The organism is Gordonia ajococcus (assembly GCF_012974285.1).
In the GTDB taxonomy this organism is placed as follows: Bacteria; Actinomycetota; Actinomycetes; order Mycobacteriales; family Mycobacteriaceae; genus Gordonia; species Gordonia amicalis.
Window position 1 is genome coordinate 2,415,668 of sequence record NZ_CP052884.1, and the last position, 57,290, is coordinate 2,472,957.

Here is a 57,290-nt window from a genome sequence, read left to right on the forward strand (position 1 = left end):
ATGACGGGCTGCTGCTAGGTCGCATGTTGCTTCGGCCGTGAACCCGCTCGTGTCGCCTTCGGTGCAGTGCTGCGCTGTGGGCGGAACGAGCGGGCATCTTTGCCCTCACTCGCGAGGTCACTGATCGGGTCGGTTTCCGCCAATTCGACATTTCGACGATGCTCGAACGCACGGTCCGCATACGCGGACTGAGTGTCTGACGTCAGTGTCGCCGCAGCTCCGCCTGGCGGAGCGCCTCGACGAGGTCGGGAACTGTCGGTGCTCCGGCGGGGCCGTTGGCGGTGTGGTAGACCCTGCAGGTCAGTCCCACCCCGGTGGTCGGCCCGAACGCGTCGACCCGGTCGATGCGGATGGTGGGCGATCCCGGAAACGCTTCGCGTTCTGCCTCGTCCTGGGTGTCGATCGCCCGGAGCACGATCGGCGTTCCGGCGTTCCCGGTCGCGGCGAGGGCCTCGGCGATCTGGTCCCGGGCGATCTGCCAGTTGGGGCAGCCGTCGAAGTAGAGCAGCTCGATGTCCACGACGGTCAGAACGCCGCGCAGCTGGTGGCGGCCTCGGTCTCGGATCGTCGTTCGAGCAGGACGGTGTCGCGCCACTCGCCGCCGAGTTGGGCGATGCGTTCGCGGACCCCGACGGTGCGGAACCCGGCGGAGTGGTGCAGCGCGATCGCGGCCCGGTTCTCCGGGAAGACCGAGGTCTGTAGCGTCCACAGGCCGGCCTGGTCGGCGGCGATCACCTGCGTTCGGAGCAGGGCCTTGCCGACGCCGCGGCCGCGCCAGCCTTCGGCGACACAGACCGCGCTTTCTGCGACCCCGCGGAAGTGCTCGTGGGGCGACGCGGGGGTTAGGGCGGCCCAGCCGACGACGGTGCCGTCGATCTCGGCGACCCACCGGTGATCCGGGAGCCACTGGGTGTCCAGCGTCTTCCGAGGCGGCACCTCGGTGGCGAAGGTGGTGAGACCGGTGGCGATGGCGTCGCTGTAGATGCGGCGCACGGCGGGCCAGTCCTCGTCGGTCATCGGTCGAACGGTCACGTCGCCGGGGAGATCGTCCGGGCAGCACGGGCGCTGGGTGAGCAGGCCCATGACTGCGTCGGCCGCGCTCGGCAGGCCGGTGCAGCACGCCGGGTTGACCACCACGACGGAGCTGGTGCCGTCCTTGTGGACGGTCACGAAGCCGACGTCGGCGAGCTTGCGGACGTGGTGCGAGATGGTCGGCTGGCCGATGCCCAGCCGTGTGGCCAGCTCCCCGATGCTGACGCCGGCCGGGGTGCTGGCGACCTCGTGGAGAAGCCGGACACGGGTCGGTTCGGCCAGGCAGGCGAACCAACCGGCGTAGGTGGCCGCGTCCTCGGCCGCCAAACCGGCCGACGGATGCCCGGCACCTGCACTCGGCGGGACACGGCACTCGGCGGACTCAGTGGACGTAACCATGAACTCAGTATATCGATCGGCATCGATGGTTGCATTCATCGATGGCCATCGATACTGTGGGCATTGATCGAAGAACATCGATGAAAGGTCGAATGATGAACGACTTGCCCGTCGTCGTGATCGGTGCCGGACCCATCGGTCTGGCCGCCTCCGCCGAACTGCGCGAACGCCAGCTCACCCCGCTGGTCTTCGAGCGGGGCCCCCGCGCAGGAGCTGCCGTGGCCGAGTGGAACCACGTGCGACTGTTCTCCCGCTGGGCCGAGGTCATCGACCCCGCCGCCCGCCGCCTGCTCGACCAGACCGGCTGGAATGCCCCCGACGATGAGGCGTATCTGACCGGGCAGGAGTGGGTCCGCGACTACCTCGTCCCGCTCGCCGCCGCACTCGGTGACGCCGTGCAGTTCGGCACCGAGGTCATCGGCGTCGCCCGCCGCGGCCGCGACCTCGTCGTCGACTCCGGCCGCGACACCGAACCGCTGTCCGTGCACATCCGCCGCGCCGACGGCACCGAGGAACGTGTGCTTGCGCAGGCGGTCATCGACGCCTCCGGCACCTGGGGCACCCCGAACCCGCTCGGCGGCGAAGGACTACCCGCGCTCGGCGAGAAGGCCGCGGCCGACGTCATCTCCTACCGCGTCCCGGACCTCGACGACCGGGAAGTGCGCGCGCAGTACGCGGGCAAGCACACCGCGATCGCCGGCGGCGGCCACTCGGCACTGAACGCCATCGTTGCCCTCGCCGCGCTCGAGAAGGAAGCACCCGGCACCCGGATCACCTGGATCCTGCGCCGCGGCGACGTCGCCTCCACATTCGGTGGCGGCGAATCCGACCAGCTGCCCGCCCGCGGCGCCCTGGGCCTGAAGGCGAAGAAGGCCGTCGACGACGGCCTGCTGAACGTCGTCACCGGGTTCCGCACCGCCGCAGTCGAACCCGCCGATCAGGACCGGGTTGCCCTGACCTCCGACAACGGTCAGCGGGTCGACGGTGTCGACCGTGTCGTGGTGCTCACCGGTTTCCGGCCCGAGCTGTCCTGGCTGTCGGAGATCCGCCTCGGCCTCGATCCGGTCCTGCAGGCCCCGATCGAGCTGGCCCCGCTGATCGACCCGAACGTGCACTCCTGCGGCACCGTCTACCCGCACGGCGCCGAGGAACTCAGCCACCCCGAACCCGGCTTCTACCTGGCCGGAATGAAGAGCTACGGCCGCGCACCGACGTTCCTGGCCATGACCGGGTACGAGCAGGTCCGCAGCATCGCCGCCGCGATCGCCGGTGACCACGAGGCCGCCGCCCGCGTCGAGCTGATCCTCCCCGAAACCGGGGTCTGCGGCGGCGCAGGGGTATTCGACGAGCCCGACGCCGACGCCTCGGAAGGCGGCTGCTGCGGCGCGCCGCAGCCAGAGTTGGTGACCCTGACCGCACCCGGCGGGTCACGATAGCCCGATGACGGACACCAAGGCCCCGCCGCAGACCGACACCCTTCCCGCGGCTGGTCTGCGGCGGGTCTTGGCGATCCTGTGCCTGACGGAGATCACCAGCTGGGGCATCCTCTACTACGCCTTCCCCGTGCTGTCGGTGTCCATCGCGGACGACACCGGCTGGTCCCTACAGACGATCATGGCCGCGTTCTCGATCGGCCAGCTCGCCGCCGCATTCACCGGCATCCCCGTCGGCCGCATCATCGACCGCATCGGCCCGCGCGCCATCATGACCGCCGGCTCCGTACTCGCCGTGCCCGCACTGCTCCTCATCGCGACCGCACACAACCTGCCGACGTTCTACGCCGGCTGGATCCTCGCCGGCATCGCGATGGGCGGCGTTCTCTACCCGCCCGCGTTCGCGGCGCTGACCCGCTGGTACGGCGACAGCTACGTCAAGGCGCTGATGATCCTCACCCTCGCCGCGGGCCTGGCGAGCACCGTCTTCGCCCCGCTCGCCGCGACGCTGGTCGAGCGAACCGACTGGCGCGCCACCTATCTCATCCTCGCGGCGATCCTCGCCGTCATCACCATCCCCGCCCACCTGTGGGGGCTGCGCGGGCGCTGGCCGCACCCACCGGCACCGGCGCACGGAGACGCGGCCGATCACCGCGACGCCTCCCGCAGCCCCGCGTTCCTCGCCCTCGTCGCCGCCTTGAGCCTCGGCGCGTTCGCCGCCTTCGCTGGCGTGTTCAACCTCGTGCCGCTGCTCATCGAACAAGGCTTCTCCCCGTCTCTGGCGGCTTTGACCCTCGGCCTGAGTGGGGCGGGACAGCTCCTCGGCCGCATCGGCTACCTGCCCCTCGCGGCCCGTACCTCGGCTCGCAGCCGTGCCATAGGTGTTCTCGTCGCGACCGCCGTCAGCACCGCACTACTGGGTGTCGTGACCACGGTCGTGACCCTGATCACCGTCGCGATCGGCGCCGGACTGATCCGTGGACTGTTCACCCTCGTCCAAGCCACCGCCATCACCGACCGGTGGGGCGCCGTCCACTACGGCCGCCTCAACGGCCTGATGTCCGCCCCCATCGTCATCGTGATGGCACTCGCCCCGTGGGCCGGCACCGCCCTGTCGAATTGGACCGGCAGCTACGCCCACGCCTACCTCGTCCTCGGTGCCATCGCACTCCTCGCAGCCCTCGTCGCGGCCGCCAGCGTCCCCCGCCGCACCGTCGACGCCACTCCCTGATTCGAAGGACCCCCACATGTCCCACTACGACGCCCTCATCGTGGGCGCCGGCCAGTCCGGCCTGGCCACTGCCCACTCCCTCCGCCAGCGTGGCCTGACCGCCGCGATCCTCGAAGCCTCCGACGACACCGCCGGATCCTGGCCGCACTACTACGACAGCCTCACCCTGTTCTCGCCCGCGAAATACAGCTCCCTACCCGGGCTTTCCTTCCCCGGCGACCCCGACCACTACCCGCACCGCGACGAAGTCGTCGACTACCTGCGCCGCTACGCCAAGGGCCTCGACGTCGACATCCACCTCAACCACCGGGTCGACGCCGTCGACCACGACGGCCACACCTTCACCGCCCACACCGACATCGGAACCGCCTTCACCGCACCCCGGCTCGTCGCCGCCACAGGCGGATTCGGCTCACCCCACCTCCCGGCACTGCCAGGACAAGACACGTTCACCGGAAAACTGCTGCATGCCAGCACCTACCGCACCCCCGCCGACCACACCGGGGAGAACGTCATCGTCGTCGGCGCCGGCAACTCCGCGGTCCAGATCGCCGCGGAACTCGCCGACACCACCACAGTCACCCTCGCCAGCCGCACACCGGTGAAGTTCGCCCCGCAACGCCCCCTCGGCCGCGACATGCACTTCTGGTTCACCATCACCGGCATCGACGCCCTCCCCATCGGGCACCGGATCACCAACCCGCCCACCGTGCCGGTCTTCGACACCGGCCGCTACCGCGCCGCCCTCGCCGCATCCCAACCCGTTGCCCGCGAGATGTTCACCCGACTCGACGGCGACACCGCCGTATGGCCCGACGGCACCTCCAGCGACGTCGACGCGATCGTCCTTGCCACCGGATACACACCCCACCTGCCCTACCTCGCCGGTATCGGTGCTCTCGACCAGGACGGGCGCCCCCGGCAACGGAAAGGCCTGTCCACCACCCACACCGGACTCGGCTACATCGGCCTCGAATGGCAGCGCAGCCTCTCCTCCGCATCTTTACGGGGAGTCGGCCGTGACGCTCGCTACCTCGTCGGGCGGATGGTCAGGTAGACGCTGATGGCGGGGTTGGTGTCGGTGCCCGCAGATACGATCGTGATCACTCAAGTGGTGACCACAAGGGGGACGACATGGCTGGATTCACGATGGATCCGAACTTCGAGAAGAAGCTCGCGAAGCAGGTTGCGGGAAACATGCAGCGGGAGGTCGACGCCGTCTACCGCCAGTGCAAAGGCCAGCCCGTAGCCACGGTCAAGCGAGCGCTGCAACGCAAGCTTGGCACCGCCCTCGTCGAGCCGACTTTGACCAGCATCGCCGAAGCAATCAGCCGCGGTGACAATGTCAAGATCAAGCTCTGACAAGAGCAGTCACGCCTTCGTTGGCGCGTCGGTTCGGGAGACGGTCGTCAGCAGATGATTGCGGCAAACGCATTGCTGGCGAGCTCCTGCCATCCTAGTCCGGTAAAGGATTCACCCTGACGGTCAGCGCTTCTGACGGTGCAGGCAACATCTACCTTGAGGTAGCCGCGGGGGTCACGATGTTCGTCCTGGCCGGCCGATACTTCGAGAAGCGGTCCAAACGGCGCGCCGGTGCGGCGTTGCGGGCCTTGTTGGAGCTGGGCGCCAAAGACGTCACAGTGATCAGGGACGGCCACCAGCATCGGATCCCGATCGGCGAGCTCGCCATTGACGACGAGTTCAATGTGCGCCCCGGCGAGAAGATCGCCAGCGACGGTGTGGTGGTGTCCGGCACCTCGGCAGTCGATGCCAGCATGGTCACCGGCGAGTCGATGCCAGTCCAGGTCGCCCCCGCCGACACCGTGACCGGCGGAACGGTCAACGCCGGCGGGCACCTGCGGGTGCGGGCGACCCGCGTGGGAGCGGACACCCAACTCGCGCAAATGGCCGCGATGGTCGAACGCGCCCAGACCGGCAAAGCCCACGCCCAGCGACTGGCCGACCGGATCTCAAGTGTCTTCGTGCCGGTGGTCATCGCCGTCGCCATCGCTGTCCTCGGCGCGTGGATCGGCGCCGGCTATCCCCTGCAAGCGGCGTTCACCGCCGCGGTCGCTGTGCTGATCATCGCCTGCCCCTGCGCTCTGGGACTGGCCACCCCGACCGCACTTCTGGTCGGTACCGGCCGCGGAGCCCAACTCGGCATCGTGATCAAAGGCCCCGAAGTCCTCGAATCCACCCGAACCGTCGACACCGTTGTCCTCGACAAAACCGGCACGGTCACCACGGGACAGATGACACTCGTCCAGGTCACCACTGCTCCCTCCACCACTCGCGAAGACGTGCTCGCCCTCGCGGGGGCGGTGGAGAATGCCTCCGAGCACCCCGTCGCGGCCGCCATCGCTGCTGGTGCAGCCGCCGAAGTCGGGCCGCTCGACGAGGTCGACGACTTCCGCAACTTCGAAGGTCGAGGCGTGCGCGGTCTGGTCCAGGGACGTGTGGTCACCGTCGGGCGTCCGACGCTGCTGGCCGAACACGGCATCGCCGTGGATGACCCTCACCTCAACGAGGCGCAGACCGCCGCCGAAGAAGCCGGACAGACCGCCGTACTCGTCGCCTGGGACGGCCGCGCCCATGCGGTCCTGGCGGTCGCCGATGCGATCAAACCCACCAGCGCACACGCCATCGCCCGGCTCGCCGCACTGGGTATGACGCCCATCCTGTTGACCGGCGACAACCAGACCGTCGCCGATGCCGTGGCCGCTGAGGTCGGTATCGACACCGTCATCGCTAACGTCTTGCCGGCCGACAAAGCCGCCGTCATCACCGACCTGCAATCCGACGGCAAGGTTGTGGCCATGATCGGCGACGGCGTCAACGACGCCGCTGCCCTGGCCCACGCCGATCTCGGGCTGGCGATGGGCACCGGCACCGACGCCGCCATGCATGCCGCTGACATCACCCTGGTCCGCGGCGACCTCAACGCTGCCGCCGACGCGATCGCCTTGGCACGCACCACTCTGAAAACGATCAAAATGAACCTGTTCTGGGCATTCGCCTACAACGTCGCCGCGATACCGCTGGCCGCGCTGGGACTGCTCAACCCCATGCTGGCCGGGGCCGCCATGGCGTTGTCCAGCGTGTTCGTCGTCAGTAACAGCCTGCGGCTGCGCGCCTTCACCAGCCCGCCCCACTCATCGTCCACAGTTCCACCCACCAACCCCTCGACGTATACCCCCAAGGGGTATAAGGTAGCGGCATGAACGAGCACTCTTCCCCTGAGCACGTCGGTCACGACGCCGCCGATGAACGCCACCACGGCCAACTCGCCGCAGCGTCACACAACCACCACGATCACCATGCTGAGCGCGCCCGCGCAGACCATGATCACGCTGGGCATGGGGGGCATGGTGATCACGCCGGGCAGTTCCGGCGGCTGTTCTGGATCATGCTGGCCCTGGCTGTGCCGGTCGTGGCCTTTTCGCCCATGTTCGCGATGCTCATCGGCTATGACCTACCCGATGGTGAAGTGTTGAAGTGGGTCTCACCGGTGCTGGGTACGGTGATGTACTGCTGGGGTGGGCGGCCGTTCCTGGTAGGCGCCTATTCAGAACTGCGGTCGCGTGCACCGGGAATGATGCTGTTGATCGCCTTGGCGATCACGGTGGCCTTCGTGGCGTCCTGGGGTGCGAGCATCGGTGTGTTGCACCACGAACTGGACTTCTGGTGGGAACTGGCGCTGCTCATCGTGATCATGCTGTTGGGGCATTGGATCGAGATGCGGTCGCTGGCCCAGACGACCTCGGCCCTGGACTCGCTGGCCGCGCTGCTGCCCGATGAGGCCGAACGCGTCGATGGCGACCAGATCACCACGGTTGCTCCCAGTGAGCTGCAGGTCGGAGATGTGGTGATCGTGCGCCCGGGGGCCAGCGTGCCGGCCGACGGTCGCGTCGTAGACGGCTCGGCCGAGCTCGATGAATCCATGGTCACCGGAGAATCGCGCACGGTGCGCCGCGGCATCGGCGATCAGGTGGTGGCCGGCACGGTGGCCACCGACTCGGGGCTGCGGGTCCAGATCACCGCCACCGGCGATGACACGGCGCTGGCCGGGATTCAGCGCCTGGTGGCAGACGCGCAGAACTCCACCTCCCGCGCCCAGCGGCTGGCCGATTCCGCTGCAGCGCTGCTGTTCTGGTTCGCGCTCGGCTCAGCGATCATCACCGCCATCGTGTGGACGGTCATCGGCCAACCCGACCAGGCGGTGATTCGAACCATCACCGTGCTGGTCATCGCCTGCCCGCACGCACTCGGCTTGGCTATCCCCCTGGTGGTGGCCATTGCCACCGAACGCGCCGCCCGCGGCGGCGTGCTGGTTAAAGACCGGTTGGCACTTGAGGCCATGCGCACTGTGGATGCGGTGCTGTTCGACAAGACCGGAACCCTGACCAAGGGTGAGCCCACGGTCATCGAGATCGCGGCCGCCGACGGCGTCGATGAGGACACCGTGCTCGCCCTGGCCGCCAGCGCCGAAGCCGACAGTGAGCACCCGTTGGCGCGAGCGATTGTCGCAGCTGCCGGAGACCGCGCGCGGCCGGTGCCGGCGGCCACCGACTTCACCTCGTCACCGGCGGTCGGTGTGACCGCTCGCGTCGAGGGCGCCACAGTGCGGGTGGGCGGGCCCCGCATGCTCGAGGAACAGGGCCATCAGGAACTGGCCATCGCTGATCGCTGGCGCGCCGACGGCGCAATCATCCTGCATGTCACCCGCGACACTGAGCTGATTGGAGCTCTCAAACTTGCTGATGAGGTGCGCGGGGAATCCCGCCAAGCCGTCGAGGTGCTGCACGCCCGCGGGGTCGAGGTTGTGATGATTACCGGCGACGCCGAAGCAGTGGCGCACACCGTCGCTCACGACCTCGGTATCGATCGGGTGTTCGCCGGTGTACGGCCGGAAGACAAAGCCAGCAAGGTGGCCGAACTGCAGCACGAAGGCCGCAAGGTGGCGATGGTGGGCGACGGCGTCAACGACGCCCCCGCCCTGGCCCAGGCCGATGTGGGCATCGCGATCGGGGCCGGCACCGACGTCGCGATCGCCTCGGCCGGGGTCATCCTCGCCAGCGACGACCCCCGCTCGGTGCTGTCGGTCATCGAGCTGTCGGACGCCAGCTACCGAAAAATGAAGCAGAACCTGTGGTGGGCAGCGGGATACAACCTGATCTCTGTACCGCTGGCCGCCGGAATTCTCGCGCCCATCGGGTTCGTCCTGCCGATGTCGGTCGGAGCGATTCTGATGTCAGCCTCGACGGTCGTGGTCGCACTCAACGCGCAACTGTTACGCCGACTCGACCTGCAGCCAGGCGCGAGTACAGTGCGTGGACTGCAGCACAACCGACCGAGATCCATTGAGAAGGTGAGTCCATGACCGCTGCGTCCGCACCGGGACAATCCTCCACCCCGGAAGAATCCTCTGCCTCGGAACACTCTTCCCACGGTTACATCAGCGATAAGGGCAAATACCTGGCCCGCCTCAAGCGCATCGAGGGGCAATCCCGAGGTATCTATCGGATGGTCGACGAGGAGCAGTACTGCATCGACATCCTGACCCAGATTTCGGCGCTGACCAAGGCGCTGGAGGGGGTCGCGCTGGGTTTGCTCGACGACCATCTCACCCACTGTGTGCTCGATGCCGCCCACGCCGGCGGGGACGAGGCGCAGGAGAAGATCGCTGAAGCCTCGGCGGCCATCGCTCGCCTCGTTCGTTCCTGAGCCACCCACCACGCCGGGTTCGTCACAGGCGTGGTTCGCCGACCCACTGCGGCACCACCGGCCCCGGCGCGCGGGCGTCTGCATCAGCGGCCATCGCCAGAACCACCCCGCGATCGGCCAGCCACTGTGCCGGATCGACGTTGACTCCCGTCGGGTCGAGAACCTCGAAATGCAGATGCGGGCCGGTCGAGACCCCACGGTTGCCCACTGTGGCGATCGATTGGCCCATCCGTACTCGCGCGCCCTGCTCGAGCAGATTCTCGTCGTTGTGGCCGTAGGTGGTGATCGTGCCGTCATCGTGCCGGATCCGCATCCACAACCCGAACCCCTCGGCAGGTCCGGAGGTGATGACCTCCCCGTCAGCTATCGCGACAATGGGCGCGCCCAGATCATTGCCGATATCAATGCCCTGATGGCCCCGTCCGTCACCGAAGGTGGACGTGATCTCGCCCGCAGTCGGCGCCACCGCACCGCCACTACCGGGCAGCAGCGGTGTCGGCGTTCCGGGTTCCTGCGGCTGGGGGCCATGCGGCTCGTTCGGATCGTGCGGCACGATTGCGGCGATCAGGGTGGCTACCAGCCGAGCCAGCGGTAACGCGTCGATGATCCGGAACCCGTCTATCGGATCAATGAGCGAAAACGTGCCGAAGCACTGCAGTGCGGCTGCACTGCCCGCATCGCCGACGCTGCCCGACTGGGCCTGAGCGCCCAGGCAGGACGCCGTCTGCGTGATCGGCTTCCCCAAATTCGCAGCCGCGGCACCACCCAAAGCGGCCTTCACCGAGTCCTGCACGATCGCGATCAGCTCCCCGGCCACATGTCCATCGGTCGAGGCCGCCGCCGGTGCGGTGGCAATCACAGGCGCAACACCCACACACACCGCCGCTGCCACCCCCAGCGCTTTGGGGCCCCACTGCTGCCCCGCCTTGACCCGTAGCGATGTCAACACCATCTGCATGCGGTCGGACCTTTCCCGCGGACGTCGTAGACCCACGCACGAGTGCCATGCGTGTACCCGCGAGATCACACCACAAGTCACTTGTGCCCCACCAGTCACACGCGGCTCCACTACGAAGCGAACTAATCGGGCATTGGTGGCTTTGTTTGCGCAGTTCACCGCCCGTTTTGTGGGTGCGGGCAGGCGACTAACTACTATCGGTGTTAGTAGAATTGTTATCGAAGCGCCGCCGGGCGGTGGCGAAGTATCACTCTTGAGGAGGAGATCGATGAGAGTCACACGAACCGGTGTCGTCGTTGCTGCCGCGGCGGCTGTTCTGACAGTGGTGGCCGCGTGTTCGGACACCTCGACTGAGGATCATTCCTCGATGTCGGGGATGGGTACCAGCACGGTCAGTACCGAATCGTCAGCGGCGGCCTCTGCCGAACACAACAGCGCGGACATCTCGTTCGCCCAGCAGATGATCCCGCACCACACCCAGGCGATCATGATGAGCGACATCCTGTTGGAGAAGGACAACATCAACCCCCAGGTCGTCAGTCTGGCCCAGCAGATCAAAGACGCTCAGCAGCCTGAGATCGAGCAGATGCAGTCGTGGCTGAAGCAATGGGGAGCCCCACTCGAGGGCCAGGGACACAACATGGACATGGGTACGTCGATGGCGCCGGGTTCCTCCCCGATGCCGTCGATGATGGGCATGATGTCGCCAGAACAGATGCAGCAGCTACGCGACGCGCAAGGAGCCGAGGCGTCGCGCCTGTTCCTGACGCAGATGATCGAACACCATCGCGGCGCCATCGCCATGGCCAAGACCGAGATTCAAGACGGCCAATCGCCCGAGGCGATCGCTCTGGCACGTCAGATCGTCACTGATCAGGAGAGCGAAATTGCGAGGATGCAGCAGCTTCTCAACAACCCCTAGCGGTCGGACCTGCCCGGGTCGGTCTCGGCTACACACACATCGCGATCACCATCGCCGAGACGACACCGGACACCGCTAGCGTGGTCGGCACCGCCACCACACCAGCCACCGCCGCGGCAGCACCCACATGATGACGTCGCGACCGGCACCGGTGACCGGAGTCCAAGCGGCTCAACCGAGGCCCCACCGACGACGAATCGCTGATCGACAACACACCCACCGGGCCCGCTACAGGTCCCGAACGGGCCAACGTTCCCAACGCCGAGCAGACCGCCCGCGCACCCACCAGCTGGGCCGCGCGGGCATCGGCGGCTTGCTCGACCAAGCCGGCGACCTCACGGCCCGCGCGGCTGAACAACGGAATCAGCGGGAACGCACGCCCGAGAGCGCGGGCCGCCAACACCACGGTGTGATGACGTTGCCGCCGGTGTGCGCGCTCATGAGCAACGACGGCATCGAGTTCCTCACCGGACAACGCCGCCTGCAACCCGGTCGTGGCGGCAATGCCGGCATCCTTGCCCGGCAGACAAAACGCCATCGGCCGCCCGTCGGCGAGCCACCACACATCGGGATAGCGCTCACTGCGGGCGCCCACCAACCGCAACGACTGAAGATACTCCTCACGAGCACCACGCATCCGCACCGCCGATCGCACCGCGATCGTCACCGCTCGGACAATCGCTGCCACGGTCACCACCGCCAGCACGCCACCAGAGATCGCTTCCACCCGCGGGGATGCGCCGTGTGACAACACCCGCAGACACGACACCACCTCAGACAACGAATGGATGCCGAAATGACCGGGAACCGCCAGCGTCACAACAGCTCCCACCCACAACAACGCAAACACGACCTGCGCGGCCGGCCAGGCCACCAACACCCAACGAGCATCGATACGGCCCTGCACCCGAACCATCCATCGAGGCCACAGCCAGCCCAGCACACCTGCGGCAACAACTAGCACCACCGCTGCACTCATGGATGCTCACCCATCGTTCGCCTCGATCCTCGACGCCCGCCGTCGTGCTCGCTGAGACCCACGCTCAATACACCTTCCCGGCGGTCCGCCACCTGCACCACCAGCCAGTATGCCCCAGGGGCTCGTCCGTGACGCCGCAACTCCAGCACCCACCGCGCCGCCAATTACTAGGCCCTATAGTAGTTAGATGACGCGGGTTGACCCAGCCTGCGCGTACTAGTTCGAGGGATGCGCTGTGACCGAGAACCCGAGGGGGACGCACTCGCCCCCGGACGACCACCGTCGTCAGTATCTGCATGCCATGCGCGACGTCTACCGGGCACCCACGCCATACTCGGCCCACCAGTTCTTCCACCGCGCCCATCACTTCAGCGTCACCTCGAACCGACGCCGCCACCTCGCCGCACACATCGGTCTCGTCCGCCACCTCGCTGCGATCGGCGACCTCGCCGGGGCGCGTCACCACCTCGGTACCGTCCTTGCCTCCCTCGTCCTCCAAAGACATTGCGGCCAACAACCTTCGCAGGCTTCCATCCCCATCCAGATGTCGTGACCACGACCACGACGCCCCAGAGGGCCAGGGTGGCTCTCTACCGACCCTCGATCCCGGTCTCGCCGCTATCGCCGATCACCCACACCACCCAGAGACGCCACGCCCGAACTCGGCCCTATCCACACGAAAGTCCTAGCCGCTTGCCTGTCTCGAGCCTGTCCATCCGCACTGTTGCGGTCGTAGTCATCGCCACGCTGACTGTGCTGAGCGGTTGTGCCACCCAGGAACAACCCACATCCCCACCGACGTCGGCAACCTCACCAGAGATAGTCGCAACACTGACCCCAGAACTCGACCACCTTCACGCCCTGCACATCCGCGCCGACGGCACGATCCTCGCCGGAACTCACACCGGCGTAGTCGCCCTCACCGCAGACGGAACCACCAGCCGGGTCGGCGTCTCCGACGACGACTTCATGGGACTGACCGGGGTACCCGGCTCTGATCGGCTCTTCGCCTCCGGCCATCCCAGCCCGCGGAGCTCGGCACCCAACCCGCTGGGACTCGTCGCCAGCGAAGATGGCGGGCAGACATGGACACCGAGATCGGTGGCCGGCCAAATCGACTTCCACGCGCTCGCCACCAACGGACAACTACTCGTAGGCTTCGACGGAATCAACCGCCTGCTCGTATCGACCGACGACGGGACAAGCTGGAACACCGGCGCGTCCCTGGCCGCAGCAGCACTCACGATCACCGACCACGGCGTCTGGGCGACCACCCCCGCAGGGCTGCAACACAGCACCGACGACGCCCAGACCTTCACAATCGTCCCCGATGCGCCGGCCCTAGCCCTCCTGGCGGCCGCACCCGATGGCACGCTCTGGGGCATTGACACCGCCAACACCGTCTGGCGCAGCCCAGACGGCACACACTGGGAACAACGCAGCACCATCAGCAGTGTCACCGCGCTGGTCGCCAGAGACGCCGAAACTGCATACGCCGCAAACGGGCAATCGCTATACACGCTCAGCTAACGGACTCGTGGGGAGCAACGAAGGAAGGAGGCGACTGAGATCCGGAAGAGCGTTTAGATCTCGCCCACTCCTCGCGAGAACCGCCTAGGTCGCCCGGGCACCCCCCTCTGTCAGATCGCCTTGGGCGGGGACGGCCATCGAAGGCCCCGCCAATCGGCTGTCCTGGTAGCTGCAGTGATGACATAACGTAAAATCGGCGATGAACAAGGACGAGTGAAAACAGATGCGAGTCAGCACCTTTGGGTTCTGACCGTTCCCCCGATGCTAAGCAAAGATCACTACCCTGGGTTGGAGTGGCGCCACGTCAGTGGTTGCCGCCTGGCTCCCGAGTCCGTTGTCAGCTGGAACTCACACTGGGCGGGTTCTAGTCCGTAACGTACGGACTGAGCCTGTCTAGGCCCGCCCCCTGTTACTCGTCATACTTCAACACGTCTCGCTACCGGCTGAATGACGCAGGGGGAGAACACCTCTCACGGTGATGTGACATAAGTGTTGCCACTCACGTACCCCTAACCGTTGAAGGGTGGAAGGCCGAAATGTCGAAGCGCAATGAGGGTTGCGATGATCTCCACGATGGCGATGAGAAGCGCCGAGATCGCAATGCCAGCGCCGCGTTCGTACGGCCGTCTTTGGACTTCGGAGAACGCAATGAACGCGAACACAACAGTGACCGGGATCAGGCCCAGGAGCGCGGCGAACAGTGCGAGGCAGGCACAAAGGTTCGTCGTTTCTTCAGGTTTGGGCAAGTGGACTGGGTCCGCGGTGAGGGTGACGCGCGAGCCTTCGCGACGAGTTACGGGCACGCTACTGAGCCGTCCAATCGCCAAACGGCAGACCAACACTGAATAGCAACACGACCACAACCGCTATCTCAACGACAGCGATGACGATGGCAGCGACGGCTAAGCCGAAGCCTTGCTCGTGCGGTCGTCGTGCTGTCTCGCGGATCGCAATCCACGCGAGAACGATCGCGGCCGGCACAATTCCCGCGAGTGCCGCGAATAGTGCTGCGATGGCGCAACCGTTCGTCGTTTCATCAGGGTGATGGCCGTACGGGGTCACCTGCGTGCGTCCACGCGTCAGAGTGCTGCTCATGCGTATGCCGTCAGTGCAGCCGAAGTAGTTCGTCGTGGCGTTGTCATCGACACATAAAAGGGCACGTCTGAGTGTAGGTGCACCGCGCTGAGCCGCAGTACGTCGGATATACAACTCCTCGGCGTGCCGGTGCTTCTCGGCGTACATCGAACAGTTCTAGTTGGGACTGTGTCAGCTGGAGTGGTGGACGAATACCCTCCTGACTTCAGTGTGCCAAGGTCGTACCCCGTCCGACCATCCGCGCCTGGCTTGCCGGTGTCGGCATTCACCACCAGCGCTGCGAGGGAAGGCTCCCCCGCGTGATTGCACTCATCCGACAACGCGTCGAGGACGCGCGGCAACCTATTGCGTAGCTCGACTCCACTCATGCCGATCGCCGTTCCGAGCTCTTTATAAGTCAGCAACGTTCTACGCATTGCCGCGACAGTAAGCGCAGCTCGTGCTCGCGCGACCTCATCTTTCCAGTCTTTAGCCATTCCCCCAATGTAGGGCTGCGGCTAGCTGTGTGTACCGCGTCGGCGACGTCATCCAATGATCCGTGTCCCACCACGGCCCGGCCGGACCTTACACGACCGGTCGCGCGCGGGGCTAAGTTACTCGCCCTACATCAACACGTCCCGTTACCAATTAAAGAAGACGAGTCGAAACAGATGAGAAGACTCGACTTCTCCATATGTCAACCTGACGCGCGAATGCATCATTGTGGTGCGACGAGTTTCGTCACCAGCGACGAAAATGTTACGGGTGTCTCGATTGGGCTATCCCCGTAAATGCGGACGCCGATCGTGGGTTTGTCGGCCCGTATGTTAGATTCAACTAACAACATCAGTCACTTGAGCACCACGATCTGGAGTTCCGGATGCCCTTGCCGTACGGCCGCAGGCCCCACCGACGCCTCGGCATCCGAACCGTGCTGACCGCGGCGGCCACCGCCGTCGCTCTCGTTGGCGGACTCGCCCAGGCGGGCGGGGCCCAGGCAGCGGACGGATACCCGTTCGTGAATCTCGGTGACAGCTACAGCGCAGGCGCATCGGTGTTCCCCCAGGCGACGAGTGCGGCAACCTTCTGCTCGAACTCGCTGGTCAACTACTCCCACCTCGTCGCCAAGCGACACGGGACCCCGGTCGCCGACGTCAGTTGCGCAGGCGCGACGACCGAGAACCTGAACCGGTCGCAGTACCGGTGGCAGGGGCCGCAGATCAGCGCGGTGGGACCGGCGACCCGCTTGATCACCCTGACGATCGGCGCAAACAACAACGGGCTGTTCAACTACTCGACCTCGGCCTGCCAGCAGGCCTGGCTGTCCGCGCCGTTGTCGGCGGCCCCATGCCGCGATGAGTTCGGGACCTCGTTGGTCGACAAGATCAACTCCTCGACGTACCCCGACCTCGTGAACGCGTTGCGCCACATCAACCGCGCCGCGCCGCGCGCCCGCGTCCTCCTCGTCGGGTATCCGCAGATCTTCCCGGCCGTGGGCACTGCGCTCTGCTCGGTGTCTTTGCTTACGGCGCCCGGAGACATCGAATACCTGCACCGGGCCTTCGCTGCCCTCAACGACGCCATGCGCCGCGCCGCCGCAGCCACGCACGCAACCTATGTCGACATGACCAAGGTCTCCACCGGCCACGACGCCTGCGCGGGCGATCGGCGATGGGTCGAGCCGACGTTGGGTGCGGTCAGCTTCCCGGCGATGCACGCCAACACACGTGGCCAGCAGGCGATGGCCGATCAGGTCATGGCCGCACTGCGTCGCTGAGGGACCGCTTTCGAGGACCTGCTCCCCGAAAGCGGGGGTAGGAAGTGTCCGGGGGCGAGCAACGCCGAATCGTCTACCACTGGAATCTGAGCCAGCCAATGGCCGACCGTTGCCTGTGGAAGACAATCGAACCCGGATCGATCCCGTGGAGCGCGTAGGGTCAGATCTTGGTTGCGCCGTGGTCTATCGGTAGCTGAATCCCGGTGATGGTGCGGGATTCGTCGCCGGCCAGAAAGACAACGGTGTTGGCGATGTCCTCAGGTTCTGAAATCGGCGGATCGAACCAGTACTGGCCCATGGCGGCGCTGTAAGAGGGGTTGTCGGCGAATACCTTCTCTCCGTCGGCGCCCATTGCTCCCATCGGGGTGTTTACGCCCCAGGGGTGGATAGAGTTGACGCGGATCTTGTACGGAGCCAGTTCTATCGCGGCTGATTTCACCAGTCCGACGACACCGTGCTTGGCGGCGCTGTAGTGGGCTTGTCCGGGTAGCGACTTGATCCCGGCCACCGAGCTGGTCGCGATGATCGAGCCACCGTTCCCGAGTTCGATCATGACCGGAGCCGCAGCGCGCAGCGTGTTGAAGACGCCAGTCAAATTGATGTCGATCATGTCCCGCCAGCGCTCCGGGGTCATCTCCCAGAATCGTCCCCAACTGACGATGCCGGCGTTCGCGACCACGATGTCCAGTCGCCCCAACTCCGCAACCCCTCGTGCCACCAACGCCTCCATTGCGCCCAGGTCGCGCACATCGGCCACTGCGTGCACCGCGCGCTGCCCGGCCTTCTCGACGAGGGCTACCGTCTCTTCCAAGTCTTCGGGAGTCGTTGCGGGATAATCGGTCTCGGCTGGCGACGCGCATATATCCGTGAGGATGACGTCGACGCCGTGCTTGGCGAGAGCGACGGCCTCGGCGCGTCCCTGACCACGCGCGGCACCGGTGATGAAGGCGACTCGGCCAGCCAGTGTTCCAGCGGTTGTCATGGTGTCCTGCTTTCTGTGAGGGTGCGACACCCGGGATCGGGGGTCAACAGTGGGCGCATGGTGTCGAGACAGGTCCGCACCGTGGCGGCGATTGCCTGGCGCGGATCTCGTGACCAGCGTTCGACGGCCACCCGATTGGCGGCGATCACACAAGCGGCCACGAACTCGGCACGGTCTCCATCGGGGTCGAGCTGGAGTCGGCGGGCCAACACTGGCTGCAACGCCGCGCGGCATCGATCATGCACACTCAGCCAGGCGGGCGCGAGCATCGGTGAGTTCGGCAGAGACTTGAGAAACGTCGCGTGCCGCCGGCCATGGGGTCCGTCCAGCACCGACTCAAGCGAGTCGACAAGCCCGTCTACCACTGACTCAGAGTGAGGTCGGCCGGCGAACCTGTCCACATAGTCCTGCCAGCCGGCATCGAGAGCGGGGGCGATGGCGTGCCCTTTGGTGGGGAAATATCGGTGAAACGTGCGCTCGGACACGCCGGCAGCCTGCGCGACATCGACGATTGTCGTTTCGACGAAGCCGTGCTCGGCGAACATGTCCAGCGCGGTGTCGGAGATGTCGAGCATGGCACTCTGCTGCCGCCGTTCACGCCAGCCCGACGGTGCGCTCATGTGGCGAGAGTACGCCTGTCCGGCAGATGACGCCATTACTGTCAGATGCTGCCACTGCAGTGTCCCTACGCAACCATGGAGCTGCCGGACGCGGCGAGTCACTTTCCAGCGATCGGCGTAGCAGCGACCGACTTCACTCGTAGGAAAACGGTGAATCCGGCCCATCTGCCGCAAAGACGAGAGTCCACTCCGTGAGTCTTAGGGCACTCGTTGCATGGCAATCGGCCCTAGCTCGGCTCCAGACGCCAGATTTCCATGGACGTATGACGGACGACGCGCGGTCTGCGGCCGAACAGGCCGGTGCGGGCTTCTCCCCCACGAGTACCCCCACCGACCTGCTCATCCGCCCATTGCAGCCGGCCGACCAGGCGTCGGTTGTCGCGCTGCACCAACAGATGGGTGATCGCGAGACCTACTTTCGGTTCTTCGCGCTGCGCCCGGGTGATCTCGCTGTCCTGGCAGCGGACATCTGCGCACAAGATGGCCGGCATCTCGCGCTCGGTGCGTTCACCGGGACGCGGCTGATCGGGGTCGCGTACTTGGTGACGGTGGGCCCGGCACCACAGCGTGATGGCCAGTCAAACGGGACCGAGAGTGGTGAGGTTGCGATGGTTGTCGCACACGATCACCAGGACCACGGAGTGGGTACCGAACTGCTTTACCATCTGGCGATCTGGGCCCGTGAAAGCGGATATCACGAACTCACCGCAGATATCCTCGCCGAGAACACACGCATGCTGCAGCTGGTCCGCGACCAGGGATGGTCCCGCTGGACTCGACGTGAGGGTGCAGTCCTTCATCTCGACGTCGACCTCGACCAAGCCGCCGGTGATCCGGTCGGTAGCCGTCGAGAGGTGACTTCAGGCCCTGATGTCGAGGCGACGTCGCGAGCACGCTGTAGTGAGGGAAGCTCTACGCCACCGAGGTACGACCAGATGACCGACAACAACGAGGCTCGCACCCAGCGATCCGGTGTCTTCCGGAGAGCAGCCGTTTTGCTGACCTCGCTGACCGCGCTGTTCGCCTTCGCCGGTGCCGTGGGCCTGATCGGTGGCGGTACTGATTTCGGTGAGACCATCAATTCCCGCCTGCCGCTGGATAGTCCGGTCTTGGCCGGCGTCGCGTTGGCCGTGTTCGTTGGAGTGCCGATGTCCGTCGCGGCCTGGTTGCTGTATCGAAAGTCCGACACCCGCGCGGTGTGGGTGTCGGTGGTGGCAGGAGGCTGGCTCATCGGGTGGATCATCATCCAACTCCTCGTCATCCGCACCTACAGCTTCATGCAGGCCGCCTGCGTCGGTATAGGTGTCGCCTTGATCGCACTGGGAGGCGCGATCCGATCTCGGGTCACCGTGGACGCACCTGCCCGGCGGGCCGAGGTTGGACCCGTACGAGGTCCACTCCCTCACATGAATGATTCGGCGCAACAGGATGATTGATTAGAATCCGCGGCCATGGCAGCAGTACTTCGTCCGAACCGCTGTCTGCCCCGCCTCGACGGCCGACCGTGCAGACGCAACACGACCGCTGAGGCGCCTTGCCGACCAATGCCGCACCCTGCGGAGCCGACTTCGATTCGGCCTGCCCCGGGGTCACGACATTCGACCCTGATCCTCCAGGGCAACACCACCTATCCTCCGTCGGCTGATCCGATCACTTCCGGATTTCGGCACGGATCAGCCCCGGTAGCCGAGTCGGCCCAAGGTGAATAGTATGAACCGCCCGAAAGCGGCATAAGGTTCGATCTCCGACGTTGGCCACACGACTGTGGGCCATTGGACACTAGAGGCGGGTGGATTCGGGGAGTCGAATGGTGATGAGGGCCTTCTCCACACCCGACGAAAGCCGCGAATCATGGCAGAGAACCACCAGCCCGACACCGGAGTCGCTCTGATCACCGGCGGCGCCCGTGGAATCGGTGATGCGACCGCGCGTGCGTTGGCCTCAGCAGGGATGACCGTGGTCATCGCGGACATTCTCGATGGTCATTCCGTTGCCGAATCGATCGGTCCCACTGCGATGTTCGAGTATCTGGACGTCACAGACGCGAACAATTGGCAAGCCGTCCTCTCCAGAACCGAGGAACGTGCCGGGGCCCTGACCGCTCTGATCAACAATGCCGGAATTCTCGACTTCGGCAGCATCGAGACCTTCACATCCGATCAGTTTCATCGCATTCTCGAGGTCAACCTGGTCGGCCCCTACCTCGGTATGCACCTGGCCGCGGATCAACTTCGGCGCAGCGGATCGGGGGTGATCGTCAACGTGTCGTCGACAGCGGGACTGATGGGTTATCCGAATCTCGCCGGCTACGTCGCGAGCAAGTGGGGATTGCGGGGACTCACCAAGGCCGCCTCACTCGACCTCAGCGCCGACGGCATCCGCGTCTGTTCGGTACACCCCGGACCGATCCGCACCCCGATGACCGAAGGGCTCGGCGACGAGCTCACGATGAATCAGCCGATACCTCGCTACGGTGAGGCAGATGAAGTCGCGCGGATGATCCGGTTCATCGTCACCGAGGCGACATATTCCACCGGCGCAGAGTTCGTCGTCGACGGAGGCGCGGTCACCGGTCTCGCGGCCGACCTCGACCTTCCCGAAGCCGCTCCGAGCGCCGACGGTTCGCTGACCAGAGCATCACGATGACCCGACAGCCGGCCGCTGCGCACGCCGCCACCGAGATCATCCGCAAAACGCCGGCGGAGCTGCTGGTGCGCCCCAATTTCGACGACTATCAGGCCACGCGGGAAACGTTCAGCTGGGCGCGGTCAGACCCCCTGCTGCGAACCCCCGACGGCGGGTGCAACATCGCCTACACCGCGGTCGACCGCCACGCCGACGGCGAGGCCGGCGCTCGAACCGCGCTACGGTTCATGGGATCCCCGGCCACGACCGGCACGATCGGCAGTGTCGATCTGTCCTATGACCAGCTGGCGCACTCGGCCCGGCGGTTCACCAATGTGCTCCGCGAACTCGGCATCGGCAAGGGCGACGTCATGTTCGTCGTCGCCGCCCGCGGCCCGGAACTCTATGCCGGGGTGATGGGCGCTCTCCGCAACGGCACGATCGTCTCTCCCCTGTTCTCCGCGTTCGGACCAGAGCCGATCGCCACCCGGATTCGGCTCGGCCGTGGCGCAGTCCTGCTCATCACCGAGTCGCTGTATCGCAAGAAGCTGGCGGCGATCCGCGACACGATGCCGACTCTGCGCCGGGTCATCGTCATCGGCGAATCTGGTTCGGTCGCTACGGTTTCCGGAACGGAAAGCTTCAGTGAACTCATGGCCGCGGCCTCTGACGACGCCGACTTGACCCCGACCACCGAAGACGATCCAGCGCTGCTGCACTTCACCAGCGGGACCACCGGCACTCCCAAGGGTGCAGTCCACGTCCACGGCGCCCTCGCGACCCACTACGCAACCGGCTTCTACGCACTCGACCTGCACCCAGACGACATCTACTGGTGCACAGCCGACCCCGGTTGGGTGACCGGCACGTCGTACGGAATCATCGCGCCACTACTGCACGGCATCACCTCGATCGTCGATCCCGAAGACTTCGATGCCGAGCGTTGGTACCGGATCCTCGAGCAGGAGAAGGTGTCGGTGTGGTACACCGCGCCGACGGCGATCCGCATGCTGATGAGGGCCGGGGAGGACCTGGCGCGCAAGTTCTCACACCCCGATCTGCGGTTTGTCGCCAGCGTGGGCGAACCGCTGAATCCCGAGGCGGTGTGGTGGGGACGCGATGTCCTCGGGCTGCCGATCCATGACAACTGGTGGCAGACCGAGACCGGCGGCATCATGATCGCCAACACGGCGGCTTTCGACATCAAACCGGGATCGATGGGACGGCCGCTACCGGGTGTCGACGCGTGCCTCGTGCAACGAAGCGCAGACCACCGCGTCACCGTCATCGATACCCCGGACCAAGTCGGGGAACTGGCCCTTCGCGCAGGGTGGCCGTCGATGTTCCGCAGTTACCTGAACAACGCCCAACGCTACCGGGACTGCTTCGTCGACGATCTGTACCTCACCGGGGACCTCGCCACCAGAGACGCCGACGGCTACTACTGGTTCGTCGGACGTGCCGACGACGTCATCAAATCCGCCGGACACCTGATCGGCCCATTCGAGGTGGAGAACGTGCTGATGGAGCATCCCGCAGTGGCCGAGGCCGCGGTGATCGGCGTGCCCTCTCCGGTGACCGGCGAAATGGTCAAGGCGTTCGTCACCCTGAAGCACGGATATGAATTCGACGACGCACTGCGTCGTGAGCTTCTCGGGCACGCACGCAAGAAACTGGGGGCGGCGGTCGCCCCCAAAGACGTCGAGTACGCCGCGGCGCTACCGCACACCCGCAGCGGCAAGATCATGCGGCGACTGGTACGCGCCCGCGAACTCGGACTGCCCGAGGGCGACTTGTCGACGTTGGAGTCCGACGGCCACATTCCGACATCCGAGGCGAAATCATGAGCAGCCCGTCAGCGATCCGCGCTTATCGTCAGGATTTCCTCCACGGGCTTCTCTGCGACATGGTTCGCATTCGCAGCATGGAGGAACGCGCAGCAGAACTGTACGGAGCCACCAAGATTCGTGGCTTCCTGCACTTGTACGTGGGACAGGAAGCTGTCGCGGTCGGAGCACTACGAGCCTTGACTGACGACGAAGCGGTGGTTGCAACGTACCGCGAGCACGGTCATGCATTGATCCACGGCGTACCCATGACCGCGATCATGGCGGAGATGTTCGGCAAGCAGGAGGGGTGCTCACGCGGACGCGGTGGGTCGATGCACCTGTTCGACTCTCGCACCCGATTCTTCGGCGGCAACGCCATCGTGGCCGGAGGGCTACCGCTCGCGGTCGGAATCGCCTTGGCCGAGGCGATTCACGGACGCACGCGGGTGACGGCGTGCTTCTTCGGTGACGGCGCCGTCGCCGAAGGCGCCTTCCATGAATCCGTCAACATGGCAGCACTCTGGAATCTGCCGATACTCTTCTGCTGCGAGAACAACCGGTACGCGATGGGAACGGCTCTCGAACGGGCGCAGTCACAAACCGATCTACGGGCCAAGGCCGCGGCCTACAACCTGCCCACTGTCCAGGTGGACGGTATGGACGTGATGGCCTGTCACGAGGCCGCAGACCACGGCGCGGAATATGTCCGCGATACCGGCGGGCCGTACTTCATCGAGTTCCTGACCTACCGGTTCCGCGCGCATTCGATGTTCGATCCGGATCTCTACCGGGACAAGGCCGAGGTGGACGAATGGAAGAAGAAGGACCCTATATCGACCTTCACCGCACGACTGAAAGAGTTGGATCTTCTCACCGACGACCAGGTCTCGGCGATCAAGACCCGGGCCGAAGCAGAGGTCGACGCGGCGGTGGCGTTCGCGGAGAAGGGCACCCTTGAACCCGTCGATGACCTCCTGCGTGATGTTTCCACGCCACACGCCGAGGAGGCGCTGTGAAGACCACGTATCGAGGTGCCCTTCGCGACGCCCATCGAGAGGCGCTTCTCTCCGATGACCGTGTCTTCGTGATGGGTGAGGACGTGGGTCGCTACGGCGGTACTTACGCGGTCACCAAAGGGCTACTCGAAGAGTTCGGACCAGAACGGATTCGGGATGCACCGCTGTCCGAACTCGGTTTCGTCGGCGTCGGCGTCGGCGCCGCTTTGAACGGTTTGCGCCCCATCGTCGAGGTCATGACGGTCAACTTCAGTCTGCTGTCCCTCGATCAGCTGGTGAACACCGCAGCGGCGTTGCGGCACATGTCCGGGGGGCAGTTCTCCGTCCCGCTCGTGCTCCGGATGTCCACGGGTGCAGGTCGTCAGCTCGCTGCCCAACACTCCCACAGTTTCGAGAACTGGTACGCCCACATCCCGGGCATCACCGTCCTCGCGCCATCGACCGTTGCCGATGCTGGCGGGATGCTCGCACCGGCCCTGGCAGATCCCGATCCTGTCGTCATCTTCGAACATGCACAGCTCTACAACCTCGCCGACGATCTCGAGGACCCGTTCGATGTCGACATCACCTCGGCAGCCGTCCGGCGACCGGGCACCGACCTCACCCTGATCACCTACGGAGGGTCGTTGCCCAAGACACTGGAGGCCGCCGACGAGCTTGCCGAGGACGGGATCAGCTGTGAAGTAGTCGATCTGAGAGTGCTCAGACCGCTCGACATGGCGACGGTCGTGGCGTCGGTGACGCGAACCCACCGGGCGGTGATCGTCGACGAAGGGTGGCGCAGCGGCAGCCTCGCCGGTGAAGTGATGGCCCAACTCGTCGAGCAGGCCTTCTACGACCTCGATGCACCTCCCGCACGTGTCTGCACCGCCGAGGTACCCATCCCCTACGCGCGCCAGCTCGAACAGGCCGCACTCCCACGACGAGAGACAATCGAAGCCGCGGTGCGCTCCGTCATGGGATCGGAGTAGGTGAGGCGCCGTGATCGAGTTCCGGCTTCCCTCACTCGGTGCCGACATGGACGAGGCGAAGCTCACCGAGTGGCAGATCGCCCCCGGAGACACCGTTGAGAAGGGGCAAGTCGTCGCCGAAGTGGAGACCACCAAATCCGCAATCGAGGTGGAAACCTGGCACGACGGCACCGTCGCCGAGCTGAAAGTCGAAGTCGGCGAGACCATTCCGGTCGGAACGGTGATGGCCACTTTCTATGAACCGGGCGAAACACCGTCCACGGTGAAACAACCGGCACGAGGCGATGCAGGGGCGCCATCGTCGACGCCCCCACCCGCAGCGCCTGCCGAACCGGTTCTGGTGACCGCTCGAACCTCCCCTTCGGCCGGGCCGACCGCACCGTCCGTCCCACATACGACCACTGTTGCGGCCCCGACCGGCCCCATGGCCTCGAACCGAGTACGCATCTCCCCCGCCGCCCGGCGTCGTGCGCGAGAGCTCGGACTCGACCCTGACCGCTTGCGCGGCACCGGACCCGGAGGCGCGATAACACTGGACGACGTCGAGCAGCATGCCAAAACCACTGCACCCGACAGTCGAGCACGAGAAATGCGTCGCACCATCGCTGCGGCGATGAGCCGGTCCAAAAGGGAGATACCGCACTACTACCTCGCCGAGACGATTCCGATGGAGACGGCGTCGAGGTGGTTGTCCGAACGCAACGCCCAACACCCGGTCGAAGAGCGTCTTCTCCCGGCCGTCCTGATCTTGAAGGCCGTGGCCGTCGCCGCGCGCAAATGTCCGTCGATGAACGGATTCTGGACCGACGACGAGTTCACGATGCAAGCAGACGTCCACGTGGGAGTCGCGATCGCGTTACGGGGCGGCGGACTGATCGCCCCCGCGATCCATGACGTGCCCGACAAGTCTCTCGACACCCTGCAGTCCGATCTCGTCGACCTGGTGGCGCGTACCCGCAGCGGTAAGCTGCGCAGCTCCGAGTTCACGGACTCGACCATCACGGTGACCAACCTCGGCGACAACGGCGTCGAGGCCGTCTTCGGCGCGATCTATCCACCGCAGGTCGCGCTGGTCGGCGTGGGCACGATGACCCAGCGTCCCTGGATCGTCGACGGCGAGATCAAACCCATCCCGGTGGTCACCGTTTCGCTCTCCGCCGACCACCGAGCCAGCGACGGACGCCAAGGCGCAAAGTTTCTCTCCACCATCCGAGAACTGCTGCTGCGGCCGCACGAACTGTGAGGAGCAACCATGGACGATGAGACGACCACCACCGCGGTCGTGGACGCACTGCTCGAGGTGGCACCCGAATTGTCTGACGGGGATCTCGCTTTCGACGAGCCCATTCGCGAACAAGCCGACCTGGACTCGATGGACTGGTTGAGCTTCTTGACCGGCATCAAGAAGAGACTCGGGGTCGACGTGCCCGAAGAGGACTACGCCAAGCTCCGAACCGTCGCCGATGTCGTTCGCTACGCACAGGAGATCAGACGATGAACTCGCCCGTGACAGCGAGAACGACGGCACCGCAGCTGTTTCGTGACCGTCGGGAGGCCGGGCGCGCCCTCGCCGAGCTGCTGTCCGGTTTCCGCGATCACGACGACGTCGTCGTCCTCGGCCTGGCCCGCGGTGGAGTTCCGGTCGCCTTCGAGGTCGCCGCATCGCTTCGACTGCCGTTGGACGTGTTCGTCGTGCGCAAACTGGGACTGCCCGGGAACGAAGAGTTCGCCTTCGGGGCAATCGCAGCCGGCGGACGCATCGTGCTCGACGACGACGTGGTGCGAGCCGGTCGAGTCACCCAAGAACAGTTGCGGACCGTGGTCGAACGAGAGACCCGCACGCTCGAGAAGCGGGAGAGGCTGTACCGAGGGGCTCGCCCGCCGCTGGAGATCGCAGGCACGACAGTCATCCTCGTCGATGACGGACTGGCGACCGGAGCCAGCATGCGGGCAGCGGTGAGTGCGCTACGCGAACGTGAGCCGGCCGCGATCATCATCGCGGTCCCGGTGGCCCCCGAATCCACCTGTCTCGCACTCGCCGGAGCGGTCGACGAAGTCGTCTGTGCCTCCATGCCAACACTGTTCGCAGCCGTCGGCCAGTCATACCGGACCTTCCCGCAGGTGCCCGACGACGAGGTCCGAACCCTGCTGTCCACACCCACCACCACGCCCTCAGAACATCCGCACGAACAAACCCTGGCGGCCGTCGTCGCACGATCGGCGATCGAGTGCAGATACGGTGTCCCGCCGGATGCAGTGCTGGACGACTTCATCGGCGACGCGGAATTCGTACTCATCGGCGAGAGTTCTCACGGCACCGAAGAGTTCTATGACTCCCGCGCTCGAATCACCCGGTGGCTCATCGAGAACAAAGGCTTCACGGCGGTGGCTGCGGAGGCCGACTGGCCCGACGCCTACCGAGTCAATCGCTGGGTCCAGGGGAAGGGAAGTGACGGATCCGCCGACGAGGCGCTGTCGGGGTTCGAACGGTTTCCGGCGTGGATGTGGCGAAATACCGTGGTCAAGGACTTCGTCGACTGGCTGCATCGATACAACGCCGGCCGAGCACAGGATCTGGATCGAGTCGGTTTCTACGGGCTCGACCTCTACAGTCTGCACCGCTCGATGCAGGATGTGATCGCCTACCTGGACACCGTTGATCGCGAGGCGGCCCGGCGTGCTCGCGCGCGATACGCATGCTTCGATCACTCCACGGCTGCGGATGGACAGGCATACGGGTACGCGGCTGCGTTCGGTGCAGGACAGTCCTGCGAACAGCAGGTCGTCACCCAATTGGTCGAGATGTACGCCGCGACCCTGGAACGTCTCCGCGGCGACGGCGCGGAGGCCGATGAACTGTTCTGTGCCCGGCGGAATGCCGTGGCGGTGAAGGACGCCGAACTCTATTACCGCACCATGTTCCGGGGTCGGGTCACGTCCTGGAACGTGCGCGACCGCCACATGGCCGAAACCCTCGACGCGCTCGCCGAACATCTGTCTTCACGTTCGTCCAGCCCGGCGAAGATCGTGGTGTGGGCACACAACTCGCACGTGGGCGATGCACGGGCGACCGAAGTCGGAGCCGACGGTCAGCTGACCCTGGGGCAGCTGGTGCGTGAACGGTATCGGCGACGCTGTCGGCTCATCGGATTCTCGACGTTCGAAGGAACCGTCACCGCCGCAGACGAATGGGGCGGACCGGCTCGACGCATGACGGTTCGCCGCGCACTCCCCGGTAGCGTCGAAGAGGCCTTCCACCAGGCGGGAGTGCAGTCGTTCTTCTTGTCGTCGCAGGCGGCCGGTGCGGCCGATTCGGTCGACTCGATTCGCCTTGCTCGCGCAATCGGTGTGATCTATCTGCCGGAAACCGAACGCCAGAGCCACTACTTCCACGTCCGCGTTCCCGAACAGTTCGACGCGTACATTCATCTCGATCGGACAGATGCGGTGCGCCCCCTCGAACCCTTCGGTATGTGGGAGGAGAGTCAACACCCCGAGACGTACCCGACCGGTCTGTGACGAAATGAGAAGATCGCCACGCAGGGTGGACCTCAGACGGATGGCCCGGACGAGATGGTGCTGTTGACCGTGTCAGATGTCCGAGCTGTCTCCGCGGAATCCGGGAGCGTCTCGTGCGCCGTTTTCGCGGGACAAGAACGCGGTCAGGTCGGCGAGTGAGGCCATCAGCGGCGCTGGGAACACCACTGTCGTGTTCTTCTCCACGCCGATCTCCATAAGGGTTTGCAGGCTGCGGAGCTGCAAGGCGATCGGGTTCTCGGCCATGGTCTTCGCTGCGGTGGAAAGCTGATGGGCGGCAACGGCTTCCCCTTCGGCCGCGATGATCTTGGCGCGCTTCTCCCGCTCGGCCTCGGCCTCGCGGGCCATTGCGCGTTGCATCCCACCGGGCAACTGGATGTCCTTGAGTTCCACCAGTCGAACCTCGACGCCCCATTCCTGCGCGGTCATCTCGAGGATGCGAAGGATGTCGTCGTTGATCGAGTCGGTATGTGCGAGCACGTCGTCGAGAGAGTGTTGTCCGACGACTTTGCGCAGCGTGGTCTGGGCGATCTGGTTGATCGCTGCATGGACGTCTTCGATTTCGACCACCGCCTTCACCGGGTCGACGACGCGGTAGTAGGCGACCGCGGAGATGTCCACGCTCACGTTGTCTCGGGTGATGATTCCCTGCGATTGGATCGGCATCGTCACCACTCGCATGGAGACCTTGATCATGCGGTCGGCGACGGGGATGATCAGGCGCAGTCCTGGTTTGCGTGTGCCGGCGAGTTTGCCGAAGCGCAACACGACGCCTCGTTCGTACTCGGGAACGATCCGGATGGCCGTGGCGGCCACGAGCAGGATCGCGACGATTGCGCAGCCGATCACGACCCACGTGGTTGTGGTCATCTTCCCACCTACCTCTCTGAGAGGCCTCCACCAGTCAAGACCTCGGCGACTTCCGACCGGTCAGGGATTCTTGTGCACCACCATCACCGGACACGGGGCCACCTCCATGACAGCCCGGCTGGTCGATCCCAAGAGCAGACCGCGGAAACCACCGCGGCCCCGCGTTCCCACCACGACCAGTTGTGCTGACTGTGCGGCGTCCACGATCTCCTCCGCCGGTGAAGCGATCCCGACCCGCCGCTCGATCTTGACGTCCGGAAAGTCCTCCGGATAACCGGCGAGCTGTTCACCCAGCAATTCTTCGGCTTCGTCTTCGAACTGTCGAAGGGTCCTCTGATCCGCACCGTAGAACGCGGCTCCCGACGAGCCTCCGTACGCATGCACCCCGAGCAGAGCCGTCTTCAACAGGTCCGCCTGACGGAACGCGTGGCCGATCGCAGCCGTCGACGTAGGCGACCCGTCGACACCGACGACCACGGGTCCGGTCGTCGGAGCAGGGCCGCCGACCACCACCACCGGACACTCTGCGTGCGCTGTCGCGTCATTGCTGACCGATCCGAAGAGCAGTCCGCGGACTCCACCCAGCCCACGTCTACCGAGGACAAGCATGTGGGCCCAGGTAGACGCGTGCCGGAGCGCGAGCGTGGCCGATCCGCTCACGGTCTTGCCCTCGACGTCGACGTTCGGGGCGACGTCGGCCGCCACCTGCGTCGCGGCGTCGAGGGCACGCGCCGCGCCGGCATGCATGGCCTCCACCACTGCCGGGGAAGTCATCGTCGGTGCCGGCGCATATGCGCCGGGCACGATGCCCACCGCGGAGATCAGACGCAGATGTCGTTTCTCCCGGACGGCGGCGCCGGCCGCCCAGCGAACCGCCATCAGAGCGCAGTCCGAACCGTCCACACCGACGACGATCGGTGCCGTCGCATCGGTCACTGAATCAGTCATGGTTGTCTCCCAGATGTGGCGCCGCCCGTTCCCCTCCGGAAACTTCATCGTCGTACCGACCCGACGAGAACGGCGGGGTCGAAAGTCACCAGTAGATCGGAAAAGGTCCTGCCGCGTCGGGCATCGCCCGCGGCGTGAGGCCCGGTCGACCTGCGACCTTTCGTGCGACCAACCCGATTTCAATGTGAAAAGCTTTGTGCCGTAGTCTTTTCACCCGTGAATCCCGCTGCTGCCAATACTCTCGTGACCGATCTCACTGCCCACGCATGCGTATGGTGCTCGTCCAGCGAGGACATCGCGGAACTCCGCGGGGAACCGCGATGCGGACGCTGCCGCACCGCAGAACAGACCGTCGCCGCGGCCCGCGAGTTCGTCGGGTTCTATGGTCTACGACCCCTGGGTGGGTCGCTGGCGTCCGACGATGAAGAAGAACGCGAACACCGGGTCGCAGCTCGCGAAGCCTGGGCGGTGCTGAATCAGACCCGTACGCACACTCCACCGCGAGGTGCATCCCGGTCCGGGCAGCGTGGCGTCGCCCGCTCCGCGTCCACCGCGACAAAGACAGGTGGAAACGCTGCGCCCGTCAAGGCGCAGAACGTCAAGTCCGGGGGCACCCGACCCGCCGACGTCTCCCGACCCGACCGTGCTGCGCTCATGAACCGCGCCGAAGCCCTGCTGGCACAGCTCGCCGAAATCGAGGAACGCCTGGCCGTCGCTCAGAAGGATTCCGGCTTGAGCGGCAAGGCGAAGGTGTCCGACCTGACCGCCAAGCGCGATTCTGTGTTGCGCACGCTCGCCGCGTTGGAGAAGGCCAAGCGGGCGCTGGAGCCGGCCTGACAGTCGGCCGGTTCAGGACTGGATATCGGAAGGGTCTGAGCTGCAGTTCGATTTCCGCTCAGGACGTAGCGAACGCCTCCCCCATGTACGCGTTCTCGATCACCTCGGGCGTCGCGGCGAGTTCGGCGGCATCACCTCGGAGCACCTGGTTGCCGTGGCGCATGACCATGGCGGTGTCCGCGACCTCGAGGGCGAGCTGGACATGTTGCTCGACGAGGATGACCGCAGCACCGGTGCTGTCGGCGACGGCACGCACCACGGGTAGAAGACGTTCGACGATGACCGGCGCCAGACCCATGCTGAGCTCATCGATCAGCAGGACCTTGGGGTGCTGAACGAGAGCCCGCCCGATCGCGAGCATCTGTTGCTCACCTCCCGACAGCGCACCGGCCGGCACCTTGAGCCGGTCGGCCAGCTGCGGGAAGGTCTCCAGGATCGAATCGCGTTCGGCCGGCCAGGAACGTCGCGATCGGACCGAGAGCCGTAGATTCTCCTCGACGGTGAGCGAGGTGAACAACGAGCGGTCGTCGGGAACCAGGACCAGTCCGGCCTTGGCCGCCCTCCGAGCGTGTCCGGACTTCACCTGGTGTCCGTCGACGGACACCGTGCCGGCCAAGGTCGGCAGCAGGCCGGCCAGCGACATCAACACCGTGGTCTTCCCTGCCCCGTTCGGGCCGAGGAGCGCCAGCACCTCCCCCGCGCCGAGCTCGAGATCGAATCCGCGAACGCACGGCCGACCGTTGTATCCGGCGTCCAATCCGGTGCAGCTGAGTACAGGGTTCATGCCTTCAGCTCCTCACCGCTGTGGGTGGCGCCGAGATAGGCGCTGGTAACGGCCGGATCGCTACGGATCTCGTCGGGGGTTCCGATCGCGATCACCTTGCCGAGGTCGAGAACGACTATCCGGTCACAGACGGCAAGAACCAGTTCCATGTCGTGGTCGATCATCACGACGGTCACCCCCGCATCGCGGATCGCTCGGAGTCGGTGTCCGAGCCACAAGCTCTCGGTGCTGTCGAGGCCGGCGGCCGGCTCGTCGAGGAGGACCACCCGCGGTCGCCCGGCAAGTGCGCGAGCAACCGAGACGAGCTGCCGCCGTCCCTGCGAGAGTTCCTTCACCTGGCGATCGACCACCGGGACGAGGTGCAACAACTCGAAGAGCCGGTCCAACTCGTCCACCCCCAGCATCGCCGTGTCCGGGCGGTGCCGGGCGGCGGTGGTGCCGACGGCGACATTCTCACGGACCGAGAGGTCGTCGTACAGTTCGATGCCCTGGAACGTGCGACCCAGCCCGTGGCGGCTGCGTTGGAAGGGGCGCTGCCCGTCGAGGCTGTGGCCCTCCAGGTTCACACTGCCGGTCGAGTCCGCGAATCCGCTGATGGCGTCGATGAGGGTGGTCTTGCCGGCTCCGTTGGGTCCGATGAGGCCGATGATCTCGCCTTCGCGGACGTCGAACGACACGTTCTCGACGGCGGTCACGCCGCCGTAGCGGACGCCGATCTCCTTCGACGACAGGATGACCTCGCCGGGTGCGCGGGGTGCCTCGAGAGTCGGCGAATCGGTGCCGGGCGAGATGGCCAGTTCGAGTTCGGCGACGGTGTCCTTGCGGTCGAAGACCCTGGTGCGCAACCAGTTCGTCGCCTTGTGCACCTCGGAGATGATGCCCTCGGGGTTGGCGATGATGGTGATGACCAGGAGGATGCCGGTGATGACGTGGTAGTACGTGCCCAGGTTGACCGCACGGTCGAGCAGGACGAACAGGATGCCGCCGGCCCCCATGATCCCCGCGAGAACGCCGCCGGAGACACAGGTGACACCGGCCAGGTACACCAGTGCGAACATCCCGATTCCGGCGATGGCGGCATATGATTCGGGAACCACGACGGTCTGCTGATAGGCCATGAGTGAGCCGCCGATCCCGGCGATGAACGCGCCGATGGCGAACGCCACCAGCTTCGTTCGTGACACGTTCACTCCGGCCGCCGCGGCCGATCGTTCATTCGCGCGTACCGCCAGCATCGAGGCGCCCAACCGGCTGGTCCGCAGCCGCGCGACACCCAGGCCGACCAACGTCAGGACGATGAGGCACAGGACGCCGAACGCGATGTTGGGGTAGGTGTTCCCGGAACCGATGCCGAGATCCAGGCCGAACAGGGACGGATCCTTGACGGCAGCCCCGTCGATTCCTCCGTTGAACTCGTTGTTGCGGAACCAGAACGCCTCCAGGAACACCGCGAGACTGAGCGTGACGACCGCGACCGGCAGACCCCGGATGCGCAGTGCCGGGAGTCCGACGACAACACCCACCACCGTCGCCACCACGGCCGCCAGCACCGGTGCGATCGGGAACGGAACACCCCAATCGGTGGTCAGACGCGACATCATGAACGCTGCCACTCCCGCAAGGGTCAACTGCGCCAATGAGATCTGACCGGCGAACCCGGTGACCACCACCTGGGACAGGGCGATGATCGCCACCGTGAACGTGACGATGACCGCGCCCCGGACACTGCCCTCGGTGAAGATCAGGAACCCGAGTGCGACCACGACACCGGCGATGCTGGGAAGCAACAGATTTCGTGGACGAGGTGCGGCGCCCAGTGTGTTCTGGACGATGGCGCCGCGGGTGGGTAGGGGTTTGCCGCGCAGCACCAGGAAGATCAAGATCATCGCCAGGGGTATCAGCTCGGCCATCCCTGATTGCGGCATCCAGCTGACCGTTGCCTGCAGGTGTGTCATCTCCGACTGCAGGACTCCGATACCCAGCCCGGCCGCTACCGCCGGCCCGATCGCACTGAAGTTGCCGACCAGGGCAGCGGCCAGTGCCGGCACGATGAACAGCGTGTAGGACACCGGGATCAGCGGGACGATCGGGGCGATGAGGATGCCTGACAGACCCGCGATCATCGTCGACAGTGCCCAGTTGGCGTAGGCGATGCGTTCAGGTGACAGACCTGCGACGATCGCACCTTTCTCCGATTCGGCGGCCGCTCGGGTGGCCAGACCGAAGCGGGTCAGACGGAACGCCAGGATCAACAGCACCGTCAGCACGACGACCAGCGCCGCAATCCAGACGCGATCAGCCGGGACCCGGATGTCGCCGATCTCGATGATCTCGGTGGGCAGGATCGCATCCACCGACACCGGGCTGGTGCCCACCCGGGCGGCGAGCACGGCCTGGATCACCAACATCACGGCGATCGACGCCACCGCCTTTGCTGTCGCTGGTGCGGTCCGCAACATCCGGAACACGCAGAGGTACAGGAGAGCGCCCAACCCGGCGGCGATCAGTAGAGCGATCACCATGGCGGGCGCCAGTCCCAGGGGTCCCCCGAGATCAATTGTCTTGGGAAATCCCGGGATCGGGATGAGGAGTTCACCATCGCGCAAGTACGCGTACGTGTACGCGATGTAGAGCGCGATGGCCCCGGTGGCGAAGTTCACCACACCCGAACTCCGGTAGGTCATGACCAGAGCCAGCGCCAATGCTGCGTAGACAGCGCCGTTGCCGAGCCCTAGGAGCAAGAACTGGATATCTTGGGTCATCTACCGACTTCCGGTCATCGTGCGGGTGTGGTGAACGTTCGCCGTGTTCAGACGAGCTTCGGGTCGACGAGCTCGCCGTCCTTGAAGGTGACGATGATGCCTCCGCTGCCGCACACCGACGGCATGCCCGGCATCGCCTTGCCGTCGCAGGTGAACGTCAGCCCGTAGCCGGCTGGGAGCGGAACATCCTTGGTGCTCTTGATCGCCGCGGTCAGGGCGGCGGGTGAGGTGTCGGTGCCCTGCACCGACTCGGTTGCGCGGACCAGGCCGAGCATGCCCTGATAGCCGATGATCGCGAAGCCCTCGATGTCGGTGTCGGGCGCGTACTTGGCCATGATCGCCTTGTAGAGCTGGGTCTCCGGGTCATCGGAGTTGATGACCGAAGCGGTCGAGACCTTCGTGTCGTTGAGATTCTCGGCACCGACCGCCTCGACGACCGCCGGATCGGAACACGGCTGGATGGTCATCTTTTCGGCGGTTGTCGACACCGTGCTCAAGGCTTTGAACACCGATGTGCAGAGGGTGGATTCACCGATGACCACCACACCGTCAGGCTTGTCTCCCAGGCCGGCACTCACCTGCGGGGTGGCGTCCGGGGTGCCCGGCGGGATCGGCACGACCTTGAGGTTGACTCCCGCGGCCTGGAAGGCGGGTGCGCCCATCGCCTGGACGCCGGCAGTCGCTGCCGGGACGTCGATCACATAAGCCGTCACGTTCTTCATGCCCTGTTGGGCGGAGTACTTCGCCATCGAGGTCATGGCACCGGGCAGACCTGCGGTCCACATGAAGGCGCCCGGAGTGGTCAGCTCCGACGACGCCTGACCGGCCGCCGAAACGTAGGGGATCCCGGCACCGGTGATGATGGGAACCATCGAATTTCCCTGGCCGCTGCTGGTCATGAGGACTGCAGAGACCTTCGCCTCCACCATCTTGTTGGCACAGTCGCGGGCCTGGTTGGCGTCTTCGCCTTGCTTGCAGGTGACCAGTTCGATGGGCCGGCCACCGATGCCACCGAGGTTCTCGTTCGCGTACTGGACGACGGCCTCGGCCGATTCCCGGTTCTCGGGCATCGAGATGGCCTGTCCGCCTTCGTTGTTGATGAGACCGATCTTCACGGGCTCGCCACTGGCCGCATTCCCGGGGAACGAACCCTCCGGCGCGGCGACGCTCTCGGACGCGGAGCCGTCACTGCTGTCGTCGCTGCTACATGCGGCTGTCGCGCTCAGCGCCACCACCGCGATCGATGCGGCCACCATCTTGGCGACGCGCGAGCCTCTGAACGGTTTCATCGATGTCCTTTTCAGTAGGGGATAGAGACGGCGCTGCCGTCCTCGGTCACTTAGATGACTAAGTGGCATTGGGTAACTATATGGCGCCGAGTGATCTGTGTCACCGAATTCGGGTCATGGTCGATTGACCTGGTTCGGTGTCCCCGTTCCTGACGCCGAGATCGCGTATGTCCTGCGAACCCGCACCGGGGTGTGGGACCCGATCTGCGTCGGATCCGGTTCGAGCAGGCCGCCCAAGCTCCACCCGGTGCACGCATCATCGGCCCGGAGGACAACCCGCGCCGCTACCGCAGCCGACTGGCCGCCAGACAGGCACGCCGGCGGGCCGAGCGTGCCCGCAACAGTCAGGAGCGGGAAGCACTCCGCGACGCCGAACGCCGCGACCACCTGGGAAGCCGGCCACCGTTCTGAGGCGCTGTCCGATGGTGATGACGCACAGCTACGACTCTGCCGCGAGGGGAACCCGCCGCGGGTTTCGACGGATCGGCGGGATCAGAAATCGAACCCGCCGCCACCGAAATCGCCGCCACCGAAATCGCCGCCACCGAAATCGCCGCCACCGAAATCGCCGCCGGCATCGCCCCCGCCGAAGTCGTCTCCGCCGAAGTCATCCCCGCCGCCGGCGTCGCCTCCGTCGATGGCGCCCAGGTCCGAACCGTCGCCGACGCCGCTCTCGAAGCCCTGTGCGTCATACGGGACGCCCGCCATGCCGGAGAACATCGCCGAGAACAGGAACATGGACCCGACGCCCCAGGCGCCCGCCACGAGAGCCGGCCGCCACCAGGGCTCCGAATACCAACCGGCCGGGACCGGACGACCGGCGACGCGGCCACCCGGGTAGTAGTTCGGCGTCCGATCAGACGGGTTGGGTGACGCCTCGACCTTGCGTCCTTCGAAGTCGACCTGCCGGTCTTCGGTGACCCTGCCCGCACTCTGCTGACCATCGAGCTCCGGGATGGCCGGACCGGGATCGAGGTTCATCGCGACTCGAGCAGCACGGATGTAGTAAAGGCCTTCGAGGGCCGTCTGCTTGGCCAGTCGCGCCTGCGCGGGCGAGTTCGCCTGCTCGATCTGCGAACCGGCTGCGGTGTACCGCTCCCCCGCATCGGCGAGCGCCTGCTTCGACGCCGGACCATCACCGACCAACATGAACACTTGCCCGCCGAGGCGTTCGATGGCTTGCCGTGCGTCAGCCTTGGCGTCGTCGAGCGTGCGAGCGGCGTTCGCCCCGGAGCGCTGCTGTGCGATCACCACCACCCCGACGACGACCAGGACGACGACGGCGATCAGAATCAGTGCTTCCATGGTTCTCTCCAGCTCGTGCGTGTCCGACGGACTCGTCAGGCTGGAGCCCTTGCGAGGCCTCGGGCCCGGCCGACAAATCGGGCACCTTCGAGCGTACCGATCGGGAGGAGGGGCGGACCGCCGCCCAGTCGGTCCACCTCCACACCACGGTCACCGAGCGCGAGCGACGTCGACGACCACTCGAACGTCGTCGGCGACCTTCAACGTGCCCATCATCAGTGAGTACGGCTTGATCCCGAAGTCGCTCTGAGTGATCGTCGCGTCGGTGGAGATCTGCCGGCCCGCCGCGGTGTCGACGACTTCGAAGTCCAACGAAAGCGGGCGTGTTCGGCCGTGGATGGTCAACGTGCCGTCGGCTCGGTACCCGTGTGCCGTCGCGGTGAGTGCCTCGGATTCATAGGAGATCTCGGGGTACTTGTCGGCGCGCATGGACTTCAAGGCGTTCATACGGGCGAGCGACTTCTCGGCTCCGGTCATCGGGGTGAGTCCGCCCTCGCCGGCTTCTACCTGCATGGAGTCCACTGAGATCGTCGCCGCGATGCGGTTGGGTACCAAGTCTTTCAAGGTCACGACCGCGGTCCATGCACGCATCGCGATCGTCAGCCGATGGCCGGTGCGTGCCGCCGGTCCGGTGACCCCGGTGTGCACCACGACCGAGCCGTCGGATTCGCTGAACTTCCAGACCGATTCCTCCACGGCCGTAGTGTAAGCGCTCGGGTACATGCTCGTGGCCCGACGACAGGTGGAGAGGTGACGAAGATGGTGACTGCACAAAGGATCCTGCTCGATGTCGACGAGGCGGGGGTCGCGACGGTCACGCTCAACCGCGCGGAGAAGCACAATGCGCTGGACCCCGCGATGTTCGACGCGTTGCTCGAGGTGACCGGCGAACTGGCGGCTGATCGTCGCGTGCGGGCCGTCGTCGTTCACGGGGACGGAAAGAGTTTCTGTTCCGGCCTCGACATCTCGTCTCTCGGCGGCGAGGGGTTGGGCGGCTCGTTGCTGGAGCGGGACGACGCCGACCGTGGAAACCATGCGCAGCGGGTGTCTCTCGACTGGCGGCGCGTGCCGGCGCCGGTGATCGCGGTGCTACACGGCAACTGCTTCGGAGGCGGACTGCAGGTCGCTCTCGGTGCCGACATCCGCTACGCGACGCCCGACGCCCGCCTGTCCGTGATGGAGGTGAAATGGGGCCTGGTGCCGGATATGGGCATCACCCAGACGCTTCCCGGGCTTCTTGCGGCCGACGTGGCCAAGGAACTGACCTTCACGGGCCGCATCCTGTCGGGCGCCGAAGCCCACGAGGTCGGGTTGGTCACCGGAATTGCCGACGACCCTCTCGCCCGCGCCATGACGCTCGCCCATGAGATCGCCGCGAAGTCGCCACATGCCGTGCGCGCTGCAAAACGCCTTTACGACGAGACCTGGAGTGGCGTCGATCCGGCGGCGGCACTGTTGCTCGAGAGCACACTGCAGGTCGAGTTGATGCGGTCGCCGAATCAGCTCGAGGCCGTGCGCGCCGGCATGTCCGGACGGGAACCCCGCTTCGCCGACCCGGAGTGAGACCGTCATCCGACCACCGCTCCGTCGATTCGGCAGGTTCTCCTCAGCTCGCGCTCGTCGCCGAAGGTGGAGCCGAACCGCCCTGGCGTTGATCGCTCATCAGACGTGCGATCTCCGCACAGTCGGCGTCCGACGGAAGACCCATACCCGGCGAATACCCGTACACCTCGGTCATCGGTCTGGAGCTCCGCCGCCCGTCCAGGATCTCCACCGACTCGGTGGTGATGAGTCCCGGGTGGTCGACGCCGCAGGCCTGCGCGACCCTGGCCAGGTCCCGGCGTAGCGTCGTGATGTAGTTCGCTGCTCGGGGCGCCTTGTCGTCGGGCGCCAATCCCCTTGTGAGCCAGCTGTTCTGCGTGGCGACACCCGTCGGGCAGGTGTCGGTGTGGCATTTCTGGGACTGGATACACCCGACGGACAGCATCGCCTCGCGGGCGACGCTGACCATGTCGCATCCGAGTGCGAAGGCCTGGACGGCGTTGTCGGGTAGGCCGAGCTTGCCGCTCCCGATGAACGTGATCTGCTGATGAAGGTTCCGCTCGGCAAAAATCCGGTAGACCCTGCTGAACGCGAGGAAGAACGGGAGCGAGACGGTGTCGGCGAAGAGCAACGGTGCTGCACCCGTGCCGCCTTCTCCTCCGTCGATGGTGACGAAGTCGACTCCGCGGTCGGTCGTCGCCATCAGGTCGGCGATCTGATGCCACGAGTCGAGGTCTCCGACCGCGGATTTGATGCCCACCGGCAGCCCCGTTTCGGCGGCGAGAAGTTCGACCCAGTCGAGCATGCTGTCGGCGTCGGAGAATTCGGCGTGCCGTGATGGACTCACGCAATCACGTCCCGCCGTGACGCCGCGCGCCTCTGCGATCTCCGCAGTCACCTTGGGGCCGGGAAGCAACCCACCCAGATTGGGCTTGGCGCCCTGGCTGAGTTTGATCTCGAGCGCGCGTACCGGAGCTTCGGCGACGACGGCTTTCAGGCGGGCGAGGTCGAAACGACCGTCGGCGTCTCGGCAGCCGAAATAGGCGGTGCCGATCTGGAAGACCAGGTCCCCACCGTGACGGTGATAGGGCGAGATCCCGCCCTCGCCGGTGTTGTGGAGCGCGCCGGTCATGGCGGCCCCGCGATTGAGTGCCTCGATGGCGTTCCCGGACAGGGCTCCGAAGCTCATCCCGGAGATGTTGACAACCGACGTCGGACGAAACGCACCCGGTCGTCCACGTGCTGCGCCGACCACCTTCGCGCAGGGCAGAACCACCTCGTGGCCGGCCTCGGGTGCCGAAGCCGGCGCAGACGACTGGCTGAACGTCCGATGTTTGATCACCGGGAATCCGGTCGTGAACTCGACGTCGTTGTCGGTGCCGAACCCGAAGTAGTTGTTCTCTTTCTTGGACGAGGAGTAGATCCACCGGCGTTGATCGCGGGTGAACGGACGCTCTTCGTCGTTGGCGGCGACGATGTATTGACGTAACTCGGGTCCGAACGTCTCGATCCAGTAGCGCGCGTGCCCGATGAGCGGGAAGTTGCGCAGCAACGAGTGCTCGCGCTGAAACAGATCTCGAACGACAACGGCCGCCGCTGTGGTGGCGGCACCGACTACGACAGCAGACCTCTTGCGGCTCATGTGTCGAGTGTTCACCAGACGGGCCGGGTAGCGCCACGAATCACAGAGCCGGGATCCCTATTCGAGGCCGGCGATATACTGATCGACGCGTTGCGTCTCTTGATCCGCTCATCGGCGCGCTGTCCCCGACGACCTCCGGTCTCGCGCAGGTCGCCGTGGAACCGGCTGTCCCTCAACCGAAAACCCAACCTTGCAAGGTCAGGAGAAGGCGACGATGCCGAACTTTCCTGCACTCACCCACGTCGCGATCACGGTCAGCGATCTCGACGCCAGCACTGTGTGGTACCAGAAATTGTTCGACGCCCAGCCTGTTCTGGACGAAGACGAAGAGTCCGGCAATTTCCACCACACGGTCTTCGCGCTCGGCGGTGGAACACTGTTCGGCCTCCACACCCACACCACGAATTCTGGCGGTACGCATCCGTTCAGCGAACTGAACGCGGGACTGGACCATATCGCGTTCGCCTGCACGCAATCCGAACTCGAGGACTGGGTCGCACGCCTCGACGAGGCTGGAATCGAGCACAGCGGAATCAAACACGCGCACTACGGGTCGGGAATCTCTTTTCGCGACCCGGACAACATCGCGCTGGAGTTCTTCGCCCCACCAGCCGGCTGATCGCGTCAGTCGTCCGTGGACTCTCCGTCGAGATGGGCCAGAGCAGCCCGCGCGCTCTCCAACTCGCGGGTGAGCTCATCGATCCGCTCCTGAGCCGCGGCACGCGCGGACTCGATCACGCCGTCGACTGCCGCGACCGCCGTCTCGTCACCCAGTTCGCGCATCGCACGAGCCACCCGGTCTGCGGTCACCTCGGTTGCCTTGCCCTTCCTGCTGCCGTGCGAGACGGACACCGTCCACGTGCTCTCGCCCGCCGATGCCACGGTGACGCTCACCACCGACGCGGTCTTCGGGCGTCTGGGTGCCTTGGGCGGGACGGGTCTCGGCTTCACCGTGTCCGTTTCCGGTTCAGTGCGCGATGAGTGTTCGGCGCGCACCGCAGGTGCCTGGGGTGACTCCGCCTTCGGTTTCTGCGCAACGGGTTTCGGCGCCTGTACGGGTTTCGGTGGCTGCCCGGGATTAGGCGCCGGTGTCGCCCTGGCAGCTCGCTGACGCGCAGAGGAAGCAGAGGTCGCCGCTCGGGTCTTCTGCAACTCGTCGGCCTCGAACGGTAGCTGGTCGTCGACGCCCTTGGGGCTCACCATCACCGTGGATCCGTCGATCGACACGACACGTGCCGATGCGCCCGCGTCGAGCCCCAGCGACGGCATCGGATCGCGTAGGTACACGGTGGCCCGCTTGCCTGCGGCGAGCGCCGCGGAGAGAGATTCCAGATCGTCGGGAGTCAGTCCCGGCCTTCGATGCGAACTCACACCGACCATCTTCGCACACGCGTGCGAAGAGGACACCCCCAGCCGAAGCGGACGGGTACCAGGCCCATCGAAGCGGTCGATCAACTCGTCGGCAGGTGCGCCATACGCGGGTGGAGGTCTGGACTCAGGCGCCGCGGGCCATTGCCAGCATGCCTTTGATGCCCAGTCCTGCCTTGGTGCCGCCGTCGCACAGGATGTCGGTGCCGGTGAGATAGCCCGGTTTGTCGCCGGCGCAGAAGGCCAGCAGTTCCGCGATCTCGTCCGGGCGGCCGAATCGTTTGAGTGCGGCGAACTCCAACAGTCTGGCCGACCCGCTCTTCTCCTCGAGCCGGCCCATCTCGGTGTCGAACGATCCCGGCGAGACGGACAATATGCGGGCACCTCGAGCACCGAACGCACCGGCTCGGTCCGCCGAGTAACGGATGACGAAGTTCTTGCTCAGCGAATAGGCCGAACCGGGATGCATCCTGGCCGGACCGCGGGATGCGTTCGCGATCATCTTGCGGGTGAACTCCTCGACGTCGCGCGTCGCCAGCCGGTAGGTGCGCCGCGGCACCATGACCGACGGCAGCATGTGCCCGGCGATGGACGCGACGTTGACGAGGGCGAATCCCTCGCCGGCGACGGCAAGGGACGCCTCGGTGACGTTGATGGTCCCGACGGCGTTGATCTTGATGATCTTCTCCGCCGACCCCATCTGTGGACTCACCCCGGCCGCGTGCACCACCGCGCGTACGGGCGCGGAGGTCGCGAAGAGGGCCTCCACGGATCCGCGGTCGGTGATGTCGGCGACGACGTACCGAGCGCGGATCCCGCTCGACTCGAGATCGGCCACGGCGGAGGCCAGCGGATCCTCTCTGACGTCGGTGAGCACCACGTCGTGGTCGCGACCCATGATCCTGGCGGTGGCCAGTCCCATCCCGCCGGCGCCGCCGGTCACGATCACCGTCCTGTCCATCGGTGTTGGTCCCCTCTGTTGATATTCGGCGAGCCCAAGCCTAAGGCGTCTCGGACCATGCTGCTGGTCTCCGGGAAGCAGTTGTGGCATGGAACTTCTGAACGGCGAAGCCGCCGGTTCGGGACCAGTGGTGGTGGAAACGGTCGCCACGTCCTCCTTCTGGCACGATGGCAACGTGTTCTTCCTTTTCGGATTCGGTCGCAGGCAACAACATCTCGGTGCGGGACAGACGCGGACCTGCCCGCGATGCCACAACACCACCCAATGGGCCAGGATGCGGGAGTACAGCCAATTCACGCTCTTCTTCATCCCGGTGGCGCGCTGGGGTCGTCGGCAATTCGAGGCGTGTGGCATCTGCGGTGCCACCGTCGCGGCCTGAGCGGTCACATCGGCAACCGCCATCTATTCATGCAGCGTGCAATGCTTGATCAACAGCATGGAATGACAGAAGATGGCTCGATGGACTCCACGTCTGCCCCACCTCGGCGCCGATCGCGCAAGAAGTTCGACAAGCAGGTCGATGCGGTGATGTGGGCTTCTCGTGCACTGATCGGGATCGCCGCTGCCTCGGTCGCGGAGGTGGAGGATCGGGTCAGCATTCCTCAGCTGCGGATCCTCACATTGGTCGCCACCCGGGGTCCGCTCAGTCTCGCAGTCATCGCCGACGAACTCGACGTCGATCCCTCCAGCGCCAGTCGAAGTGTGGACAGGTTGATGAAGGCAGGCCTGCTGGACCGGCGTGATGCCCCTGAGGATCGACGCAGACTGGCGGTGACGGTGACCGCCGACGGCGCCGACCTCGTGCAGACCGTCACCGATCATCGACGTGAGGCCATCGCCGCGGTGCTCAAGAAGCTGAGTGCAACGCAGCGTGACGAACTGACCGTCGCGTTCGATGCCTTCGCCGTCGCGGCGGGAGAGCCGACCACTGACGATTCCCTGACCCTGGTGTGGCCGCTGCACCCGTGAACGCAGCCTTCGGCGTAACCGGGTATCACCTGAGGGCGCGCGATCGCCTGGCCAGTAACGCAACAGTCAGCGAGGCGACCGCGGCCGCGCCACCCGCGACCCCATGGTGACGAGACAGGACGGTCTGAGCACTCGAGTTCTTGGCGCGTCGGTCGAACACCCCGTGCGCGCCGAAGTCGCTTCCGTCCGGGCCGTCCGCCGGCTCCCAGAGGTTCGCCGGCTGGTCGGGATCGCGGGGGCGCGAGGTCTGCTGAGAGTCGAAGCCGGTACGCGCCAGGTACCGATCGAGCAGTCCGGGTGCCAGCGCATTGCCGACGAGAGTTGCCGCGGTGCTCGCACCGACCCAGTATTCACGGCGTTTCGGGTGATCCGCGGCATGGAGCACCGCACGCGCTGCCACCTCGGGTTGATAGATGGGCGGCACGGGTTGTGCATGCCGGGGCAGGCGGGAGAGAACCCACGAGAACTGCGGCGTGTTGACCGCGGGCATCTGCACCATGGTCACGTGAACGTTGCTGTGGCGGTGCAACAGTTCGCACCGGACCGATTCATGGAATCCCTGGATGGCGTGTTTTGATCCGCAATAGGCGCTCTGGAGCGGGATACCTCGATAGGCCAGAGCGGAGCCGACGTGCACGATGGTGCCGCGGTCGGCGGGCAGCATCCGTTTGAGCGCCGACATGGTGCCGTACACGAAGCCGAGATAGTTGACCTCGGTGACGCGCCGGTACTCGGCCGGACTGATCTCGGTGAACGGTGCGAATACCGAGGTGAATGCCACGTTGACCCACACGTCGATGCGACCGAACCGCTCGACGGTTGCCGCAGCGGCGGCTTCGACCGCCTCAGGGTCGGCGACGTCGGTGGGCAGGACGAGTGCCTCGCCACCTGCATCCTCGACCTCACGTGCGGCCGCTGCGAGTCCGACCTCTCCGCGTGCGATCAACGCGACCTTTGCTCGACGATGTCCGTATGCGCGCGCCACTGCGCGTCCGATGCCCGCGCTCGCGCCGGTGACGACCACGATCTGGCGGTGGGGTGGTGATGACATTGCATGTCCTTTCCGTGCGGCGCTCAGGTTGTCGAATCCCAGGGCTGGGCAAGTCGTCTCGCGGTTTCGAGTAGCAACGCGTGGACGAATGCCTGGGGTAGATTCCCGCGCAACTGTCGTTCGATCACGTCGAATTCCTCGGTGAACAATGCCGGAGGGCCGCACGCGGCACGATTCCGTTCGAACCATCGAACCGCTTGAAATGTGTTGCCCTGCTGATGATCAGCGAGTGCCATGAGAAATCCGCACAGCAGGAAGGCGCCTTCGGCTTCGGCGAGCGGGCGATCGTCGTGCCGAAATCGGTAGACATAGCCGTCGCTGCTGAGCGTGGTGCGGACCGCATCCAGTGTTCGTCGGCTCAACGGATCCGTCGCCGGGATCGCTCCCCTGATCGCCGACAGCAGTAGAGCGGCATCGACCCGGTCGTCGTCGGGGGCGCGCTGCCACCGCCCCGATGGATGAGTGCAGCGGTGACGGGCGTGATCGACGAGGGTTTCGGCGAGGTCGAGCCAGCGGTCGCACTGTGCGTGTGGTGCGAAAGGGGCCACGGCGCGTAATCCGGCAGCGCACGTCAGGGTCGAGTGTGTCCAGCGGCGAGTGTCGAGCTCCCAGATTCCGGCGTCGGGCTCTCGCCAGCGGGCTTCGATGGCAGCGGCGGCGGTTTCCACCGCGCGCCAGGATGAGGATTCGAGGCCGTCGTGGCGAGCTGCCGCTGCGAACAACAACAACGCCTCTCCGAAGGTGTCCAGTTGGAACTGATGGTTGACCCAGTTGCCGACGACCACGCTTCCGCCGGGGTAGCCCGGAAGCTCGGCTGTGCTCTGCGAGGGAACGTCGCCGCCATCCGTGGTGTACGCGGGCTTCAGCTTCGAGCCGTCGGCGAGCAACCGATCGCCGACGAAGCGAACCGATGCGTCGAGAAGTGGATGCGTGTCGTACAGGGCCGCCGCCTGACCCGCATAGCACTGGTCACGAATCCAGCAGTAGCGGTAGTCGTAATTCCGCCCTTGCTCGGCCCTCTCGGGTAACGAGGTGGTCGCGGCAGCCACCATTCCCCCACTGCTGCTTGTCAACCCGGTGAGAACGGCTGTCGCGTGTCGTGCGTCCCGGTCGGCAAGGGTGCCTTGGATCGGCGCGACGGCACCGGCCCACGCGTGTTCGGTCCGGTCCCAGAGTTCATCCGGTGTCGGCGGGATGTCGACCAGCGGACGGTCGGAGATCTCCAGGACCAGATCGTGGGTATGTCCCTGAGGTACGTCGAGATGCATCTCCATTCCGGACCGGGACCGAACCGCGGTCGTGGCCCCGCTCCAGCGCAGATGAAGAGGCCCCGCCCGCATGTGCCAGGAGTCGTCGGGGCCGCGCGATGGACTCGACCTTCGGCCCTCGTCCGGTTGCGCTCGGAGGAGTACGCGCAGCGGTGCAGGTCCGTCGAGCGCGACGATCCGGCGCAGGATCACTGCCGTGTGCCGGTCGGCAGGCATCGCGAGAGCCTCGCGGCATTCGACGATCCCCGTGTCGACCCAGCGGCTCCGCCAGATCAACGACCCGTCCTCGTAATAACCGCCCCACACGAACCGGGGCGTGTCGGGTGCGACGACGTAGATCCCGGGCCCGCCGAGCAGCGTGGAGAAAACGGGTTCGGAACCCCATAGCGGTGCGCACATCCACGCGAGATCACCGCGCGGACCGATCAGCGCTCCTCGTTCACCGTCCGCGACCAAGGCATACTCGCGGAGCACATGAGGGGCAACGTCCGCATCTGAGCTGGCCGTTCTCATTGCGTGGACCACGTTCTCCCTCTCGGAACTCCCAGGAACGACTGTGTCGGATGGCGTCTCGCCCTCTCTACCTTGCTACTCGCAATGATTGATCGAATGCAATGGTTGCTCATGGTTGATTGTTCCGCCTCCGTGGACGACCATGGGCACTGCACATGGACTCGAGGAGAAACCACACTGCACGTGATTTCGAGGAGAAATACCGATGGCAGACAAGAACGTCGCAGACTTCCTGCTCGAACGACTCCGGGAATGGAACGTCGAACACGTCTTCGCCTACGCGGGCGACGGCATCAACGGCATGCTCGCGGCCTGGGGACGAGCTGGAAACCGCCCGCAGTTCGTTCAGTCTCGCCATGAGGAGATGAGTGCGTTCGAAGCGGTCGGCTACGCCAAGTTCACCGACCGTCTCGGTGTGTGTATGGCGACGTCGGGCCCGGGGGCAGTCCATCTGCTCAACGGCCTCTACGACGCCAAACTCGATCACGTCCCCGTGGTCGCGATCGTGGGACAGACCAACCGCTCTGCGATGGGTGGCGCCTATCAGCAGGAGATCGATCTGCTGAGTCTCTACAAGGACGTGGCGAGCGACTACGTACAGATGGTCACCGTTCCCGAGCAGCTGCCCAACGTGCTCGACCGCGCGATACGGGTCGCACTCACCCAGCGGGTACCCACGGCGTTGATCATCCCGGCCGACGTGCAGGAGCTCGAGTACTCGCCACCGACACATGAGTTCAAGATGGTCCCGTCCAGTCTGGGCTTCGATCGACCGAAAGTGGCGCCGGACGACGAGGCGATCGCACGAGCCGCCGCGGTACTCAACGCGGGCGAAAAGGTCGCACTCCTGGTCGGTAACGGTGCACGCGGCGCCGCTGCGGAGGTGGAACAGGTCGCCGATCTCCTCGGCGCCGGTGCCGCGAAAGCGCTTCTGGGCAAGGATGTTCTGTCCGATGAACTACCCTGGGTCACCGGATCGATCGGACTGCTGGGCACGCGACCGAGTTACGAGATGATGCGTGACTGCGACACGCTTCTTACGATCGGCTCGAGTTTCCCCTACACGCAATTCCTGCCCGACCTCGATCAGGCCCGCGGCGTGCAGATCGACGTCGACGGCCGCTTCGTGGGTATGCGTTATCCCAACGAGGTCAACATCGTCGCCGATGCTCGTACAGCTCTCGAAGCGCTCATCCCCCACCTGCAGCGCAAGGAGGACAGGGCCTGGCAGGCGAAGATCGAATCCGATGTCGCCCGGTGGTGGGAGACCATGGAGATGGAGGCCGCTGTACCGGCCGACCCCGTCAACCCGCTGCGGCTGTTCGCCGCATTGTCGCCCCGGATGCCAGACGATGTCATCGTCACCGCGGACTCCGGATCGTCGGCCAACTGGTATGCGCGTCAGCTTCGGTTCCGAGGACGCATGCGGGGTTCGCTGTCAGGCACCCTGGCGACCATGGGGCCCGGTGTCCCATACGCGATCGGCGCCAAGTTCGCCCACCCGGACCGGCCGGTGATCGCATTCGTCGGTGACGGCGCGATGCAGATGAACGGCATGGCGGAGCTGATCACCATCAAACGGTACTGGGAGGACTGGCGCGATCCCCGGTTGATCGTCGCGATTCTGCACAACAACGATCTCAACCAGGTGACGTGGGAGATGCGCGCGATGTCCGGGTCCCCGAAGTTCACCGAGTCCCAGGACCTGCCGGATGTCGACTACGCCGGCTTCGCCTCGTCGCTCGGTCTTCACGCGATCACGGTGAGCGACCCGGACGACGTCGATGGCGCCTGGGACGCGGCGCTGTCCGCACCGCGTCCCACCGTTCTCGATGTCCACACCGATCCGAACATGCCTCCCATCCCACCGCACGCCACGTGGGAGCAGTTCACATCGGCGACCGCTGCGGTGCTCGGCGGCGACGAGGACCGGTGGGGATTCATCAAGGAAGGGATCAGAACCAAGGCTCAGGAATTCTTGCCCCACAGGAACGGATGACACCAGAGCCGGAGCCGTCGATGACCGTCGTCGAACTCGATGCAGCCGCATACACGATTCCCACCGACGCGCCCGAAGCGGACGGGACGCTTTCGTGGGATAGTACGACACTCGTTCTCGTGCAGGCACATACGGACGACGGGGTCGGGGTGGGATGGACTTATGCGCCCGCGGCATGCGTGCCCGTCATCGCGGATCTACTGGCCCCGCTGATCGTCGGGCGATCGGGAGCCGATGTAATCGGTGTCCACGAGAAGATGATTCGTGCGCTGCGCAATGCGGGCCGCCCGGGAATCGCGGGATGTGCACTGTCAGCGGTCGACGTGGCCCTGTGGGACCTGAAAGCACGCCTGCTCTCGCTTCCGCTGCATCGCCTGCTCGGATCGGTGCACGAGCGCGTCCCGATCTACGGCAGCGGAGGCTTCACCACCTACGACCACACCCAACTCGACGAACAGCTCGAACACTGGGTACACGACCAGCGCATCCCACGGGTGAAGATCAAGATCGCCGAGAGCTGGGGCACCGAGCCCGAGCGGGACCTCCGACGCATCCGTCAGGCGCGCGAAGTCGTCGGCGATGCGGCGGAACTGTTCGTCGACGCCAACGGCGGATACACCCGCAAACAGGCGATCCGGATGATGCAGGCCGCCGCCGACGCGGACGTACGCTGGCTGGAGGAGCCGGTGTCCTCCGACGATCTCGACGGACTGCATCAGATCCGCGAGGCGGTCGACGCCGATGTAGCCGCCGGTGAATATGGTTATGCGCCTGCGTATTTCCGGCAGATGTGTGGCGCCGGTGCCGTGGACTGTCTGCAGGCAGACGTCACCCGGTGCGGAGGGATCACCGACTGGCTGCGGGTGGCCGCGATGGCGGCGACCTTCGGTCTCGATCTCTCCGCCCATTGCGCTCCGCACCTGCACGTCCACGTCGCCACCGCAGTTCCCAACCTGCGTCACCTCGAGTGGTTTCACGATCATGTCCGGATCGAGACGGCGTTCTTCGACGGCACGCTCGACCCGACCGGTGGCTACCTGACGCCGAGTGACGACGCCCCTGGACATGGCCTGACACCCAAGTTCGCAGACCTCGAACCTTTTCGGGTCCGGTGAGAACGCCGGACGATGTCACATAGTGAGGACAAACCCGTGACCGAGAACCACGCTTCCGGAGCGACTCCGCGAACTCCGCTCTTGTTCGACGATCTGGCCGACGCCCTCCGGGATCGGGTCGATGGCGAGGTCAGGTTCGACGCCGGGTCCCGCGCCGCATACTCCACGGATGCGTCCAACTATCGGCAGGTGCCGATCGGGGTGGTCGTGCCCAGAACGCCCGAGGCCGCCGCCGACGCGGTGACCGTGTGCCGGGACTTCGACGTGCCCGTGCTCTCCCGCGGTGGCGGAACGAGTCTCGCCGGTCAGTGCTGCAACACCGCCGTCGTGCTCGACTGGAGCAAGTACTGCACGCGCATCCATGCCGTCAACGAGGAGAAAGGCACTGTCACAGTCGAACCCGGTATCGCTCTGGATGTGCTCAACAATGCCCTCGAGAAGACCGGGTGGATGTTCGGCCCGAAACCGTCCACTCATGTCAGCTGCGCGATCGGCGGAATGATCGGTAACAACTCGTGCGGCTCGACTGCCCAGGCATACGGCAAGACCGTCGATTCCGTTCTCGGCCTCGACGTGCTCACCTATGACGGCACGCGGATGTGGGTCCAGGCCACCCCCGACACGGACTACGAGAGGATCGTCCGGGTCGGAGACCGAAAGTCTCAGATCTATCGGGGCCTCCGGCGGCTACGCGATGACCACGCCGACCAGATCCGCGAACGCTACCCGGACATCCCCCGTCGTGTCTCCGGCTACAACCTCGATTCGTTGCTGCCCGAGAAGAACTTCGACGTCGCCCAGCTGCTCGTCGGCAGTGAGAGCACCCTGGTCACCGTGCTCGGTGCAGAACTGAAGCTGGTTCGACGCCCGGCGGCTTCTGCGCTCGTGCTCCTCGGCTTCGACGACATCACCACGGCCGCCGATGCGGTCCCGCTCGTCGTCTCCCATGGACCGGCCGCGTTGGAAGGCATCGACCACCGCCTCGCCCAACTCGAACACAGCCGGCGACTCGCCGAGGACGCCCTTCGACAACTGCCAGAAGGCAACGCCTGGTTGATGGTCCAGATGAACGGTGACGACCGCGCCGATGCCGACGCCAAGGCGAAGGATCTGATCGAAGACGTGTGTCCACGCACCGGTGCGCACGGCGCGATCTTCGATGATGCGACACACAAGAAGCAGATCTGGGCTGCACGCGAGGCCGGCTTGGGTGCCACCGCCTACCCGCCCGGTGAACCGGAGACCCACGAAGGCTGGGAGGACGCTGCCGTACCGCCGGACCGGCTCGGAGACTACCTGCGCGACTTCCGCGGTCTGCTCGACCGGTATGGATTCGGAAGCGCCTCGCTGTACGGGCATTTCGGCCAGGGGTGCGTGCACACCCGGATTCCCTTCGATCTGCGCTCGACGGACGGTATCGCAAAGTACCGCGCGTTCGCGGAAGAGAGTGCGCACCTCGTCGTCGACTACGGCGGATCATTGTCCGGTGAACACGGCGACGGCCAGTCTCGGGGTGAACTTCTCCCCCTGATGTTCGGCGCAGACCTGATCCGTGCGTTCGAGGAACTCAAGGCACTGTTCGACCCCGGAAACAGGATGAACCCGGGCAAGATCGTTCACCCCAACCGTTTGGACGAGAATCTGCGACAGGGCGCCGACTACCGACCTGCTGAAACGATCACGCACTTCTCCTACCCCGACGACAGTCACCGCTTCGCGCACGCCGCTGCTCGCTGCGTCGGAGTCGGCAAATGCCGCGGGCACGAGTCCGGGGTCATGTGTCCGAGCTATCGTGCCACCGGAGAAGAGGAACATTCCACGCGTGGGCGCGCGCGACTACTGTTCGAGATGCTCGAAGGAGACGTGATCACCGACGGGTGGAGATCGTCGGAAGTCAAAGACGCACTTGACTTGTGCCTGGCCTGCAAGGGGTGCCGGAGCGACTGTCCCGTCGATGTCGACATGGCCACGTACAAGGCCGAGTTCCTCTCCCATTTCTATGCACGTCGTCCACGACCTCGGACGCATTATTCGATGGGATGGATCCCGGTGTGGGCGCGTATGGCAAGCGCCGCGCCCCGGTTCGTCAACTCCGTTGCGCACGCCCCGGTCCTGTCGCGACTACTGAAATCCGCCGGGGGGATCGACCCGCAACGCGCATTGCCGCGGTTCGCCGACCAGCGCTTCAGCGCTTGGTTCGCACTCCGTGATGGCCCCACAGGGGGCGCAACGCGAGGACGCGTCGTGCTCTGGCCCGACACCTTCACCGAGAACTTCGATCCGCAGATCGGTCGGGACGCCGTCGCCGTCCTCGAAGACGCCGGCTTCGAAGTGCACCTCCCCGACCGGTTCGCATGTTGTGGACTCACGTGGATCTCCACGGGGCAGTTGCCGACCGCCAAGCGGGTCTTGCGCCGGACACTGGACATCCTCGGACCGGCACTGCGTTCCGGTACGCCGATCGTGGTACTCGAGCCGAGTTGTGCCGCGGTGTTCCGCGCTGATCTGCCACAACTGTTGTACGGCGACGAGGACGCACACCGTTGCGCCGAGCAAACGGTGACACTCGGTGAACGCCTACGAGGCAGAGCTCCTGATTGGGCCCCTCCCGATCTTCATGCCTCGGCGCTGCTGCAGCCGCACTGTCACCAACACGCGGTGTTGAAGTACACCGCCGACTGCGCTGCACTCGAGACCGCGGGCGTGGACACCGAGGTGTTGGACGCCGGATGTTGTGGCCTGGCAGGCAATTTCGGGTTCGAGCAGGGGCACTACGACGTCTCCGTCGCCTGTGCCGAGGACAAACTTCTCCCGGCGATCCGCGACGCCGGCGCGGAAACCCTGGTGGTGGCGGACGGATTCAGCTGCCGAACCCAGATCCGAGACCTCGAGCCGGATGTCTCGCCGTGGCACACCGCCCAAGTCCTGGCCGCCGCTCTCGCCCGTGGCGCTCGATCGGGAACATCGGCGAGTTCGTCTTCCGCGGCGCACAGGAGTTGAGGAGGAATGCGAACAGTCGACGCGGTGGTGATCGGAGCCGGACACAACGGGCTCGTCGCCGCCAATCTTCTGGCCGATGCGGGTTGGAGTGTGCTCGTCCTCGAGGCCACCGCGGAACCGGGCGGTGCGGTGCGAACCGCCGAACTCACCGCGCCCGGGTTCCCGACCGACCTCTGTAGTGCCTTCTACCCCATGGCAATTGCATCACCGGTCGTCGAGGGCCTGGGCCTGTCGGGCTACGGACTACGTTGGCGACATGCACCGGATGTGCTGGCGCACATACTGCCCGACGACGAGGCGGTGCTGCTCTCTCGAGATGTCGAACGTACAGCTGCCTCCGTAGGACGATTCGCCGCCATCGATGCACAGAACTGGCGCGATGAAGTCGTTCTGTGGAAACGAATCGGGCGGCAGTTGCTCGACTCACTGCTCCATCCCTTTCCACCGGTCCGCGGTGCCACGTCGTTGATGTGCGCGGTCGACACGGCCGAGGCGGTGCGGCTGATCCGGCGATTCCTGTTGCCCGTCCGGAGATTCGGGGAGGAGACGTTCAGTGGGGATGGAGCTCGATTGCTGCTCGCCGGAAATGCGGTTCACAGCGTCCTCGGACCCGACGTCACGGGGAGTGCCCTGTATGGGTGGTTGCTCACGATGCTGGGACAAACCGTGGGCTATCCCGTGGCGGAGGGCGGTGCCGGCCGGATCACCGACGCACTGGTCGCGCGGTTGGCCGACCGCGGAGGAGTCGTGGAGTGCAACCGACCGGTCACCGGCGTCATCCTGCGGGAGCGTCGCGCGGTCGGGGTGCGTGATGCCGAGGGCGAACAGGTGCGGGCAACGCGTGCTGTGCTCGCCGATGTGCCGGCGCCGACGCTGTATCGCCGTCTGATCGGCGAGGAACATCTCCCGTCACGCATGGCGGACGATCTGAAGCGGTTCCAGTGGGACGACGGAACCGTGAAGGTCGACTGGGCGCTGTCGGGTCCCGTCCCGTGGTCGAACTCGGCCGCCTCCGGCGCGGGAACCGTCCACCTGGGCTGCGACATCAATGGAATGGCCACGTACTACACGCAGTTGCGCAACGGAGTCCTTCCGGACGATCCATTCATCCTGTTGGGACAGATGAGTACTGCCGATCCGGCACGTTCTCCCCGGGGAACCGAGAACGTGTGGGCTTACACGCACGTCCCCAGAGACCTCCGATGGACGGCCGAACGTGCTCAGCGCTTCGCCGACCGGATCGAAACCGTGATCGCGCGCCATGCTCCGGGGTTCACCTCCCGCGTCGTCGGGCGCGCCGTTCAGACTCCCGTCGACCTGGAACAGCACGATCCGAGTCTGGTGGGCGGCGCGATCAATCAGGGCACCACCGCGATCCATCAACAGCTGATCTTCCGGCCCACGCCGGGACTGGGACGGGCCGACACACCCATCGACCGGCTGTTTCTCGCCGGCTCGTCGGCCCATCCCGGCGGAGCTGTTCATGGGGCCCCGGGAGCCAACGCCGCGCGTGCCGCCCTCGCGCGAAACGGAATGTTCGGTGGGCTCTACCGCATGACGACGAAGTCGCTGCTGAACGTGATCACACGCTGAGGTCGTCCCGGACGCCGACGTGACCAGGCGATACGACGAAGTGGTTACGCTCGAAGAGTGGCTGCCACCGACTCCCCTGCACGCACATCCGACGCGATCACCGGCTTCGAGAGCACTTTCGCCGACGAACTGACGCCTCTCACCGTCGAATGGCGAGGCGCCGACGTCCCCGATCCGCGCCTCCTCGTCGTCAACGACCGGCTCGCGGCCTCGTTGGGTCTCGACGTCGATTCCCTGCGTACAGAAGACGGGATAGCGATCCTCTCCGGCGCGGCCTCGCCCGCCGACGTCAAGCCGGTGGCGACGGCGTACAGCGGTCATCAGTTCGGTGGATATGCACCGCTGCTGGGAGACGGACGCGCCCTCCTGCTCGGCGAGCTCGTGGACGTCGAGGGCCGTCGCGTCGACCTGCAGTTGAAAGGCTCGGGGCCGACGCCGTTCTCGCGCGGCGGGGACGGTTTCGCGGTGGTCGGGCCGATGCTTCGCGAGTACCTGGTCAGCGAAGCGATGCATGCACTCGGCGTACCCACCACGCGATCGCTGGCGGTGGTGGCAACGGGCCGCGGGATTCATCGCAACGGCGTCGAGCCCGGAGCGGTACTCGCCCGGGTCGCGGCGAGCCACCTGCGCGTGGGGACCTTCGAGTTCGCAGCGCGGAACGGGAGTGTTCTGCAGCCGCTCGCCGATTATGCAGTCGCGCGCCACTATCCCGACCTCGCCGAATTGCCCACAACCGGCGGCGGGAACCGCTACACGAAGTTGCTGGAGGGTGTGGTCGAGCGGCAGGCCGCGCTCGTCGCCCAGTGGATGCTGGTCGGGTTCGTGCACGGTGTGATGAACACCGACAACACCACCATCTCCGGGGAGACCATCGACTACGGCCCGTGCGCGTTCATCGACGCCTTCGATCCCGCGGCCGTGTTCAGTTCGATCGACCACGGTGGACGCTACGCCTTCGGGAACCAGCCCGCCGTCCTGAAGTGGAACCTCGCACGTTTCGCTGAAACGCTCCTCACGCTGATCAGTCCGACGCCGGACGATGCGATCGCCGTCGCGACGGCAACGCTGTCGACCTTTGACGCGCACTACGAGCGCCATCTCTACGACGGTTTGTCGGCAAAGCTGGGCCTGGCCGACACCTTCGTCGAGCACGAGGTGATCGACGACCTCCTGACGCTGCTGGCAGCCCATCGGGCCGACTGGACAGGTGCCTTCCGGGCGCTTGCGGAGGAACTCCGTGGACGAAGCACCCCGCTCGACATCCTTCTTCCGCGAGAAGCCTCGACGCCGTGGCTCGCGCGCTGGCGCGAAGCCCTGGCCCGACACGGTCGCGACGAGGCGGCCACCGCTGATGCGATGGACCGCGTGAACCCGCTCTACATCCCGCGCAATCATCTGGTCGACGAGGCGTTGCAGGCCGCGAACGACGGTGACCTCGCGTTGTTCGCGGAACTGCTCGACGTCGTGACCAACCCGTTCGAGCGCCGCGTCGAATGGGTGAAGTACACGTCGCCCGCCCCCGAGGAGTTCAACTCGTCGTTCCAGACGTTCTGCGGGACCTGAGCGTCCAGGAGTGTTCCGGGGAACACTCCGACGGGCCGAAACGGGCTCACGTGTCTGCCGGTTGCGCGACCATGGACGTCATGTGGACGCTCACGAGGGATCAGACCAGCGTCGGCGACTCGCCGGCGACGCGGAATTCGACGGCGGTGGCCCGCTCCATCGGGACGGTGTCGAGCATTGCGGTGGCGAACTCGGCGGGCACTGTCGCCAGCGCTGCTGTCGCCAATTCGGCAGGTACGGCCTCCAGCGTAGGCGTCAGCTCCTCGGCCGGGACCGTCGCGAGTGCGATCGTCGCGGGTTCGGCGGTGACGGCCGCCAGTGCGGTCGTCGCCGGAAGTATGGGTACAGCACTCAGTTTCGGGATCGCCGGAAGCCTCGGCATCGTGGCGAGCCTGCTGTGCCGCGGTTGCGTCGGGTGTGTCGGTTGTATCCGGTGCACCGATTGCATCGGTTGTGTGGGATGCATCAATTGCTCCGGTCTGCGCGGTGCGGTCGGTCTACGTGACGTGCATGCGTGATGCCTGGGGTCGGTCACGGTGAACAGACCCGACCCGACCGAATCGGAGACATCGCTGATCATCGAACGCGCCCGAACGACGGCGCTCATCGAATCGATGTCCGCGCGGTTGGCCGCCGTCATCGAGGCGACGGCGGACGCTGCCTCCGACGACGAGCACGATCCCGAAGGGACGACGCTCGCCGTCGAGCGAGGCCAGCTGGTGGCCCAGCTCGAGCGGTCACGGGTTCGTCTGGACGAGATCGACGCTGCGCTCGAACGTGTCGGTCGCGGATCGTATGGACGCTGTGAGACCTGCGGCACGGTGATCGACCCCGAGCGGCTCGAGGTTCTTCCCGCGGCCCGGCAGTGTGTCCGTTGCGCGGCGCGGAATCCGTCCCGCAGATGGTGAACCCGACGATGGTGAACCCGACGACGCCAGGTCGAGAAGTTCATGTTGAGTTCGCCGGAAGATACATGCCGTTGCGTCTGGCCGAGTAGACCGGAGGTCGGGTCACTCTCTCCCGGATCGAAAGGTATGCGCATGAAGGCCATTCAGATCGTCAAACCAGGTCAGCCCCCGCAATTGCGGGAAGTGGACAAGCCGGTGCCGGGTCCGGGCCAGGTGTTGCTGAAGGTGACGGCCGCCGGCGCGTGCCATTCGGACGACTTCGTGCTCAATCTGCCCGAAGAAGGTTTCGCCTATCCCCTGCCCATGACGCTCGGTCACGAGGGCGCGGGCGTGGTGGCCGAAGTCGGCAGCGGCGTCACGGGTG

53 protein-coding genes (1 of these 53 cut by a window edge) are annotated in these 57,290 nt (G+C 65.7%); 32 read left to right on the forward strand and 21 right to left on the reverse strand.

Annotated elements, in window-relative coordinates; all coding sequences use genetic code 11:
• Nucleotides 1-202: 202 nt before the first annotated feature.
• Nucleotides 203-520, reverse strand: a complete 318-nt coding sequence (locus GAA2_RS11005; protein ID WP_005195331.1) for a hypothetical protein — start codon at nt 518-520, stop codon at nt 203-205.
• Nucleotides 521-525: 5 nt separating this feature from the next.
• Nucleotides 526-1,431, reverse strand: a complete 906-nt coding sequence (locus tag GAA2_RS11010; RefSeq protein WP_005195334.1) for a GNAT family N-acetyltransferase — start codon at nt 1,429-1,431, stop codon at nt 526-528.
• Between the two features lie 95 nt (nt 1,432-1,526).
• Between GAA2_RS11010 and GAA2_RS11015 the strand changes: the two genes are divergently transcribed.
• From GAA2_RS11015 to GAA2_RS11045, 7 genes are all read left to right on the forward strand, one after another.
• Nucleotides 1,527-2,867 (forward strand): NAD(P)-binding domain-containing protein, encoded by a 1,341-nt coding sequence (locus GAA2_RS11015; RefSeq protein ID WP_005195348.1) that lies wholly within the window; start codon nt 1,527-1,529, stop codon nt 2,865-2,867.
• A 4-nt stretch (nt 2,868-2,871) separates the two neighbouring features.
• A complete protein-coding gene (locus GAA2_RS11020; RefSeq protein WP_005195350.1) occupies nt 2,872-4,095 on the forward strand; it encodes an MFS transporter in 1,224 nt (407 codons plus the stop codon).
• Nucleotides 4,096-4,111: 16 nt separating this feature from the next.
• The gene (locus tag GAA2_RS11025) at nt 4,112-5,152 is read left to right on the forward strand and encodes a flavin-containing monooxygenase (protein ID WP_191834946.1); all 1,041 of its coding nucleotides are present in this window, start codon (nt 4,112-4,114) and stop codon (nt 5,150-5,152) included.
• A gap of 77 nt (nt 5,153-5,229) precedes the next feature.
• The gene (locus GAA2_RS11030; protein WP_005195354.1) at nt 5,230-5,457 is read left to right on the forward strand and encodes a hypothetical protein; all 228 of its coding nucleotides are present in this window, start codon (nt 5,230-5,232) and stop codon (nt 5,455-5,457) included.
• Nucleotides 5,458-5,636: 179 nt separating this feature from the next.
• Nucleotides 5,637-7,316: a heavy metal translocating P-type ATPase gene (locus tag GAA2_RS11035; RefSeq protein WP_024499312.1), complete on the forward strand. Its 1,680-nt coding sequence runs from the start codon at nt 5,637-5,639 to the stop codon at nt 7,314-7,316.
• Nucleotides 7,313-9,475: a copper-translocating P-type ATPase gene (locus GAA2_RS11040; protein ID WP_024499311.1), complete on the forward strand. Its 2,163-nt coding sequence runs from the start codon at nt 7,313-7,315 to the stop codon at nt 9,473-9,475. The genes GAA2_RS11035 and GAA2_RS11040 overlap by 4 nt, the downstream gene beginning before the upstream one ends.
• The gene (locus GAA2_RS11045) at nt 9,472-9,819 is read left to right on the forward strand and encodes a metal-sensitive transcriptional regulator (RefSeq protein WP_005195356.1); all 348 of its coding nucleotides are present in this window, start codon (nt 9,472-9,474) and stop codon (nt 9,817-9,819) included. Before GAA2_RS11040 ends, GAA2_RS11045 begins: the two co-directional genes overlap by 4 nt.
• A 22-nt stretch (nt 9,820-9,841) precedes the next feature.
• Here the strand turns inward: GAA2_RS11045 and GAA2_RS11050 are convergent, their stop codons facing one another.
• Nucleotides 9,842-10,777, reverse strand: a complete 936-nt coding sequence (locus GAA2_RS11050; protein ID WP_024499310.1) for a M23 family metallopeptidase — start codon at nt 10,775-10,777, stop codon at nt 9,842-9,844.
• A 268-nt stretch (nt 10,778-11,045) separates the two neighbouring features.
• Here GAA2_RS11050 and GAA2_RS11055 point away from each other — a divergent pair, with 268 nt between their 5' ends.
• Nucleotides 11,046-11,699 (forward strand): DUF305 domain-containing protein, encoded by a 654-nt coding sequence (locus GAA2_RS11055; RefSeq protein WP_024499309.1) that lies wholly within the window; start codon nt 11,046-11,048, stop codon nt 11,697-11,699.
• A gap of 28 nt (nt 11,700-11,727) precedes the next feature.
• On the opposite strand, the gene GAA2_RS11060 is transcribed toward GAA2_RS11055, so the two are convergent.
• Complete coding sequence (locus tag GAA2_RS11060; protein ID WP_262411031.1) at nt 11,728-12,387, reverse strand: M56 family metallopeptidase; 660 nt, start codon at nt 12,385-12,387, stop codon at nt 11,728-11,730.
• A 526-nt stretch (nt 12,388-12,913) separates the two neighbouring features.
• On the opposite strand from GAA2_RS11060, the gene GAA2_RS11065 reads away from it, so the two are divergent.
• The gene (locus GAA2_RS11065; RefSeq protein ID WP_024499308.1) at nt 12,914-13,231 is read left to right on the forward strand and encodes a hypothetical protein; all 318 of its coding nucleotides are present in this window, start codon (nt 12,914-12,916) and stop codon (nt 13,229-13,231) included.
• Nucleotides 13,232-13,371: 140 nt separating this feature from the next.
• Nucleotides 13,372-14,208, forward strand: coding sequence for a F510_1955 family glycosylhydrolase (locus tag GAA2_RS11070; protein WP_024499307.1), 837 nt, complete (start codon nt 13,372-13,374; stop codon nt 14,206-14,208).
• Between the two features lie 509 nt (nt 14,209-14,717).
• Here the strand turns inward: GAA2_RS11070 and GAA2_RS11075 are convergent.
• Both GAA2_RS11075 and GAA2_RS11080 read right to left on the reverse strand, forming a co-directional pair.
• Nucleotides 14,718-14,954: a hypothetical protein gene (locus tag GAA2_RS11075; RefSeq protein ID WP_074852728.1), complete on the reverse strand. Its 237-nt coding sequence runs from the start codon at nt 14,952-14,954 to the stop codon at nt 14,718-14,720.
• Nucleotides 14,955-15,012: 58 nt separating this feature from the next.
• Entirely contained in the window at nt 15,013-15,450 is a 438-nt protein-coding gene (locus tag GAA2_RS11080) for a hypothetical protein (protein ID WP_084811750.1), read from the reverse strand.
• Between the two features lie 712 nt (nt 15,451-16,162).
• Here GAA2_RS11080 and GAA2_RS11085 point away from each other — a divergent pair.
• A complete protein-coding gene (locus GAA2_RS11085) occupies nt 16,163-17,059 on the forward strand; it encodes an SGNH/GDSL hydrolase family protein (RefSeq protein WP_024499304.1) in 897 nt (298 codons plus the stop codon).
• Nucleotides 17,060-17,219: 160 nt separating this feature from the next.
• Here the strand turns inward: GAA2_RS11085 and GAA2_RS11090 are convergent, their stop codons facing one another.
• Complete coding sequence (locus GAA2_RS11090; RefSeq protein WP_024499303.1) at nt 17,220-18,041, reverse strand: mycofactocin-coupled SDR family oxidoreductase; 822 nt, start codon at nt 18,039-18,041, stop codon at nt 17,220-17,222.
• Nucleotides 18,038-18,661: a TetR family transcriptional regulator gene (locus tag GAA2_RS11095; protein WP_157753396.1), complete on the reverse strand. Its 624-nt coding sequence runs from the start codon at nt 18,659-18,661 to the stop codon at nt 18,038-18,040. The genes GAA2_RS11090 and GAA2_RS11095 overlap by 4 nt, the downstream gene beginning before the upstream one ends.
• A 263-nt stretch (nt 18,662-18,924) precedes the next feature.
• Here GAA2_RS11095 and GAA2_RS11100 point away from each other — a divergent pair, with 263 nt between their 5' ends.
• The 8 genes from GAA2_RS11100 (at nt 18,925) to GAA2_RS11135 (ending at nt 28,621) form a co-directional block, all read left to right on the forward strand.
• Nucleotides 18,925-20,097 carry a GNAT family N-acetyltransferase gene (locus GAA2_RS11100; RefSeq protein WP_024499301.1) on the forward strand — a complete coding sequence of 391 codons (1,173 nt, stop codon included), beginning with the start codon at nt 18,925-18,927 and terminating at the stop codon, nt 20,095-20,097.
• Between the two features lie 415 nt (nt 20,098-20,512).
• Entirely contained in the window at nt 20,513-21,307 is a 795-nt protein-coding gene (locus tag GAA2_RS11105) for an SDR family NAD(P)-dependent oxidoreductase (RefSeq protein ID WP_096274053.1), read from the forward strand.
• Nucleotides 21,304-23,133 carry an acetate--CoA ligase gene (acsA, locus tag GAA2_RS11110; RefSeq protein WP_035760599.1) on the forward strand — a complete coding sequence of 610 codons (1,830 nt, stop codon included), beginning with the start codon at nt 21,304-21,306 and terminating at the stop codon, nt 23,131-23,133. The genes GAA2_RS11105 and acsA overlap by 4 nt, the downstream gene beginning before the upstream one ends.
• Entirely contained in the window at nt 23,130-24,131 is a 1,002-nt protein-coding gene (gene pdhA, locus GAA2_RS11115) for a pyruvate dehydrogenase (acetyl-transferring) E1 component subunit alpha (protein WP_024499298.1), read from the forward strand. Before acsA ends, pdhA begins: the two co-directional genes overlap by 4 nt.
• The gene (locus GAA2_RS11120; RefSeq protein WP_024499297.1) at nt 24,128-25,102 is read left to right on the forward strand and encodes an alpha-ketoacid dehydrogenase subunit beta; all 975 of its coding nucleotides are present in this window, start codon (nt 24,128-24,130) and stop codon (nt 25,100-25,102) included. Before pdhA ends, GAA2_RS11120 begins: the two co-directional genes overlap by 4 nt.
• Nucleotides 25,103-25,112: 10 nt before the next feature.
• Nucleotides 25,113-26,345 (forward strand): dihydrolipoamide acetyltransferase family protein, encoded by a 1,233-nt coding sequence (locus tag GAA2_RS11125; protein WP_024499296.1) that lies wholly within the window; start codon nt 25,113-25,115, stop codon nt 26,343-26,345.
• Nucleotides 26,346-26,354: 9 nt separating this feature from the next.
• Entirely contained in the window at nt 26,355-26,600 is a 246-nt protein-coding gene (locus GAA2_RS11130) for an acyl carrier protein (RefSeq protein ID WP_006435584.1), read from the forward strand.
• Nucleotides 26,597-28,621: an erythromycin esterase family protein gene (locus tag GAA2_RS11135; RefSeq protein WP_024499295.1), complete on the forward strand. Its 2,025-nt coding sequence runs from the start codon at nt 26,597-26,599 to the stop codon at nt 28,619-28,621. The genes GAA2_RS11130 and GAA2_RS11135 overlap by 4 nt, the downstream gene beginning before the upstream one ends.
• Nucleotides 28,622-28,693: 72 nt before the next feature.
• Here GAA2_RS11135 and GAA2_RS11140 read toward each other — a convergent pair whose 3' ends face one another.
• Entirely contained in the window at nt 28,694-29,509 is an 816-nt protein-coding gene (locus GAA2_RS11140; RefSeq protein ID WP_024499294.1) for a slipin family protein, read from the reverse strand.
• Nucleotides 29,510-29,569: 60 nt separating this feature from the next.
• On the reverse strand, nt 29,570-30,457 hold the full coding sequence (locus tag GAA2_RS11145) for a universal stress protein (protein WP_191834947.1): 888 nt from the start codon (nt 30,455-30,457) through the stop codon (nt 29,570-29,572).
• A 243-nt stretch (nt 30,458-30,700) separates the two neighbouring features.
• On the opposite strand from GAA2_RS11145, the gene GAA2_RS11150 reads away from it, so the two are divergent.
• Nucleotides 30,701-31,294, forward strand: a complete 594-nt coding sequence (locus GAA2_RS11150) for a hypothetical protein (protein ID WP_024499292.1) — start codon at nt 30,701-30,703, stop codon at nt 31,292-31,294.
• Between the two features lie 58 nt (nt 31,295-31,352).
• On the opposite strand, the gene GAA2_RS11155 is transcribed toward GAA2_RS11150, so the two are convergent.
• The 3 genes from GAA2_RS11155 to GAA2_RS11165 are packed head-to-tail and all read right to left on the reverse strand — an operon-like array spanning nt 31,353 to nt 36,129.
• The gene (locus GAA2_RS11155; RefSeq protein WP_096274051.1) at nt 31,353-32,078 is read right to left on the reverse strand and encodes an ABC transporter ATP-binding protein; all 726 of its coding nucleotides are present in this window, start codon (nt 32,076-32,078) and stop codon (nt 31,353-31,355) included.
• Nucleotides 32,075-34,840, reverse strand: coding sequence for a branched-chain amino acid ABC transporter permease/ATP-binding protein (locus GAA2_RS11160; protein WP_024499290.1), 2,766 nt, complete (start codon nt 34,838-34,840; stop codon nt 32,075-32,077). Before GAA2_RS11160 ends, GAA2_RS11155 begins: the two co-directional genes overlap by 4 nt.
• 47 nt (nt 34,841-34,887) lie before the next feature.
• The gene (locus GAA2_RS11165; RefSeq protein ID WP_024499289.1) at nt 34,888-36,129 is read right to left on the reverse strand and encodes an ABC transporter substrate-binding protein; all 1,242 of its coding nucleotides are present in this window, start codon (nt 36,127-36,129) and stop codon (nt 34,888-34,890) included.
• Nucleotides 36,130-36,321: 192 nt separating this feature from the next.
• Between GAA2_RS11165 and GAA2_RS11170 the strand changes: the two genes are divergently transcribed.
• Nucleotides 36,322-36,540: a hypothetical protein gene (locus tag GAA2_RS11170; RefSeq protein WP_024499288.1), complete on the forward strand. Its 219-nt coding sequence runs from the start codon at nt 36,322-36,324 to the stop codon at nt 36,538-36,540.
• Between the two features lie 81 nt (nt 36,541-36,621).
• On the opposite strand, the gene GAA2_RS11175 is transcribed toward GAA2_RS11170, so the two are convergent.
• A complete protein-coding gene (locus GAA2_RS11175) occupies nt 36,622-37,434 on the reverse strand; it encodes a hypothetical protein (protein ID WP_024499287.1) in 813 nt (270 codons plus the stop codon).
• A gap of 150 nt (nt 37,435-37,584) precedes the next feature.
• Nucleotides 37,585-38,130, reverse strand: a complete 546-nt coding sequence (locus GAA2_RS11180; protein WP_024499286.1) for a YceI family protein — start codon at nt 38,128-38,130, stop codon at nt 37,585-37,587.
• 66 nt (nt 38,131-38,196) lie between these two features.
• On the opposite strand from GAA2_RS11180, the gene GAA2_RS11185 reads away from it, so the two are divergent.
• Nucleotides 38,197-38,997: a crotonase/enoyl-CoA hydratase family protein gene (locus GAA2_RS11185; RefSeq protein ID WP_024499285.1), complete on the forward strand. Its 801-nt coding sequence runs from the start codon at nt 38,197-38,199 to the stop codon at nt 38,995-38,997.
• A 43-nt stretch (nt 38,998-39,040) separates the two neighbouring features.
• Here GAA2_RS11185 and GAA2_RS11190 read toward each other — a convergent pair whose 3' ends face one another.
• Nucleotides 39,041-40,618, reverse strand: a complete 1,578-nt coding sequence (locus GAA2_RS11190) for an FMN-binding glutamate synthase family protein (RefSeq protein WP_024499284.1) — start codon at nt 40,616-40,618, stop codon at nt 39,041-39,043.
• A gap of 214 nt (nt 40,619-40,832) precedes the next feature.
• On the opposite strand from GAA2_RS11190, the gene GAA2_RS11195 reads away from it, so the two are divergent.
• The gene (locus tag GAA2_RS11195) at nt 40,833-41,237 is read left to right on the forward strand and encodes a VOC family protein (protein WP_024499283.1); all 405 of its coding nucleotides are present in this window, start codon (nt 40,833-40,835) and stop codon (nt 41,235-41,237) included.
• A 5-nt stretch (nt 41,238-41,242) separates the two neighbouring features.
• Here GAA2_RS11195 and GAA2_RS11200 read toward each other — a convergent pair whose 3' ends face one another.
• Entirely contained in the window at nt 41,243-41,998 is a 756-nt protein-coding gene (locus GAA2_RS11200; protein ID WP_024499282.1) for a DUF6319 family protein, read from the reverse strand.
• Between the two features lie 115 nt (nt 41,999-42,113).
• Nucleotides 42,114-42,947: an SDR family oxidoreductase gene (locus GAA2_RS11205; protein WP_191834948.1), complete on the reverse strand. Its 834-nt coding sequence runs from the start codon at nt 42,945-42,947 to the stop codon at nt 42,114-42,116.
• 175 nt (nt 42,948-43,122) lie between these two features.
• Here GAA2_RS11205 and GAA2_RS11210 point away from each other — a divergent pair, with 175 nt between their 5' ends.
• Complete coding sequence (locus tag GAA2_RS11210) at nt 43,123-43,326, forward strand: zinc-ribbon domain-containing protein (RefSeq protein ID WP_024499280.1); 204 nt, start codon at nt 43,123-43,125, stop codon at nt 43,324-43,326.
• Between the two features lie 80 nt (nt 43,327-43,406).
• Nucleotides 43,407-43,916, forward strand: a complete 510-nt coding sequence (locus GAA2_RS11215; protein ID WP_024499279.1) for a MarR family winged helix-turn-helix transcriptional regulator — start codon at nt 43,407-43,409, stop codon at nt 43,914-43,916.
• A gap of 25 nt (nt 43,917-43,941) precedes the next feature.
• Here the strand turns inward: GAA2_RS11215 and GAA2_RS11220 are convergent, their stop codons facing one another.
• Nucleotides 43,942-44,967: an SDR family oxidoreductase gene (locus GAA2_RS11220; RefSeq protein ID WP_024499278.1), complete on the reverse strand. Its 1,026-nt coding sequence runs from the start codon at nt 44,965-44,967 to the stop codon at nt 43,942-43,944.
• Between the two features lie 23 nt (nt 44,968-44,990).
• Nucleotides 44,991-46,748, reverse strand: coding sequence for a glycoside hydrolase family 15 protein (locus tag GAA2_RS11225; protein WP_024499277.1), 1,758 nt, complete (start codon nt 46,746-46,748; stop codon nt 44,991-44,993).
• Nucleotides 46,749-46,953: 205 nt separating this feature from the next.
• Between GAA2_RS11225 and GAA2_RS11230 the strand changes: the two genes are divergently transcribed.
• Genes GAA2_RS11230 through GAA2_RS11250 form a run of 5 tightly spaced genes read left to right on the forward strand, consistent with a single transcriptional unit; the run spans nt 46,954 to nt 56,018 of the window.
• Nucleotides 46,954-48,747: a thiamine pyrophosphate-requiring protein gene (locus tag GAA2_RS11230; protein WP_159404990.1), complete on the forward strand. Its 1,794-nt coding sequence runs from the start codon at nt 46,954-46,956 to the stop codon at nt 48,745-48,747.
• Entirely contained in the window at nt 48,744-49,862 is a 1,119-nt protein-coding gene (locus GAA2_RS11235; protein ID WP_159404991.1) for an enolase C-terminal domain-like protein, read from the forward strand. Before GAA2_RS11230 ends, GAA2_RS11235 begins: the two co-directional genes overlap by 4 nt.
• 12 nt (nt 49,863-49,874) lie before the next feature.
• The gene (locus tag GAA2_RS11240) at nt 49,875-52,862 is read left to right on the forward strand and encodes an FAD-binding and (Fe-S)-binding domain-containing protein (RefSeq protein ID WP_159404992.1); all 2,988 of its coding nucleotides are present in this window, start codon (nt 49,875-49,877) and stop codon (nt 52,860-52,862) included.
• 6 nt (nt 52,863-52,868) lie between these two features.
• Nucleotides 52,869-54,455: a phytoene desaturase family protein gene (locus GAA2_RS11245; RefSeq protein ID WP_024499273.1), complete on the forward strand. Its 1,587-nt coding sequence runs from the start codon at nt 52,869-52,871 to the stop codon at nt 54,453-54,455.
• 57 nt (nt 54,456-54,512) lie between these two features.
• Complete coding sequence (locus tag GAA2_RS11250) at nt 54,513-56,018, forward strand: protein adenylyltransferase SelO (RefSeq protein ID WP_024499272.1); 1,506 nt, start codon at nt 54,513-54,515, stop codon at nt 56,016-56,018.
• A gap of 100 nt (nt 56,019-56,118) precedes the next feature.
• Here the strand turns inward: GAA2_RS11250 and GAA2_RS23375 are convergent, their stop codons facing one another.
• Nucleotides 56,119-56,400, reverse strand: a complete 282-nt coding sequence (locus GAA2_RS23375) for a hypothetical protein (RefSeq protein ID WP_024499271.1) — start codon at nt 56,398-56,400, stop codon at nt 56,119-56,121.
• Between the two features lie 154 nt (nt 56,401-56,554).
• On the opposite strand from GAA2_RS23375, the gene GAA2_RS11260 reads away from it, so the two are divergent.
• Both GAA2_RS11260 and GAA2_RS11265 read left to right on the forward strand, forming a co-directional pair.
• On the forward strand, nt 56,555-56,926 hold the full coding sequence (locus GAA2_RS11260; protein WP_006435605.1) for a TraR/DksA family transcriptional regulator: 372 nt from the start codon (nt 56,555-56,557) through the stop codon (nt 56,924-56,926).
• 132 nt (nt 56,927-57,058) lie between these two features.
• Nucleotides 57,059-57,290: the 5' portion of an NAD(P)-dependent alcohol dehydrogenase gene (locus GAA2_RS11265; protein ID WP_024499270.1), read on the forward strand. It continues 812 nt past the right edge of the window; the window shows 232 of its 1,044 coding nt (coding positions 1-232); the start codon lies at nt 57,059-57,061; its stop codon lies off the right edge, out of view.

What these genes read in the sequence shown, in the direction of transcription:
- GAA2_RS11010 (WP_005195334.1), bottom strand. Translation starts at nt 1,431, where the DNA reads ATGGTTACGTCCACTGAGTCCGCCGAGTGCCGTGTCCCGCCGAGTGCA.
- GAA2_RS11015 (WP_005195348.1), top strand. Translation starts at nt 1,527, where the DNA reads ATGAACGACTTGCCCGTCGTCGTGATCGGTGCCGGACCCATCGGTCTG.
- GAA2_RS11020 (WP_005195350.1), top strand. Translation starts at nt 2,872, where the DNA reads ATGACGGACACCAAGGCCCCGCCGCAGACCGACACCCTTCCCGCGGCT.
- GAA2_RS11025 (WP_191834946.1), top strand. Translation starts at nt 4,112, where the DNA reads ATGTCCCACTACGACGCCCTCATCGTGGGCGCCGGCCAGTCCGGCCTG.
- GAA2_RS11030 (WP_005195354.1), top strand. Translation starts at nt 5,230, where the DNA reads ATGGCTGGATTCACGATGGATCCGAACTTCGAGAAGAAGCTCGCGAAG.
- GAA2_RS11035 (WP_024499312.1), top strand. Translation starts at nt 5,637, where the DNA reads ATGTTCGTCCTGGCCGGCCGATACTTCGAGAAGCGGTCCAAACGGCGC.
- GAA2_RS11040 (WP_024499311.1), top strand. Translation starts at nt 7,313, where the DNA reads ATGAACGAGCACTCTTCCCCTGAGCACGTCGGTCACGACGCCGCCGAT.
- GAA2_RS11045 (WP_005195356.1), top strand. Translation starts at nt 9,472, where the DNA reads ATGACCGCTGCGTCCGCACCGGGACAATCCTCCACCCCGGAAGAATCC.
- GAA2_RS11050 (WP_024499310.1), bottom strand. Translation starts at nt 10,777, where the DNA reads ATGCAGATGGTGTTGACATCGCTACGGGTCAAGGCGGGGCAGCAGTGG.
- GAA2_RS11055 (WP_024499309.1), top strand. Translation starts at nt 11,046, where the DNA reads ATGAGAGTCACACGAACCGGTGTCGTCGTTGCTGCCGCGGCGGCTGTT.
- GAA2_RS11080 (WP_084811750.1), bottom strand. Translation starts at nt 15,450, where the DNA reads ATGTACGCCGAGAAGCACCGGCACGCCGAGGAGTTGTATATCCGACGT.
- GAA2_RS11085 (WP_024499304.1), top strand. Translation starts at nt 16,163, where the DNA reads ATGCCCTTGCCGTACGGCCGCAGGCCCCACCGACGCCTCGGCATCCGA.
- GAA2_RS11090 (WP_024499303.1), bottom strand. Translation starts at nt 18,041, where the DNA reads ATGACAACCGCTGGAACACTGGCTGGCCGAGTCGCCTTCATCACCGGT.
- GAA2_RS11095 (WP_157753396.1), bottom strand. Translation starts at nt 18,661, where the DNA reads ATGAGCGCACCGTCGGGCTGGCGTGAACGGCGGCAGCAGAGTGCCATG.
- GAA2_RS11100 (WP_024499301.1), top strand. Translation starts at nt 18,925, where the DNA reads ATGACGGACGACGCGCGGTCTGCGGCCGAACAGGCCGGTGCGGGCTTC.
- GAA2_RS11105 (WP_096274053.1), top strand. Translation starts at nt 20,513, where the DNA reads ATGGCAGAGAACCACCAGCCCGACACCGGAGTCGCTCTGATCACCGGC.
- acsA (WP_035760599.1), top strand. Translation starts at nt 21,304, where the DNA reads ATGACCCGACAGCCGGCCGCTGCGCACGCCGCCACCGAGATCATCCGC.
- pdhA (WP_024499298.1), top strand. Translation starts at nt 23,130, where the DNA reads ATGAGCAGCCCGTCAGCGATCCGCGCTTATCGTCAGGATTTCCTCCAC.
- GAA2_RS11130 (WP_006435584.1), top strand. Translation starts at nt 26,355, where the DNA reads ATGGACGATGAGACGACCACCACCGCGGTCGTGGACGCACTGCTCGAG.
- GAA2_RS11135 (WP_024499295.1), top strand. Translation starts at nt 26,597, where the DNA reads ATGAACTCGCCCGTGACAGCGAGAACGACGGCACCGCAGCTGTTTCGT.
- GAA2_RS11140 (WP_024499294.1), bottom strand. Translation starts at nt 29,509, where the DNA reads ATGACCACAACCACGTGGGTCGTGATCGGCTGCGCAATCGTCGCGATC.
- GAA2_RS11145 (WP_191834947.1), bottom strand. Translation starts at nt 30,457, where the DNA reads ATGACTGATTCAGTGACCGATGCGACGGCACCGATCGTCGTCGGTGTG.
- GAA2_RS11155 (WP_096274051.1), bottom strand. Translation starts at nt 32,078, where the DNA reads ATGAACCCTGTACTCAGCTGCACCGGATTGGACGCCGGATACAACGGT.
- GAA2_RS11160 (WP_024499290.1), bottom strand. Translation starts at nt 34,840, where the DNA reads ATGACCCAAGATATCCAGTTCTTGCTCCTAGGGCTCGGCAACGGCGCT.
- GAA2_RS11165 (WP_024499289.1), bottom strand. Translation starts at nt 36,129, where the DNA reads ATGAAACCGTTCAGAGGCTCGCGCGTCGCCAAGATGGTGGCCGCATCG.
- GAA2_RS11175 (WP_024499287.1), bottom strand. Translation starts at nt 37,434, where the DNA reads ATGGAAGCACTGATTCTGATCGCCGTCGTCGTCCTGGTCGTCGTCGGG.
- GAA2_RS11190 (WP_024499284.1), bottom strand. Translation starts at nt 40,618, where the DNA reads ATGAGCCGCAAGAGGTCTGCTGTCGTAGTCGGTGCCGCCACCACAGCG.
- GAA2_RS11195 (WP_024499283.1), top strand. Translation starts at nt 40,833, where the DNA reads ATGCCGAACTTTCCTGCACTCACCCACGTCGCGATCACGGTCAGCGAT.
- GAA2_RS11200 (WP_024499282.1), bottom strand. Translation starts at nt 41,998, where the DNA reads ATGGTCGGTGTGAGTTCGCATCGAAGGCCGGGACTGACTCCCGACGAT.
- GAA2_RS11205 (WP_191834948.1), bottom strand. Translation starts at nt 42,947, where the DNA reads ATGGACAGGACGGTGATCGTGACCGGCGGCGCCGGCGGGATGGGACTG.
- GAA2_RS11215 (WP_024499279.1), top strand. Translation starts at nt 43,407, where the DNA reads ATGGACTCCACGTCTGCCCCACCTCGGCGCCGATCGCGCAAGAAGTTC.
- GAA2_RS11220 (WP_024499278.1), bottom strand. Translation starts at nt 44,967, where the DNA reads ATGTCATCACCACCCCACCGCCAGATCGTGGTCGTCACCGGCGCGAGC.
- GAA2_RS11225 (WP_024499277.1), bottom strand. Translation starts at nt 46,748, where the DNA reads ATGAGAACGGCCAGCTCAGATGCGGACGTTGCCCCTCATGTGCTCCGC.
- GAA2_RS11230 (WP_159404990.1), top strand. Translation starts at nt 46,954, where the DNA reads ATGGCAGACAAGAACGTCGCAGACTTCCTGCTCGAACGACTCCGGGAA.
- GAA2_RS11235 (WP_159404991.1), top strand. Translation starts at nt 48,744, where the DNA reads ATGACACCAGAGCCGGAGCCGTCGATGACCGTCGTCGAACTCGATGCA.
- GAA2_RS11240 (WP_159404992.1), top strand. Translation starts at nt 49,875, where the DNA reads ATGTCACATAGTGAGGACAAACCCGTGACCGAGAACCACGCTTCCGGA.
- GAA2_RS11245 (WP_024499273.1), top strand. Translation starts at nt 52,869, where the DNA reads ATGCGAACAGTCGACGCGGTGGTGATCGGAGCCGGACACAACGGGCTC.
- GAA2_RS23375 (WP_024499271.1), bottom strand. Translation starts at nt 56,400, where the DNA reads ATGCCGAGGCTTCCGGCGATCCCGAAACTGAGTGCTGTACCCATACTT.